Below are 56,905 nucleotides of genomic sequence, written 5' to 3' on the forward strand. Positions count from 1 at the left end.
AAACCGGGGCCGACCTGGATGCCGATGGTGTAGACGAACAGGATCAGGCCAAACTCCTGGATAAAGTGCAGCATGTCCCCATTCAGGCTGATTTGCCCGCTCTGGGCAAAGTGGCCGACCAGGATACCGCCGAACAGCACGCCGCCAATGCCCAACCCGACGCCATACAGCTTCCAGTTCCCCATCCACAGCCCAATGACGGCCGCCAACGCCAACATGCTGACGGTCAGGGCGATATCGCTCATAGGTCACATCCTTGCCAAAGTTGAACATGGGATTTGCGGCCAAAGACACACAATTAACAAGGATTATGGCATCGGGCAGACGGGGGGACTGTGGCGTGCGCCACATAACGCAACGGGGGAGATCCGTTTGGATCTCCCCCGCATGATGATGACCGTTTTTCAGCCGGTTATTTCGCTTCCAGCTCCGGCGTCGCGCCGATGGCGATGCGCTGAGGCTGCAAGGCTTCCGGCACCTGACGCACCAGATCGATGTGCAACAGGCCATTTTCAAATTTGGCCTCGGACACCTGCAGGTGTTCCGCCAGGGTGAAGGTCAACTGGAACTCTTTGCACACCAGCCCCTGATGCAGGTACTCGACCTGTTTTTCCGGCGGCGTGGGTTTACCGCTGACGGTCAGCCGCGGCCCTTCCACTTCAATATTCAGTTCGCTCTGCCGGAAACCGGCCAGCGCCAGAGAAATGCGGTAGTGATTGTCGTCACTTTTCTCGATGTTATACGGCGGGAACCCCTGGGGTTCCTGGCCGCCCATTGAACTGGCCAATTTATCAAAACCAATCCACTGACGCAGAAGCGGGGATAAATCGTAATTACGCATAGGAACAACTCCTTTCATTAAGCGAGATGTGTTTATTCAGCCCCCTGACGGCAGGCTAATCATGACTTCATATTTACCGGCAGCGTACCTGCCGGCGAAACGGAAATTTATTTAATTTCGATGCGGCGCGGTTTTAATGTTTCCGGCACGATGCGTTGCATGTCGATATACAACAGGCCATTCTCCAGTTTGGCGCCTTTAATTTGAATATGTTCGGCCAGCTGGAATTTACGCTCGAAATTACGCTCGGCGATGCCCTGATATAAATAGGTTTTTTCTGCCGGTTCATTGTTGTGCGCCCCGCGCACGATCAGCAGATTGTCCTGCGTGGTGATCTCCAGCTCCTGCTCGGCAAACCCGGCTACCGCGATGGCGATCCGATAATGATTTTCATCCACCAGCTCGACATTATAAGGGGGATAACCGCCGTTGCCCTGACTCTGGCCAGCCTCCAGCGCGTTGAACAGGCGATCGAAACCAATGGCGGAACGGTATAGCGGGGAAAGATCAAAATTACGCATAAAACAGCCTCCTAAGGCACTTCAGCGAGGTTGAAATAAATACGCCTTCCACTCTGGACAGGCTAATTAAGCCAGAATTCCCTTACGGCGAATTCTCAATTCGGCTCTGATGATAAAATGGGGGTTGCTTTCATCAATTCAACAGGCGAGGATCAAAAAAATTTGCACCAATAAGGTAAAAGTTTTTTTTACCACTTACACTAAAGTGAGAGAGCCGCCACAGAGCGGGATTTTGCTTCTTTTAAAGCAGCAACAGGATGTTATAAATCAGCTTAATTTAGGGGCACAGCAACCCTGCAGGATGGATTAATGACGACGATGAAAGCGATAGCGACGGGCTGCATGTTGTTGGCGACCAGCGGTTGCTCCAGCGTGATGAGCCATACCGGCCCGAATCAGGGTTACTATCCCGGCACCCGCGCCAGCGTGGACATGCTGAAGGACGACAACACCAGCTGGGCGATGATGCCGCTGGTGGCGCTGGATCTGCCGTTCTCCGCGGTGATGGATACCGTGCTGCTGCCTTACGACTATCTGCGCTCCGGCAACGACGCCACCGCAGACTCGCCAAAAGCGCGTATCCTGCGCAGCGAGCAGCAGAATTTGGCGGCGACCGGCAATCCCGGCCAGGGCGACGACAGCACCGCCACGCACTAATCGCGCAAGCAGCGGGTCATCAGGCCCGTCTTACGCCTCAACCACGAAGATCTGGTTGAACCCCGCTATCTCGCGCATAAACGCCACTTTCTTGCCATCCGGCGAGAACACCACGGCATCCCCCGACGGCGGCTGCACGCTGCGCTGCGTCAAACGCTGCAGGCGACCGCTGGCCACCTCGCACAGCATCACGCTGTTGTCGCACACCAGGGCTATCGTCCCGCCCTGCGGGTGCCAGCTGAACGCCGACTGGATGTCATGCTCGCTGCGGCTCACCTGGCGCGGCTCGCCACCGTTAGGCGACACCGTCCACAGCTGCACCACGCCGCCGTCGTCCTTCATCAGAAAAGCTATCTGGCTGCCGTCCGGCGAACTGCGCAACCAGTGGCGCGGCGCACCAGCCACGCCAGGAAAACGGCGATCCCCGGTAAAGGTTACCCGCCGCTGCCTGACGCCAAGCGGCGGCGCCGGCAGCTCGCTTTCCGTCCCCTGCAGCGGCAGAGCGCCCGCCCGGGCGTAGTCGACGTCGTTCTCCGGCAGATCGACGATAAACACCTCAGACAGCTTCTCTCCGGCAGCGGACAACGTATCGCCGATAAATGCCAGCGCCCAGCGCTGCCGGCTGCCGTCGGCCTTACGGTAGCCTTCGCGCCCGATCCAGCCTTCTTCGTAAGCGCGATTGATCTGATCGCTACCCGGCTGCGGCTGCGGCACCGTCTCGCTGACCAACACGCAATAGTGGCTGCCGTCGTACTCACGCGGGTGCTGTTTTGGCGGATTAACCCCGTGCAGCGGCACGGCCACGCCGACGTTGCGCAGATCGCGCGCCGGATCGCGTTCATGCATCACGTGATCGTTGTAGGTAAAGCTGAGGCGGCTGCCGTCCGGACTGAAAACGTGCACGTGGCTGCCGCCGCGCAGCGCGCCGGGGGTATAGGGCGCGGTGATATCCAGCGCGTCGAGGGTGATGGCCAACTCGCGATCCGGTTCGCTGACGATCACCCCGCGGCGGTGGTGAAAATCATACTGCCAGGCGCTGTCCGGGTGCTCAGGTCCGTGAATAAAGGCATAGCGCGCCGGCGCATCGGGGCTGACCGTGACCACGCCAACGTGGGCGCCGTGCTGGGCGCGATAAATCACCTCCACCGCGCCGCTGGCGACGTTGACACGCTCGATGCTGAGGCCGGTGAAAGAGGCGCCACGCGGGCGCACGTCATAAGCCAGCCATTGACTGTCCGGCGTCCAGACGTTGATATTGGTTAACTGATGCCCACGAGGGTCGAAAGTCAGTTGTTTTTCCCGATGGCTCATGGCGGCTCTCCTGCACATGCTGGCACTGAGCCGTCATCTTACCGGATCGGCGGCAGCGTTTCATATCGCCGCCGCCGTTTGCAGGCAAGGTTACTTTTTCAGGGCGTTGAACTCCGTTTTGGCCCGTTGCAACTGCGCAGCGAAAGTGGGCTCCGCATGCAGCCGAGCAACGATGGCCGAAGCGACCAAGCGCGCGGCGGTCACGTCGCTCTGCCAGTGATAGCCGCAGATCACTCGGCTTTGGCCCATCTCATAACCACGCTGCAGTATCGCCCCCTGATTGGCGGGATTGATCTCCGCCAGCACCAAAGCGGTCGCCCAGCCGATGGTGGTATGCCCTGAAGGATAGGAGCCGTTCTTCGATAACGTGCCTTCATCATCCGGGCGACAGGTAGGTTCCTGGTAGAAAGCGAATGGCCGAATGCGCATATAGTGATTCTTGGCGCTGCGGGTAGCCAGATCGCCTGCATCTTCACGCATTTTCATCACCAGCTTGAACAGCTCCGGCGTTTTATCCTGCGCAATTTCCGTACCGAATGCGCCGGAAAAAGCGGCGGCGACGCCATCTCCGGTAACCTGAGCGTCGTTATAAGCCTGTTTGCCTCGTTCAGTATTACGCAATAATTTTCCTGCATCATATTGTGCCTTGTCATTCATAAAATCGATGCTGTCCATCGCGGGCGGCGGCGGTAATAACGCCAGGCTATCTATCGACTGCGATTCTTGCAGAAAATAAACCTCTGGCTGGGTGGTCACATCCTTGGCGGCGAAACAAAACGGCGTCAGCGCGGCATAGGTTAATGAAGCGAGCAATATTTTTTTCATTATCGTTCCCTAATTAAAAATAAATGAGAGACTGCGACTTCCTTAACGCAAATAAATAAAAAATCGTGCCGTTAAACTATAATTTAACGATTATTTTTAGCCGTAAGCGCGATCACACAATGCCATGACCGGTTTTGACCGACGGTTGTGGGTAGGGTTTACAATCAATACAAAAAAGTACAAGCTGGATTTTTAAGTCCAAATAAATCTTCTGGAGCCGGTATGAACACCCTCTTCGATGCCATTGTTTCCGCTCATCAGCAACTGCGCCCTCAGGTGCGGGTCACGCCGCTGGAGCGCAGCGTGCTGCTTTCTCAGCAGTTGGGCTGCGAGCTGTATTTGAAATGCGATCACCTGCAGCACACCGGTTCCTTTAAATTTCGCGGCGCCAGCAACAAGCTGCGGCTGTTGGATAACGAGCAACGCCGGCGCGGCGTGATCGCCGCCTCAACCGGCAACCACGGCCAGGCTGTCGCCCTGGCGGGGCAACGGATGGGCGTTGGCGTCACGGTTTATGCGCCGGAGACGGCGGCGAGCATCAAGCTCGACACCATCCGGGCGCTGGGCGGCACCGTGGAATTGGTGCCGGGCGACGCGCTGAACGCCGAACTGGCGGGGGAACAAGCCGCACGCGAACAGGGGAAAACCTACATCTCGCCGTATAACGACGAGCAGGTCATTGCCGGCCAGGGCACCTGCGGCATGGAGCTGGTTGAACAACTCGCCGATCTTGACGCGGTGTTCGTGGCGGTCGGCGGCGGTGGCTATATCGCCGGCATCGGCACCGTTTTGCGGCAACTGTCGCCGAACACGCAGCTTATCGCCTGCTGGCCGGAAAACGCCACCAGCCTGTACAGCGCGCTGGAAGCCGGCCATATCTTCCCGGTGGAAGAACAAGAAACCCTGTCCGACGGCACCGCCGGCGGCGTCGAGCCGGGCGCAGTGACCTTCCCGCTGTGCCAGCAGCTGATTGACCGTAAAGTGCTGGTCAGCGAGGCGGAGATCAAACACGCGATGCGCCGGATCGCCGCCAGCGATCGCTGGATTATCGAAGGCGCGGCCGGCGTAGCGCTGGCGGCGGCGATCAAACTGGCGCCGGAATACCGAGGTAAAAAGGTGGCGGTGGTTCTGTGCGGTAAAAACATCGTGCTGGAGAAATACCTCAAGGCCATCGCCGATGCGCATCCTTAATCAGCAGCAAATCCTCGCCGCGTTCGACGCCGAGGCCATTACGCCGCTGCTGAAGCAGGGTTTTATCGCCTACTCGCAACAGCGGGTGCAACAGCCGCCGGTACAGCATTTCCTGTTCGAGCAGGCCGCCGGCGACTGCTGCATCAAGTCCGCCTGGTTGGAAAGCGACGAACTGTTCGTGGTCAAGATCTCTACCGGTTTCTATCGCAATGCCGAACACGGCCTGTCGAGCAATCAGGGGCTGATGATGGCGTTCTCCGCCCAGACCGGCGAGCCGCAGGCGCTGCTGCAAGATGAAGGTTGGCTGACCGCGCTGCGCACCGCCCTGGCCGGCCGCATCGTCGCCGAGCTGTGCGCGCCGCCGCATATTCAGGCGATCGGCATGGTCGGCACCGGCCTGCAGGCGCGGTTGCAGCTGCAATGTCTGAAACCGGTGACCGATTGCCGCGAGGTATGGGTGTGGGGCCGCAACGAACAGGCGCTGGCGGCGTATCGGCGCGATGCCGAGGCTGAGGGTTTTCGGGTGCGGGTCACGCAGGATGCGGCGGAGCTGGCGGCGCACTGTCAGCTGATCGTCACCACCACGCCCAGCCGCGAACCGATTTTGCAGGCGGCGGATGTTCGGCCCGGCACGCACATTACCGCAGTGGGTGCCGACGCGCCCGGTAAGCAGGAGCTGGCGACCGAGCTGGTGGCCCGCGCTGACGCGCTGTTGGTCGATGCGCTGGCTCAGTGCACAGACTATGGCGAGATCGCGACGGCTTATCGGCAGAACAAGCTGACTTCAACGCCGATCGTCGAAATGGGCGCCGCATTGGCGCAGGGCGGGCGGGTACGACGCGAGCCGCAGCACATCACCATCGCCGATCTCACCGGCTTGGCGATTCAGGATCTGCAGATCGCCAAAGGGGTGTTGGCGAAAGTATAAAGGGGCGCCGCAGCGCCCCGTTTTCTCAGGCGTTGAGCACGAACTTCTCGATAGCGCGCGCCACGCCGTCTTCGGTATTGGCGCTGGTGACAAACTGCGCCACCGCTTTCAGCTCGGGAATGGCGTTGCCCATCGCCACACCGACGCCGGCATATTCGATCATCGCCGTATCGTTAGCCTGATCCCCCAGCGTCATGATGTTTTCCCGCGCCACGCCGAGGTGCTCGGCCAGCATTTTCACCCCGGCGCCCTTATCGACGTTTTTATGTAAGATCTCGAGGTAGTAAGGCGCACTTTTCAAGATAGTGTAACGCGCGCGCGTTTCCTCCGGGATGCGCGCGATGGCGCTGTCCAGCAGCGCCGGTTCGTCGATCATCATCACTTTTGGAAAACGCATCTGGCGATCCATCTCTTCCACGCTGCGGTATTTCAGCGGAATGCCGGTCATTTCCGCCTCGTGTATGGTGTACTTGCCGATGTCCTTGTTCGGGGTATACAAGGTATCGAAATCAAACGCCTGGAAGTGAACACCTAACTCGCGCGCCATCTGCTCGAAATGCAGATAATCCTCGAAGCCCAGGGTTTCCTGCAGGATGCAGGCGCCGTCGACCGCGCGCAACACCAGCGCGCCGTTATAGGTGATACAGAAATCGCCGGGGCCCTGAATGTCCAACTGGCGCAGATAGTCCTGCACGCCGACATAAGGCCGCCCGGTGGCCAGCACCACGTGCACCCCTTTGCGCCGCGCCGCCGCGATAGCCTGCTTTACCGCCGGCGTGATTTGATGCTGCGGATCCAGCAACGTGCCGTCCATGTCGATCGCAATCAGTTCAATAGCCATTCAACGCTTCTCCCAGTGGTTTTTATTCATGCTAACGCGTTTCAGCCTCGGCTGTCAGCGCCAAAAAAGGCCAAAAAAAATCCGCGCGGGTCGCCCGGCGCGGATTTTCACAGCCATTAACGCATCAGATATCGATGTTCGCCGCTTTCAGGGCGTTTTCTTCGATAAAGGCGCGACGCGGTTCAACCGCATCGCCCATCAGCGTGGTGAACAGCTGATCGGCAGCGATGGCGTCCTTGACGGTCACGCGCAGCATGCGGCGGCTTTCCGGATCCATGGTGGTTTCCCACAGCTGCTCCGGGTTCATCTCGCCCAGACCTTTATAACGCTGCACCGACAGGCCGCGGCGCGACTCTTTCACCAGCCACTCCAGCGCCTGTTCGAAGCTGTCTACCGGCTGACGGCGTTCGCCGCGCTCGATGAACGCGCCCTCTTCGATCAGCCCGCGCAGCTGCTCGCCCAGCTGGCAGATCTTGCGGTATTCACCGCCGTGGATGAAGTCGAAGTCCAGCTTGTAGTCGGTATCCACGCCGTGGGTGCGGATGCGCAGCGCCGGCTCGAACATCTGGCGTTCGCGGTTCTCGAAGATCACGAAGTCATAGCTGCTGCCGTGCTGCTCTTTGTCGTTCAGCGCCTGCACCAGCGAAGCGATCCAGGTTTTCACCTTGGCTTCATCGCTGAGATCGCCTTCGTTCAGCGTCGGCTGATAGATCAGGCTGTTCAGCAGCGCGCGCGGGTAGCGGCGCTCCATGCGGCCGATCAGCTTCTGCACGCCGTAGTGCTCGGCCACCAGTTTTTCCAACTGCTCGCCGCCGAGCGCCGGTGCGCTGGCGTTGGTGTGCAGCGTAGCGCCGTCCATCGCGATGGCGATCTGGTACTGATCCATCGCCTCGTCATCTTTGATGTACTGCTCCTGCTTGCCTTTCTTCACCTTGTACAGCGGCGGCTGTGCGATGAATACGTGGCCACGCTCGATGATTTCCGGCATCTGGCGGTAGAAGAAGGTCAACAGCAGCGTACGGATGTGCGAACCGTCGACGTCGGCATCGGTCATGATGATGATGCTGTGATAACGCAGCTTGTCCGGGCTGTACTCGTCGCGGCCGATGCCGCAACCCAGCGCGGTGATCAGCGTCGCCACTTCCTGCGAAGAGAGCATTTTGTCGAAACGCGCTTTCTCGACGTTGAGGATTTTACCCTTCAGCGGCAAGATAGCCTGATTCTTGCGGTTGCGCCCCTGCTTGGCAGAGCCGCCCGCGGAGTCCCCTTCCACCAGGTACAGTTCGGACAGCGCCGGATCGCGTTCCTGGCAGTCCGCCAGCTTGCCCGGCAGGCCGGCCAGATCCAGCGCGCCTTTGCGGCGGGTCATCTCACGCGCTTTACGCGCCGCTTCGCGCGCGCGCGCCGCGTCGATGATTTTGCCGACCACGATTTTCGCGTCGCCCGGATTCTCCATCAGGTAATCCACCAGCTTCTCGTTCATCAGCGTTTCAACCGCGGTTTTCACCTCGGAAGAGACCAGCTTGTCCTTGGTCTGAGAAGAGAACTTCGGATCCGGCACCTTCACCGACACCACGGCGATCAGGCCTTCACGCGCGTCATCGCCGGTGGCGCTGACCTTGGCCTTCTTGCTGTAACCTTCCTTCTCCATGTAGCTGTTCAGCGTACGGGTCATCGCGGTACGGAAACCGACCAGGTGCGTGCCGCCGTCGCGCTGCGGAATGTTGTTGGTGAAGCAGTAGATGTTTTCCTGGAAACCGTCGTTCCACTGCAGCGCCACTTCCACGCCGATGTCGTCTTTCACGGTGGAGAAGTAGAACACGTTCGGGTGGATCGGGGTTTTGTTCTTGTTCAGGTACTCGACAAACGCCTTGATGCCGCCTTCGTAATGGAAGTGGTCTTCACGGTCGGTGCGCTTGTCCTTCAGGCGAATAGACACGCCGGAGTTGAGGAAGGACAGCTCGCGCAGACGCTTGGCCAGAATGTCGTACTCGAATTCGGTCACATTGGTGAAAGTCTGGTGACTCGGCCAGAAGCGCACCATGGTGCCGGTCTGCTCGGTTTCGCCCACCACGTTCAGCGGCGCCTGCGGCTCGCCGTGGCTGTAAGTTTGTTCGTGCACTTTGCCTTCGCGGCGGATCACCAGCTCCAGTTTCTCCGACAGGGCGTTAACCACCGAGACGCCCACGCCGTGCAGGCCGCCGGAAACTTTATAGGAGTTGTCGTCGAATTTACCGCCGGCGTGCAGCACGGTCATGATGACCTCTGCGGCTGAAACCCCTTCTTCCGGGTGAATGCCGGTCGGAATGCCGCGGCCGTCATCCTGTACCGATACCGAGTTGTCGGCATGGATGGTGACCTGAATGTCACTACAGTGGCCCGCGAGCGCTTCGTCGATAGCGTTGTCCACAACCTCGAATACCATGTGGTGCAGACCGGTGCCGTCATCGGTATCGCCGATATACATGCCCGGGCGCTTGCGCACCGCATCCAGCCCTTTTAATACCTTGATACTTGAGGAGTCATAAGAATTCGACATCAACGTTTCTCGCTCATTTTAGTCCTGTGGTTGAACCTCTATTTTACCCTGTTCCACGCGGAACATCTTGCCCTTTTCACCGGCCATGTCGGTCACTTGTTCAGCGCTGACCGCGCTGACAAAAACCTGGGCCTGGGTGGCTTTCAGGCGATCGGCCAGCAACCGGCGACGGCCGGTGTCCAGCTCGGAGGCAAAATCATCAATCAGATACAGGCAACGCCGCCCGCTCTGCCGGGTGAGAAACTCACCCTGCGCCAAGCGCAACGCGCACATCAGCAGCTTAAGCTGACCGCGCGATAACAAATCCTCTACCGGCGTGCCGTCGGCACGAATGCGAAAGTCCGCTTTATGCGGCCCCACCGCGGTATAGGTCAACGCCCTGTCGCGCTCAAACTGGCGCTCCAGCAGCTCGCCGTAGTCGCTCTCTTTGTCCCAGCCGCGCTGGAAGGAGAAGCTCAGGGCGAATTCAGGCAGAAACTGCGCGCAGGTCGCGGTGATATCCGCGGCGATCGCGTCGCTGTATTCCGCCCGCCATTCGCTGATGCGCTCCGCGAGCGGGATCAGTTCCTGATCCCAGGCGCGGATCTGCGCATAGCGACTCACCTGGCGCAGCGCGGCATTGCGCTGCTTCAGTAACCGTTTCAGGTTGCTCCAGGCGGTGAAAAAACCGGGTTCGTTATGAAAACAGCCCCAGTCCAGGAAAGCGCGCCGGAATTTCGGCCCGCCGTTCAGCAGGGTAAAACCTTCGGGGGTGATCAGCTGCATGGGCAGCAGCTGCGCCAGCTCGGCCACCTTGTGGCCGTCGCTGCCATCGATGCGTACTTTGCTGTCACCCTGACGGCTCTTGCTCAATCCTACCGACAGCTCGCGCTCCGCGCCTTCGATGCGGCCATGCAGCACGAACTCCGGTTGGTCGTGGCGGATCACCCGACCGGCCTGCAGGCTGCGGAAGGCGCGGCCATGGCCGAGCGTATACACCGCCTCCAGCACGCTAGTCTTGCCGCTGCCGTTGGCGCCGACCAGGAAGTTGAATCCCGGCGCCAGCGCCAAATCCGCCGCCTCGATATTGCGGAAATCTTTAATCAATAAACGCGTCAGAGCCATGCAATCTCTTTACCGATGACGGTGCTGTAATTCAAGGTAACGAGACTACAACCGCATTGGCATGACAACGTAGGCCGCCGCCTGGCTGGCGCCGTCTTCGATCTGCACGCTGGAGACCGAGTCGGTCAACAGCAGGCGCACGTCTTCACACTTGAGCGCGTTCAACACGTCCAGCACGTAGCTGACGTTGAAGCCGATCTCCATCTCCGCGCCGTCGTAGCTGACGTCGAGGATCTCTTCCGCCTCTTCCTGCTCCGGGTTGTTGGCGGTGATCTTCAGCTGGTTCTGGCTGACGTACAGCCGCACGCCGCGGAATTTCTCGTTCGAGAGAATGGCAGCGCGGGCAAACGCCTGCTTGAGCAGATCGCAGCCGGCTTCCAGCGTTTTGTCCGGATTCTTCGGCAAGACGCGGCGATAGTCCGGGAAACGGCCGTCAACCAGCTTGGACGTGAAGATGAAATCGCCAACGTGGGCGCGGATGTTGTTGCTGCCGATCTGCAGCTGCAGCAGCGAGTCGCCGCCGTCCAGCAGACGCACCAGTTCCATCACCCCTTTACGCGGCACGATCACCGAATGCGATGGCAGCTGCTGGCCTATCGGCATCGAGCACACCGCCAGGCGGTGGCCGTCGGTCGCGACGGTGCGCAGCTCTTCGCCTTCGGTTTCAAACAACATGCCGTTCAGGTAGTAACGCACGTCCTGATGGGCCATCGAGAACTGGGTGGCTTCGATCAGGCGCTTCAGCGTCGCCTGAGGCAAGGTGAACTCCACCTCGCTCTGCCAGTCGTCCAGGTTCGGGAAGTCCGCCGCGGGCAGCGTGGACAGCGAGAAGCGACTGCGGCCGGACCGCACCAGCATGCGCTCGCTCTCCAGCGTGACGGCGATCTCCGCCCCTTCCGGCAGGCCACGGCAGATATCAAAGAATTTGCGCGCGGGCACAGTCGTCGCGCCCGGCTCGTGCGGCTGGGACAGGGCGACGCGCGCCACCATCTCCATCTCCAGATCGGTGCCGGTCAGCAGCAGGGAGCCTTCCGTCACCTGCAGCAGCAGGTTGCCCAGGATCGGCAAGGTCGGGCGGCCGCCCAGCGGGCTGCTCACCTGTTGCAGCGGTTTTAGCAGATGCTCACGTTCAACGATAAATTTCATAGCGCTATGAAGATAATGTTCTGATTAAATTGGAGAAATCTTCTTTGATGTCGTGACTTTCCTCACGCAACTGCTCGATCTTCCGGCAGGCGTGCAACACCGTGGTATGGTCGCGGCCACCAAACGCATCGCCGATTTCCGGCAGGCTGTGGTTGGTGAGTTCCTTCGCCAGCGCCATCGCCATCTGGCGCGGGCGGGCAACGGATCGCGAACGCCGCTTGGACAGCAAATCCGCGACTTTAATCTTGTAATACTCCGCCACCGTCTTTTGGATATTGTCGATGGTGACCAGCTTTTCCTGCAGCGCCAGCAGATCGCGCAGCGCTTCGCGCACGAAATCGATGGTGATGGCCCGGCCGGTAAAGTTGGCGTTGGCGATCACGCGGTTCAGCGCCCCTTCGAGCTCACGCACGTTGGAACGCAGGCGCTTGGCGATGAAGAACGCCACTTCGCCCGGCAGGCGAATGTCGTTTTCGTCGGCCTTTTTCATCAGGATCGCCACGCGGGTTTCCAGCTCCGGCGGCTCGATCGCCACCGTCAGCCCCCAGCCGAAGCGGGACTTCAGACGATCTTCCACCCCGTTGATCTCTTTAGGGTAGCGATCCGAAGTCAGGATGATCTGCTGATTGCCTTCCAACAGGGCGTTAAAGGTATGGAAGAACTCTTCCTGCGAACGCTCCTTGTTGGCAAAGAATTGGATGTCATCGATCAGCAACGCGTCGACCGAACGGTAGTAGCGCTTAAACTCTTCGATGGCATTGTTCTGCAACGCTTTGACCATGTCCTGCACAAAGCGTTCCGAGTGCATGTAGACCACTTTGGCGTTGGCCTTGCGCGCCATGATGCCGTTGCCCACCGCGTGCAGCAGGTGAGTTTTACCCAGGCCGGTGCCGCCATACAGGAACAAAGGGTTGTAGGCGCCGCCCGGATTGTCCGCCACCTGGCGAGCCGCCGCGCGCGCCAGCTGGTTGGACTTACCCTCGACGAAGTTGTCGAAGGTGTGTTTAGGGTTGACGTTGGAGCGGTAAGAGAGCTCGGGCTGCGCCGCAGCGTTGTCCCAGCTCGGGCGCGAAGGCGCGGCCGTGCGCGCCGCCGGAGCCGCAGGGGCGCTGCTGACGCTGGCGGTCACGGTCTGGCTGATCACCTGCGTGATCGGCTTGCTGCCGACTTCAAAACGCAGCAAAGGCGCATCCGTGCCGCAGAAATCATTCAGCAGACCATTGATGTTGTTTAAGTACTTATCGCGAACCCAATCCAGCACAAAACGGTTTGGCGCGTACAGCGCCAGGGTGTTGTCACTCAGTTCCGCCTGCAATGGGCGAATCCACATACTAAATTCTGTGGCAGGTAACTCATCCTGCAATCGGGCAAGACACTGCTGCCAAAGCGAAAGTGACACGGCGGACTCCACTCGAACAAGATCAATAAAGAAAAGAAACGGGCAACTTTTTTATAACTCATGATTTTTGACACATACCCGGCATCGGCTGTTTGCCTGTGGGGGATGCGAACCGCCTTTCACGGTTTGTGTCCCTCACGATCCCGGCATGAGGGATCGCGATCGGAATGACGGATCATAGCGCAATCCGCGCAAGAGATCCTCCCCTTCCTCACAGATTAGATCCATTTTATCCACAGGCCGCGGCCGGCGGCGATCTTTTCGCCGCCGGCGCCGAATGACCGCGCAGATCCCGGCCGCTGCGCCGCATTTTTTACATTGTCAACCGGTTATACCCTGTTATCCACGTCGGATCCTGCGATCGCGCGCAAAGGATCTCACGGGGATCCTTGCGATTTCACCCCGAGTCCGTATAATCTTCGCCCTACGTGTGATACCTGGTTCCTTATGGTGCGTCATTAGCCAGACAGGATTCTGCGGTGACCACGGGCCAAGAGCGGATTTTGTTCCGTTACTGGCAGACAACCAGGTAGGCTGGCGCGATGCGAATTGACTCAGGACTGTACAATTATTACAATCCCGCTTCTTTATGTATTGCGATTGAGGCGTCGGTCATCTTCACGCCGAGTAGCCAAACGCGTTTACTGATCAGTAATTATTTTAAGTTTAGGTAGAAATCGCTATGAAACGCACTTTCCAACCGTCCGTATTGAAGCGCAACCGTAGCCACGGTTTCCGTGCTCGTATGGCCACCAAAAATGGTCGTCAAGTTCTGGCCCGCCGTCGTGCGAAAGGCCGTGCTCGTCTGACTGTTTCTAAGTAATAAAGCTAACCCGCTGAGTGGTTAAGCTCGCTTTTCCCAGGGAGTTACGTTTGTTAACTCCCACTCATTTCACTTTCGTCTTCCAGCAGCCACAACGGGCTGGCACGCCGCAAATCACCATCCTCGGCCGCCTGAACCAGCTGGGGCATCCCCGCATCGGTCTTACCGTCGCCAAAAAACACGTCAAACGCGCGCACGAGCGTAATCGGATCAAACGCCTAACCCGCGAAAGCTTCCGCCTGCGTCAGCACGAATTACCGGCGATGGATTTTGTCGTGGTGGCCAAAAAGGGGATAGCGGATTTGGATAACCGCGCGCTGACGGAAGCTTTGGATAAATTATGGCGTCGCCACTGTCGCCAGGCTCCCGCATCCTGATCGGGCTGGTGCGGGCCTATCAGCTCGTCATCAGCCCGCTGCTAGGGCCTCGTTGTCGCTTCCAGCCGACATGCTCTCATTACGCAATTGAGGCATTAAGCAGGTTTGGCATGATAAAAGGCAGTTGGTTAGCATTGAAACGCGTATTAAAATGCCACCCTTTGAACCCAGGTGGCGATGATCCGGTGCCGCCAAAAACCGACGATAACAGAGAACACTAACGATGGATTCGCAACGCAATCTTCTTCTCATCGCTCTGCTGTTCGTGTCTTTCATGATCTGGCAGGCATGGCAAACGGACAACGCTCCGCAGCCGGCCGCACAGACCACGCAACAGACTTCGAACGCAGTAGCCGGTGATGCCGCCAGCCAGGCCGTGCCAGCCAGTGGTCAGGGTAAGCTGATTACCGTGAACACCGACGTGCTGTCACTGACCATCAACACCCGTGGTGGCGATATCGAGCAGGCTAAACTGTTGGCCTACCCGGATACTCTGGGTTCATCGACTCCGTTCCAACTGCTGGAAACCACCCCGTCGTTCGTCTATCAGGCGCAAAGCGGCCTGACCGGTAAAAACGGCCCGGACAACCCGGCCAACGGCGAACGCCCGCTGTATCAGGCGGCGCAAGACAGCTACACCCTGCCGGAAGGCCAGGACGAGCTGCGCATCCCGCTGACCTACACCGGTAAAGACGGCGCGATCTACACCAAGACCTTCGTGCTCAAACGCAACCACTATGCGGTCGGCGTGGATTACAGCATCGACAACAAAGGCGCGACGCCGCTGGAGCTGACCCTGTTCGGCCAGCTGAAGCAGACCACCGAATTGCCTAAGCACCGTGACACCGGCAGCAGCAACTTCGCGCTGCACACCTTCCGCGGCGCGGCGTACTCGTCCAGCGAGGACAAGTACCAGAAATACGCGTTCGACAAAGACGAAAACCTGAGCGTCACCACCAAAGACGGTTGGGTTGCGATGCTGCAGCAGTACTTCGCCACCGCGTGGGTGCCGGCGACCAAGGGTGACAACACCTTCTACACCGCCAAACCGGGTGACAACCTGTCCACCATCGGCTTCAAATCTACACCGGTCGTGGTGCAGCCGGGCGCTCAGCAACAGCTGAACGCGACCCTGTGGGTCGGCCCGGAGCTGCAGGACCAGATGGCTCAGCTGGCGCCACACCTGGATCTGACCGTGGATTACGGTTGGCTCTGGTTCATCTCCCAGCCGCTGTTCAAACTGCTGAAGTTCATCCACGGCTTTATCGGTAACTGGGGCTTCTCCATCATCATCATCACCTTCATCGTGCGCGGCATCATGTACCCGCTGACCAAGGCGCAGTACACCTCGATGGCGAAAATGCGCATGCTGCAGCCGAAGCTGCAGGCGATGCGCGAGCGCATCGGCGATGACAAACAGCGCATGAGCCAAGAGATGATGGCGCTGTACAAGGCGGAGAAAGTGAACCCGCTCGGCGGCTGTCTGCCGCTGATCATTCAGATGCCGATCTTCCTGGCGCTGTACTACATGCTGATGGGTTCGGTCGAGCTGCGCCACGCGCCGTTCGCCCTGTGGATCCATGACCTGTCGGCGCAAGACCCGTACTACATCCTGCCAATCCTGATGGGCGTGACGATGTTCTTCATTCAGAAGATGTCGCCGACCACCGTGACTGACCCGATGCAGCAGAAAATCATGACCTTCATGCCGGTGATCTTCACAGTGTTCTTCCTGTGGTTCCCGTCCGGTCTGGTGCTGTACTACATCGTCAGCAACCTGGTGACCATCCTGCAGCAGCAGCTGATTTACCGTGGTCTGGAAAAACGCGGTCTGCACAGCCGCGACAAGAAAAAAAGCTAAGCGTAGTGTAGGGGTTCGGCGCGCCGACCCTTGCAGTCACACCAAAGGCGGTCATTAGACCGCCTTTTTGCATCTTAATCGTCAGAGAGAACCGTTATGAGCACCACCGATACCATCGTAGCCCAAGCCACCCCGCCGGGACGCGGCGGCGTCGGCATTCTGCGCATTTCCGGAAGCAAGGCCAAAGACGTCGCTCAGGCGTTGCTCGGCAAGCTGCCGAAGCCGCGCTACGCTGACTATCTGCCGTTCCGCGACGCCGCCGGCGCCACCCTCGATCAGGGCATCGCGCTGTGGTTTCCGGGGCCAAACTCCTTTACCGGCGAAGACGTGCTGGAGCTGCAGGGCCACGGCGGGCCGGTGATCCTCGATCTGCTGCTCAAGCGCGTGCTGGCGCTGCCCGACGTGCGCATCGCCCGGCCCGGCGAGTTCTCCGAGCGCGCGTTTCTCAACGACAAACTCGATCTGGCGCAGGCCGAAGCGATCGCCGATCTGATCGACGCCAGCTCCGAGCAGGCGGCACGTTCGGCGATGAACTCGCTGCAGGGCGCATTTTCCATCCGCATCCACCAGCTCGTGGAAGCGCTCACTCACCTGCGAATCTACGTGGAAGCGGCGATCGACTTCCCGGACGAGGAAATCGACTTCCTGTCCGACGGTAAAATCGAGGCGCAGCTCAACGACGTGATGGCGGATCTGGACAGCGTGCGCGGCGAAGCGCGCCAGGGCAGCCTGCTGCGCGAAGGGATGAAGGTGGTGATCGCCGGGCGCCCCAACGCCGGTAAATCCAGCCTGCTCAATGCGTTGGCCGGGCGCGAGGCGGCGATCGTCACCGATATCGCCGGCACCACCCGCGACGTCTTGCGCGAACATATCCATATCGACGGCATGCCGCTGCACATTATCGACACCGCCGGCCTGCGCGACGCCAGCGACGAAGTGGAGCGTATCGGCATCGAACGTGCCTGGAACGAGATCGAACAAGCCGACAGGGTGCTGTTTATGGTGGACGGCACCACCACCGCCGCCACCGAGCCGGCGGAGATCTGGCCGGAGTTTATGGCGCGCCTGCCGGCAACGCTGCCGATCACCGTGGTGCGCAACAAAGCCGACATCACCGGTGAAACGCTGGGCCTGACGGAAGTGAATAACCACTCACTTATTCGCCTGTCGGCCCGCACTGGCGAAGGCGTCGATGTGCTGCGCGATCATCTGAAACAGAGCATGGGCTTCACCAGCAACATGGAAGGCGGCTTCCTGGCGCGCCGTCGCCACCTGCAGGCGCTGGAACTGGCGGCGCAGCATCTGGTGCAGGGCAAAGAACAGTTAGTGAGCGCTTACGCGGGCGAACTGCTGGCCGAGGAACTGCGCCAGGCGCAGCTGGCCTTGAGCGAAATCACCGGCGAATTCACCTCCGACGACCTGCTGGGCCGCATCTTCTCCAGCTTCTGTATCGGGAAATAACGCGCTGCCAGAGGCCTTCACGGCCGGGATAAGCCCTTGTTCCGGCCGTTTTTCTTTCCCGCTCTCGCTCTGCGCGCTGGCTCACAGCGCCGCTGCAACTGCCCGCGATATACTGGACGGTCAGGTGTCTTTCTCAGGAACGAGTCAACATGGCGTTAACCCTCAAGGTATTGCTGGAAAACCGCCGCGCCGCCGGCGCCAACCCGCTATTGCAGGCCAAGGCCGGGTTAAGCCTGCTGATTGAGGACGAGACGACCTCCATACTGTTCGACACCGGCCCCGACGACAGCTTCCTGCGCAATGCGGCGCTGATGGGCGTCGATCTCTCCCGTATCACCGCGACGGTGCTCTCCCACGGCCACTATGACCACTGCGGCGGCGTCGCCTGGCTGCCGGACAACAGCCGCATCATCTGCCACCCGCAGGTCGGCGATGAGCGCTATGCGGCGCTGAAGGTGCTGGGCCACACCCGCAAAATCAAAAAGCTCTCTTTGGACATCGACTACTCACGCCACCGCATGCACTACAGCCGCGAGCCGCTGGCGATCGGCGATCGCTTTATGTGGTCAGGTGAAATCGCCGTGCCCGCACCGCGCGCCTACGGGGTGATTACCGGGGAAAACGCGGCGGTGGATTACGTTATCGACGAAGGGGTGCTGATTTACAAATCGGATCGCGGTCTGGTGATCGTGACCGGCTGCGGGCATCGCGGGATCGTGAATATCGTGCGCCACTGCCAGAAAATCACCGGTATCGATCGGATCCACGCCTTGATTGGCGGTTTTCATCTGCGTTGCGCTTCCCCGCGCACGCTCTGGCGCGTCCGCCGTTTTTTACGGCAGCACCAGCCGGAAAAGATCATGGGTTGCCACTGTACCGGCGCGTGGGGCCGGCTATGGCTGCCGGAAGGGATCGCGCCGGCCACCGGCGATACGCTGATTCTGGCTTAGACGTACCGCTTTACACGAATAGCGTCGCTATCACCGCGATGCCGCAGCACAGCACCGCTATTCCCACCATCTTTTGCTGGCCGTCGCCCCGCTGTAAAAAATACAGTGATGGGATGAAAAAGACGGTCATCACGATAACGGGTATCGACCAGCTTGAGATGATCTTGATGATGCTCGGATTAATCGTGCCGATAAGCGTACAGACAACAATGTTCCCCGCGATGATGCCCTTTTTTCCCGCCATGCCGAAGGACGTAATACCGTCGATGACCCCGGTCAAGGTGCCGATATAAGCGCCGCCGGTGAGCAAGCACAGCAGTAGGGCTGCGCCTAACCACGCCATCGAGTTACCGGTCAAACCTGCGGTATAAAACAGCGAATCCACATTGCGGCCGTTAATGATCGAGATATCATCCAACGTCAGCAAGCGACTGATAGCGATAACGATCATGGCGATAAACGCCAGGATCAGTATCTTGCCGAACAGAATACTGCGCGCCTGCGGCCGCACGGCACTTTGCGCAAACCGCTGGATACACGGGGTAAAGTTAAACGTAAAAAGAAAAATAGGCAGCAGCACCAACGTTTGCAATGAAATGCTCGGCGGCGCAGGCGTCCACTGAGCCCCTGCAGGTTGTAACAGGAAAAACAGCGTAAGGATCGCCACCAGAACGATAGAAACCAGTGCCATTCTGGAGATCAAGTGCTCGATTCGCTGGCTAAATGCCAGCCATGCGGCCGACAGCGCCGCACTCAGCAACAGCGAAACACCGCCCCGAACCCAAAATCCATCGTGGAGAAAAGACGCGACCACGTTAACCAGGGTGATGAAATTTATCAGCACGATAATGATCATCGACAGAATAAACAGCACACAGACGATTGCCGCCGCCCGCTCACCGATAAACGTCGACGATGCCGCCAGGAAATCTTTCTGCGGGTGCGAGATGATGAATTTGAAAAAAAGATAGTGCGCCATCATCGATACCGACATGGCGATGACGATAAACAGCATGAACGCCTTCATCCCCAGCACGCCCGGCCCCACCGCCTGAGGCAAAAAGAAAATCCCGGCGCCGAATGCCGTGGAGAAGAAAGTGACTGGCCAATACAGGTGTGAAATTTTCATGATAATGCTCGACCATCATGGCTATGCAGCGACACATAGCCAGCTGGCACAAAAAATGTCATTCAAAACAGGATCTGCCGAAGAAAACCAGTAAGGAAGGCAAGGAAAAGTTATCGTAAAAAGTCGCGGCCGCGCGATAGCCGTTAAGTACGTTAACGCGTGAACACAGCGGAAAAACGCCAATATGCGACGTGTAATTATCGAAGACTTTATTAGAGGAAATGCGATACCGAATAGCCCTGAACGTCGCGGCATTGCCCGCCGCACAGGTCGGTTTATTTTCCTTGATGATATCGAACTCGTGCTCTCCCACCGCCATCTTCACATTACCGTCTTGGCGCTGAAAATACGCCTCTTTATCCATACGGTTTTTAATGTGGCGTTTAAAGCGATCCGCCATGTTTTTCTCACTGACATAAAATGCATTGATATCAATGTCATGACGTTGATTCGACGCCAGAATGTAGTCGTTTATTTTTTCTGGAATAATATACGGAGATGTCGCCATCCTCCTGAATTCGTTAGCGCCGTCTATCTCGCTGCCATCGTTTTTTTCCATATAGAAATCATTTATTTCCATCAAGAAGTCAGGCTGAACGTTGAGCTGTCGGATGGATTCGGCTATGTAGTCAATGCAGAATCGCGCGGACTTTTCCACTTCACTGCTGACAGAAAAACGATCGTCCAAATTAACCACGGTATGCCCGCCGGAAATCACCACCTTATCCGTCAAAAAAGACGATGCCAGCGCGATGAGCTCTTCGAGGTTATTATTTGAAACCTCATTGTTGACGACCTCAATGATTCCATTCTGATCGGCCTTGTAGACGATAAAGCGATCTTCGCCCTTCCAACCTTTTTTGCAGTTGCATTTATATTCTTTAAAAACAACACGTTCAGCTGTCTTATAAAATTCGGCGCTTTGCAGCGGCATTAACTCGAGATCTGGCATGCCCTTCTTCCCTATTCGTAGCCAATGACGCCAACTTTTTATAACAATAGCTAATGTAAATTTAGTGATCTGACTCCGATAATTAACAAACACACATATAAAATAGGGCTTTTGTGGCTTTAGTCACATTTCCAAGTTTAGGTTATTTTAACCATTTTTATTTTGTGGTTTTATGTTTCCAACAAACGAATGCGGAGAGGTGGGCGAGTGGTTTAAGCCAGATTTAAGAAACTAACCGTTTCTTAAATCCACACGAGTTATCGTGTCGTAGGTTCGAATCCTGCTCTCTCCGCCAACTCTTTCTTGTCTGATAGCTACTTTTATAGGCTCATTGGACGCCGTCGATTCGGATGTGGTTGGTTTCGGAACTGATTAATTTTGTGCACGCACCTATTCAGGTCCGTACGATCTTCTCCCCCCGCCTATACAGCGCAAAGCCAACAAATCGGATAAAACGCATAGTGTTTTTTGATGATAAATCCTCAACTTAGTCTTAATCTAACACCCCTGCGTTCTTAGCGACTCTCTGTCATGGAGTGAACAATGGCGTGTCATTTTGCCCGATGGACCCCGGCCTCCGCTGTCCTGGATACCCAGAGACTCGCCGACGAAGTGATAGCCGCCACCCGCACCTTTTCCGTTAAGCGCCGCACGCGCTACCTGCAAGGGCGCATTCTGCTCGCCGAAATGATGTTCTACCTGTACGGCCTGCCGACGCTTCCCCCTATAGCCACCACGCCCACCGGCCGCCCCTGCTTCGCCGATCATCAGCTGCCCGATTTTAGCCTCGCCTATGCCAGCAACACCGTGGGCGTGCTGCTCAGCGACGAAGGCAAAGTCGGACTGGATATCGAAGTGATGCGGGCGCGCGGCAGCCGGCAAAGCGCGCTGCAGAACGCGCACCAGACGCCGGCGGAAAGCGCCTGGATCGGCGCGCAGGACGATCGGCTGGAGGCGGAAACTCAGCTGTGGAGCATTCGGCAAAGCGTGCTGAAAATTTCCGGCCTCGGCAACAGCGGCCAGTCTACGCTGCGTCTGCATCCCTTCTCCGGCCACCTGCGCTCCAGCGCCACGCCGGACGTTCAGGTGATGAGCGACGCCGACGAATATCTGAGCTGGGCCTGCGCCGGCAGCCCCGGGCTGGATCGCCTGCTGTGCTGGCGCTACGAAGAGCGCGGCGGCCTGCACAAAGACGGGGAAATCTCGCCGCGCAGCCCGGCGGCATCCTCACGCTTCGTTAAACTGACGGGCCTGAAGACGCCAGGTTGACGCGGCGCAAAGCGGATAACGCGGTCTTTACCGCACGAGTTACTGGATTAAATTGTAAAGACAGCTAAATGTTGAGCAATCGCCTATTCTCGACCCGCACTTTAGCCTACTATTCGCCCATGTTGTACGCTGAATCTGCTCATTCGAAAGGGAGAATCACCATGTCAGACCAAGCCCTAAAAATCGTCACTCTACTCGGCAGCCTGCGCAAAGGCTCCTACAACGCCATGGTGGCCCGCGCCCTGCCTGGCCTGGCCCCGCAGGGCGTCACCATTGAAGCGCTGCCCTCCATCCGCGATATCCCGCTGTACGACGCCGACATGCAACAGGGTGAAGGCTTCCCTGCCGCGGTCGAGGCGATCGCCGAGCAGATCCGCCAGGCCGACGGCGTGATCATCGTCACCCCTGAATATAACTATTCCGTGCCCGGCGGGTTGAAGAACGCCATCGACTGGCTGTCTCGCGTACCGAATCAGCCGCTGGCCGGCAAGCCGGTCGCCATTCAAACCAGCTCAATGGGGCCGATCGGCGGCGCGCGCTGCCAATACCATCTGCGCCAGATCCTGGTGTTCCTCGATGCGATGGTAATGAACAAGCCTGAGTTTATGGGCGGCGTGATCCAGAGCAAGGTCGATGAACAGGCCGGTGAACTGAGCGATCAGGGAACGCTGGATTTCCTGACCGGCCAGCTGTCCGCGTTCAGCGATTTTATTCGCCGCGTGGAGTGAAGGTCTCGCGGCGCCCGCTGGGCGCCGCAACAGGACATGACGTCCGTCAATTTATTGAAATTAAAGCCATAGCATCATGTATTTTTTCATTTTAGCGTTATTTTTCGTTTCCATCACCAGTCCCGCCTTCGCCGCAGACATGCGTTATCCCGCCGGTGAAGAGCCGCTGGAGCTGCCGGCGCACAGCGCGCTCAATGCCCAACTGTCGCGTTCCGCGCAAACCCAGGAAGACAAAAAGCTCGGCGCCATGTCGCTGTACCTGACGCTGATGCGCGAAGACGGCCGCAACGTCTGGGCACCCTACCAGCTGGCGGTGTCGTCGGCGGAGAAAGGGCAAACCGAACTGGCGGAGCGCTACCTGCAGCTGAGCGCCGACCGCGGCCTGTGGTACTACTACAACCTGCTGGAGGACGACGCCTTCAACAGCATCCAACACTCCGCCACTTACCAATCCATTTTGGCCGTCACCAAAGCGCGCTATCTGCAGCACGCCCGTCAGTATGAAGGCAAAGCCAGCTACGCGGTGCCGGACGGCGAAGCGCCGCCCGCAGGCTGGCCAACGGTGATCTTCCTGCATACCTACGGCAAAGCCGCCGCCATCAGCCCCGAGGAGCGGCTGCTGTTCGGCGAAATGGGCGTGGCCTACATCGAGATCAACGGCACGCAGATGCTGTCGGAAAACAGCTTCCGCTGGTCAAATTACAGCGACGAGAGCACCCAAACCGCCCTGCAGCGCACGGTGCAACAGCTGGCTCCGCAGCTAAAGCTGGATCCCCAACGGATTTATCTCAGCGCCCGCGGCCAGGGCGCGCTGCATGCCGCTAACCTGCTCGCGAAGTACCCACAGTTTTACGCCGGCGCGCTCCTGATCGCCCCCTACGGCGAGATCAAGCCGGCCCAGCAGTCGCTGGCGGCGAAAAAGAAAATCGTGATGGCGTATTACGATCGGCAGACCTTCAGCGAGCAGGCGCTGGCGTTGCACTTCGCCAATCTGTTCGGGGAGGATAATCAGGTGCAGACGCTGCACTTCGCCCAGGGAGAGGATGCCGCCGGCAGCTGGCAGGCGCGCTTCAGACGGCCGTTGCAGTGGGTGTTGGATCAGGCGCCGGATGCGACGCCGGGCGTCTAGGGATTCAGGGCCGACCGCCGTCGGCCCTTTGGCTGTCAATGGCCGTCGACGAAGACAATCTTAAGCACGAACAGCAGCGCCACCACCACCACGCACGGGCTGATTTCACGCCAGCGGCCGGTGCCCAGCTTCATCACGCAGTAGGAGATAAAGCCGAGCGCGATGCCTTCGGTGATCGAGAAGCTGAACGGCATCATCACCGCGGTGACAAACGCCGGCACCGCTTCGGTCAGATCGTCCCATTTCACCCGCGCCAGGCTGGAGGTCATCAGCACGCCGACGTAGATCAGCGCGCCGGCGGCGGCATACGCCGGCACCATGCCCGCCAGCGGCGACAGGAAGATCACCAGCAGGAACAGCAGGCCGGTGACCACCGCCGTCAAACCGGTGCGGCCGCCGACGGCGACGCCGGATGAGCTTTCGATATAAGCGGTCACGGAAGAGGTGCCCGCCAGCGAACCGGCCACCGAGCTGATGCTGTCAACGTACAGCGCCTGCTTCATGCGTGGGAACTTACCCTGGTTGTCGGTCAGGCCGGCTTTATCGGTGACGCCGATCAGGGTGCCGGAGGAGTCGAACAGGTTCACCAGCATAAACGAGAAGATGACCCCGGCCAGCCCGATGTTCAGCGCGCCGGCCACGTCGACCTGGCCCACCACCGAGGTAATGCTCGGCGGCAGCGAGAACAGACCGCCGTATTTCACGTCGCCCAGCATCCAGCCGATCAGGGTAGTGACCACGATCGACACCAGCACCGCCGCGTGGAAGTTACGCGAAGAGAGCACGGCGATAATGAAGAAGCCGAGCGCCCCCAGCAGCACGTTGTGCGAGGTCAGGCTGCCGATGGTCACCAGGGTGTCCGGGTTGGCCACCACGATGCCGGCGTTTTTCAGCCCCATCATGCCGATGAACAGGCCGATGCCGCTGGTGATGCCGACCCGCAGGCTGACCGGAATGTTGGCGATCATCCAGTAGCGAATGCGGAAAATGGTCAGCAGCAGCAGGCCGACCGCGCCCCAGAAGATGGCGCCCATGCCCACCTGCCAGGAGATGCCCATCGCCCCGACCACCACGAAGGCGAAGAAAGCGTTCAGCCCCATCGCCGGCGCCAACGCCACCGGCAGGTTCGCCAGCAGGCCCATAAAGATGCTGCCGAAGGCGGCGATCAAACAGGTGGTGACAAATACCGCCTGGGTATCCATGCCCGCCGCGCCTAAAATTTGCGGGTTAACGAACACGATATACACCATGGTGAGGAAGGTGGTGATACCGGCAATCGTTTCCGTACGCGCCGTCGTGCCATGTTGCTTGAGTTTAAACACGCGCCCAAGCAAGCCTTGCTCAGCGTCAAGGCCAGATACTGGTTTGGTCATTATCAGAATTCCGAAAATGGGAATGGACAGTCGCCGGCTATCCTATAACAAAAAGTGGGGCTTTTGACGCCGGTCACAGGTTTTTTTCGCCGTCTTTACGGCTAAATGCGTCAACGGCTTGTATTTACAGACATTCATCCCCCGACCGCCCGCTGCGTTGCCGTTTGTCGGCACGGCCGATAAAATGGCCTATCGCCCCCTCTTTCCCTATCCGTTAACAAACAGGAATCCGCATGTCTTCGACCTTTATCGATAAGCTGGCGTTGATCGCGCTGAAAGATGACAAAGTGGCGCTGGTGCGCTCACACAACAAGACGCTGTTTTATATGCCAGGCGGAAAGCGCGAAGCGGGTGAAACCGACGAACAGGCGCTGTGCCGCGAAATCGACGAAGAGCTGACCGTCGCGCTGCAGCCGAACTCCATCGCGTTTTACGGCGAGTTCTCCGGCCCGGCAGACGGCAAGCAGGACGGCACCCAGGTGCGCATTCGCTGCTACCAGGCCGGCTTTACCGGGCAGTTGCAACCGGCCGCCGAAATCGCCGAGCTGAAGTGGTGCGACAGCCGCGATCTGCCGCAGTGCTCACACGTCGCCGCGCTGATTTTGCACGATCTCAAGGCGCGTAACCTGATCAAGTGATCGCTGAGTCGCCTCAGCGGCGTTAACCCGAAGGAACCTGTCCCGCATGAATCAGATTGACTGCATTTTGTTCGACTGCGACGGCACGCTGGTGGACAGCGAAGTGCTGTGCAGCAAAGCCTATGTGCACATGTTCGCCCGCTACGGCATTCATCTGTCGCTGGAAGAGGTGTTCAAGAAATACAAAGGGGTGAAGCTGTACGAGATCATCGATCGGGTCAACGCCGAGCAGGGCACTGACCTGGCAAAAGAGACGCTGGAGCCGCTGTATCGGCAGGAAGTGGCGCGGTTGTTCGACAGCGAGCTGCAGCAGATTGCCGGCGCCCGCGAGCTGCTGGCGCAGGTGACGGTGCCCGTCTGCACCGTCTCCAACGGGCCGGTCAGCAAGATGCAGCACTCACTCGGCCTGACCGGCATGCTGCCTTATTTTGATGACCGGTTGTTCAGCGGCTATGACATTCAGCGCTGGAAGCCGGATCCGGCGATCGTGTTTCACGCCGCCGAACAGATGCGGGTGCCGGTGACGCGCTGCATCCTGGTGGACGACTCGCCCGCCGGCGCGCAGGCCGGCATCAATGCCGGCATCCCGGTCTTTTACTTCTGCGCCGATCCGCATAACCCGCCGATCGATCACCCGCTGGTGACAACGTTTGACGACCTGGCTCAATTGCCCACGCTGTGGCGCGAACGCGGCTGGCGGCTGACGGCCGATTAACTGGCCGGCAACGGCGGCTTGTTGCGCCACCAGCGCCAGGACCGTTTCAGCGCGCGGGTTTGCGCGCCGAAGCGGCGGTTGACCGCATTGGCCAGCAGATCGAGCGCCAGGCAAAACACAAAATAGACCAGCGCCACGAACAGGAACACTTCCATCGGGTAGACCATGCTGCGGTTGTTGACCTGGGTCGCCAGGAAGGTCAGTTCGCCAACGCCGACGATATAAGCCAGCGAAGTGTCTTTGATCAGGGAGATCCACTGGTTGATGAACGACGGCACCATCATGCGCAGCGCCTGCGGCAGCACGATCATGCGCAGCGTCTGCCAGCGGGTCAGCCCCAGAGAGAGCCCGGCCTGCCACTGGCCGGGGCCGATCGCGGCGATGCCGGCTTTCACCGCATGGGCCAGATAGGCCGAGGCGATCAGCGCCAGCGCGCACACGACGGTGGTGATTTCCGGGATCTCTACGCCAAACACCATCGGCAGCAGGAAATAGGTCCAGAAGATCAGCATGATGACCGGAATGGCGCGGAAAAAGCCCAACACCGCCGCCAGCAGCCCGGCGGCGATGCCGCGCGACATCGCCAGCGCCACGCCGAGCAGGGTGCCGAGCACCGCCGAGGCGACCCCGGCCATCAGACTGATCGCCAACGTCAGCGCCGCGCCGCCCAGCGGCCCATCCGGCCAGGTGCCCCACAGCAGGTAGCCCAGGTTGTCGTGAATCACGCTGAAATCCATCTCAATGCCCTCCCAGCGGTTTACGCTGTTGTCGCCACATGCCCCAGCCTTCCAGCAGCGCGATGATGGCGATGTACAGTACCGTCGCCACGCCGAACGCCTGGAAGGTGCGCAGGGTTTCGGTTTCGACCTGACGCGAGGCGTAAGAGAGTTCGGCCACGCCGATCGCCATGGTCAGCGACGAGTTCTTGATCACGTTCATGTATTGCCCCAGCAGCGGCGGCAGCGCGATTTTCAGCGCCTGCGGCAACACCACGTAGCGCATCGCCTGCCAGCCGGTCAGCCCCAGCGCCTGAGCGGCATATTTCTGCCCGCCGGCGACGCCGCGAATGCCGGAACGGATCTCTTCGGCGATAAAGGCGGTGGAGTAGAGCGTCAGGCCGAAGAAACCGGCGAGAAACTCAAACGACGGCCACTCAAGCGGGCCGATCTGATGGGCGCTGTTCAGCCACTGCATGGCGGCGGACGGCAAGATCTGCCCGGCGGCGAAGTACCAGAAGAACAGCTGCACCAGCAGCGGCGTATTGCGAAACAGCGAGCTGTAGCCCATCGCCAGCCAGCGCAATGGCCGCAGGCTGCTGTCGCGCATCGCCGCCAGCACGAAGCCCAGCAGCGTGGCCGCCAGGCCCGCGCAGGCGGAAAGCCACAGCGTCAGCAGAAAGCCGTGCCACAGCCAGCTCAGGTATTGCGGCGCCAGCAGCCAGTCCAGATTCATGTTCAATCCTTGTCTTGCAGAATGCATCAGGGGCGCAGCAAGCTGCGCCCCTCCGTACCGATCTCACCGCGCGCGGTTAAATCAGGCTTTCGGTTGCTGATCCAAAGGCGCGATTTTGAAATCGCCGCGCGGCTGGGCGGATTGGGTTTCCGGCCCGAACCAGCGATCGTAAATCTTAACCGCTTCACCGTCTTTTTCCAGCTTGATCAGCGTCTCGTTCACCGCGGCGGTCAGGCGATCTTCGCCCTTGGGAATGCCGACGCCCTGATACTCTTTGGTCAGGCTGAACGGCGAAATTTCAAACTCCGCCTTTTGCGCCGCCGGCAGGTTGCCGAGCAGGCCGACCAGCTTGGCGTCGTCCTGAGTGATCGCCTGCACGTTGCCGTTACGCAGCGCCACGAACGCCAGCGGGGTATCATCGTAGGAGATCACTTTCGCCGTCGGGAAACGCTCGCGCAGGGTGATTTCCTGCACCGTGCCCTTATCCGCGCCGATGCGCAGCTTCTTGATGTCCTCCGGCGTTTTCAATACGCCTTTGCGGGCGATGAATTTCTGGCCGGTGGCGAAATACGGCACGCTGAAGTTCACTTCCTTGGCGCGCTCGTCGGTAATGGTGAAGTTGGCGGCAATCAGGTCAACCTTCTTCGACACCAGCAGCGGAATGCGGTTGGCCGGGTTGGTGGCGCGCAGCTCCACTTTCACCCCCAGCGCTTTGCCGATCGCGTCGGCGACATCCACATCGTAGCCCACCAGCTTCTTGCTCTGCGGATCGATGTAACCGAACGGCGGATTGCTGTCGAACACCGCGATGCGCACCACGCCGGCTTGCTTGATATCGTCAAGTTTGTCCGCGTGCGCGGCGCCGGCGGCGAAACCGGTCAGACTGGCTAACAACGTTAAGGCCAAAGCGCGATGTTTCATAGAAAGCTCCTAAGTGGTTGATGTCCTGCTGGCGGATAAGCTAGCAAGCGCCACATAGGTCAGGAAATAATATAAAAAGCTATATTTATAACCTTTTTATCTTTACGCGCTTAAGATGGAATAAAGGCGCGGGAAACCGCGCCTTGGAAGGATATTACCCGGAAAGGGTTAGTCGTCTTTTTCGTCTTTACCGCCCGGAGACAGCAGCTTTTCCAGGGCGTCGCCGCCCAAATGACGGAAATCCTGTCCTTTGACGAAATAGAAGATAAATTCGCAGATGTTCTGGCAGCGATCGCCGATACGCTCGATAGAACGGGCGCAGAACAGCGCGGTCAGCACGCTCGGAATGGTGCGCGAATCTTCCATCATGTAGGTCATCAGCTGACGCACGATGCCTTCGTATTCCTGGTCGACCTTTTTATCTTCCCGGTAAATACGGATCGCTTCGTCCAGATCCATGCGCGCGAACGCGTCCAGCACGTCGTGCAGCATCTGCACGGTGTGGCGCCCCAGCGACTCCAGGCTGACCAGCAGCGGCTGGTGCTGGTGCGAGAACTTCTCCAGCGCGGTGCGGCAGATCTTGTCCGCCACGTCGCCGATGCGTTCCAGTTCGGAAATGGTTTTGATGATCGCCATCACCAGACGCAGATCGCTGGCGGTCGGCTGGCGCTTGGCGATAATGCGCACGCAGGCTTCGTCGATCGCCACTTCCATCATGTTGACCTTGGCGTCGCCTTCGATCACGCGCTTGGCCAGCTCGCCATCCTGATTGTGCATCGCGGTGATGGCATCGGTCAGCTGCTGCTCCACCAGCCCGCCCATGGTCAGCACCTGGGTGCGGATATGCTCGAGCTCTGCGTTGAACTGGCCGGAAATGTGTTTGTTTAAATTCAGGTTATCCATGATGCTTCCTATCAACCATAACGGCCAGTGATGTAGTCTTCAGTCTGCTTTTTCTGCGGCGCAGTGAACAGGTTATCAGTATCACTGAACTCGATCAGCTCGCCCAGATACATAAATGCGGTAGAGTCGGAGCAGCGCGCCGCCTGCTGCATGTTGTGCGTCACAATCACCACGGTGTAATCGGCCTTCAGTTCGCTGATCAGCTCTTCAATCTTGCCGGTGGAGATCGGATCCAGCGCCGAGCAAGGCTCATCCAGCAACAGCACTTCCGGACGAATGGCGATGCCGCGGGCGATGCACAGACGCTGCTGCTGGCCGCCGGAGAGGCTGTAGCCGCTCTGGTGCAGCTTGTCCTTGGTTTCGTTCCACAGCGCCGCCTTGGTCAGCGCCCACTGCACGCGCTCATCCATATCGGCGCGCGACAGCTTTTCAAACAGGCGAACGCCGAAGGCAATGTTGTCGTAAATCGACATCGGGAACGGCGTTGGCTTTTGGAACACCATGCCGACCTTGGCGCGCAGCAGCGCGATATCCGAGTTGTCGGTCAGGATGTTCTGGCCGTCCAGCAGGATGCCGCCTTCCGCACGCTGTTCAGGGTACAGCTGGTACATCTTGTTGAAGGTGCGCAGCAGGGTGGATTTGCCGCAGCCGGACGGGCCGATAAACGCGGTGACCTTGTTCTTGGCGATATCCAGCGTGATGTTCTTCAGCGCATGGAATTTGCCGTAGTAGAAGTTCAGATCGCGTACCTGAATTTTGCTGCTGGAAGCGTCAGTAACCATACTCATCAAGACTTCTCTCTTTTCATCAGCGCCGCCAAAGCGGCGCTCAAAATTTTATGAATGCTTTTTCTTGGCGAAAATTACGCGCGCCAGGATATTCAGTAACAGTACGCACAGGGTGATCAACAGCACCCCGGCCCAGGCCAGCTGCTGCCATTCGGCGAACGGGCTCATGGCGAATTTGAAGATGGTCACCGGCAGGTTGGCGATCGGCTGCATCAGGTCGGTGCTCCAGAACTGGTTCGACAGCGAGGTGAACAGCAGCGGCGCCGTTTCCCCCGCGATACGCGCAATCGCCAGCAGCACGCCGGTGATGATGCCGGACACCGACGCCTTCAGCGTGATAGCGGAAATCATGCGCCATTTCGGCGTGCCCAGCGCATAAGCGGCCTCGCGCAGCGTATCCGGCACCAGCTTCAGCATGTTCTCGGTGGTGCGAATGACGATCGGCACCTGCAGCAGCGCCAGCGCCACGATGCCGGCCCAACCGGAGAAGTGTTCCATCTTCGCCACCACGATGGTGTAAACGAACAGGCCCACCACGATCGACGGTGCGGAGAGCAGAATGTCGTTGATAAAGCGGATCACTTCCGCCAGCCAGGATTTACGGCCGTATTCCGCCAGGTAGATGCCGGCCATGATGCCCAGCGGCGTACCGAAGAGGGTCGCCCACAGGATCAACAGGCCGCTGCCGGCGATGGCGTTGGCCAGGCCGCCGCCCGCGGTATTCGGCGGCGGGGTCATCTCGGTGAACAGCGCCAGCGACATGCCGTCGAAGCCTTTGGTGACGGTGGCGATCAGGATCCAGATCAGCCAGAACAGCCCGAACGCCATGGTCGCCATCGACAGGAACAGCGCGAGGCGGTTTTTCTGCCGGCGCCAGGCCTGCATTTTGCGGCGGCTTTCCGCCAGAACGACTGCGTTTTGCATATCCATCGTCGCCATGTTAACGCCCCTCATTCTTGGCCAGACGCATGATCATCAGTTTCGACAGCGCCAGCACGATAAAGGTGATAACAAACAGAATCAGGCCCAGCTCCATCAACGCGGCGGTGTGCACGCCGGACTCGGCTTCAGCGAATTCGTTGGCCAGCGCCGAGGTGATGCTGTTGCCCGGCATGTACAGCGAAGCGCTGTCGAGCTGGTAGGTGTTGCCGATGATAAAGGTCACCGCCATGGTTTCCCCCAGCGCGCGGCCCAGGCCCAACATCACGCCGCCGATGACGCCGTTTTTGGTGAACGGCAGCACGATGCGCCAGATGACCTCCCAGGTGGTGCAGCCGATACCGTAGGCCGACTCTTTCATCATTACCGGGGTCTGTTCGAACACGTCGCGCATCACCGCAGCAATGTAAGGAATGATCATGATCGCCAGGATCACCCCGGCGGCCAGGATGCCGATGCCGAAGGCCGGGCCGGAGAACAGCTCGCCGACGATTGGAATGCCCGACAGTACTTCGCCCACCGGCGTCTGGAAGTATTCGGCGAACAGCGGGGCGAACACGAACAGGCCCCACATGCCGTAGACGATGCTCGGAATGGCCGCCAGCAGCTCAATGGCGATGCCCAGCGGCCGCTTCAGCCAGTTCGGCGCCAGTTCGGTCAGGAACAGCGCGATGCCGAAGCTCACCGGCACGGCGATGATCAGCGCGATAAGCGAGGTGACCACGGTGCCGTAGATCGGCACCAGCGCGCCGAACTGCTCCGCCGGCGCGTCCCACTCTTTGGTCCACAGGAACGCAAAGCCGAATTTCTGCATGCTTGGCCAGGAGGCGAAGATCAGCGAAACGATGATGCCACCCAGCAACAATAGGGTAATCAGCGCAGCCAGTCTCACCAGCGCGCTGAAAATGATGTCACCGTTTTTGCCCGGTGCTTTGATGGTCGGCTTGTACTCAGCCATAGATTACTCTCTGTTTGAACCCTGGCAGCCCCAATCGGGATCGGAGCCTGAAGAACTGTGTGGGGCGCGGCGAACCCGCGCCCCTGCGTTGTTAGTACAGCGCTTTACCTGAACTGTCTTTTACGTTGGTTTTCCAGGCCGCACGCACCTGCTCAACCACTTCTGCCGGCAGGGTGGCGTAATCCAGCTCGTTAGCTTGTTTTGCACCGGTTTTATACGCCCAGTCGAAGAACTTCAGCACTTCGGCGCCCTGAGCAGGGTTTTTCTGCTCTTTGTGCACCAGGATGAAGGTGGTGGAGGTGATTGGCCACACGTTGTCGCCTTTCTGGTCAGTCAGATCCTGAGCGAAAGTTTTGCTCCAATCCGCGCCTTTGGCGGCGTTGCTGAAGCTCTCTTCGGTCGGGCTGACCGGTTTGCCGTCGGCGGACACCAGCTTGGTGTAAGCCAGGTTGTTCTGCTTGGCGTAAGCGTATTCTACGTAGCCGATAGAGCCTGGCAGGCGCTGAACGAAGGCGGCGATGCCGTCGTTGCCTTTACCGCCCAGACCGGTCGGCCAGTTAACGGTAGAACCGGCGCCAATCTTTTCTTTCCACTGCGCATTGGCCTTGGACAGGTAGCTGGTGAACACGAACGAGGTGCCGGAACCGTCGGCGCGGCGCACTACGGCGATGTTCTGGTCAGGCAGTTTCACGCCTGGGTTCAGCTTGGTGATAGCCGGATCGTTCCACTTTTTGACGTTGCCCAGGTAGATATCGCCCAGGGTTTTGCCGTCCAGCGTCAGTTCGCCGGATTTGATGCCCGGGATATTCACCGCCAGCACCACGCCGCCAATCACTGTCGGGAACTGGAACAGGCCGTCGGCCGCCAGCTTGTCGTCAGACAGCGGGGCGTCGGAGGCACCAAAGTCAACGGTGTTGGCCACGATTTGCTTCACGCCGCCAGAGGAGCCGATGCCCTGATAGTTAACTTTGTTGCCGGTTTCTTTCTGATAAGAATCTGCCCACTTGGCGTAAACCGGAGCGGGGAATGTCGCACCTGCACCGGTCAGGCTGGCAGCAGCGAACGCGGACACGGCGGTCAGGGAGAAGGTCGCTGCCACAATACTGGCGACGGTGGTACGCATCAGTTTCATAATCCCTCCTAATGGGATACTTAAAATCGACTTCGAGTCGTTTTAATCAGAGTAAGTATTGCTGCAGGAGGGAAAATAGGACAGTTTGGTGACAGAAAAATGTACGCAATATGACAGTTATATTACAGCGTATTTGATAGGTGTTTGTTTTTATGTAAATCAGAAGGTTAGCCGTGAAACAGCACATTTCCCAAGCAATAAAAAACCGGCTTGGCGCTGCCTATCCGCTTGAATATGACAACGTTTATCACCGAAACGGCAGCGCTGTCATCTTTAAGGTCACTCATGAAAAAAGCCGGCGCTAAGGCCGGCTTTTGCAGTTTACCTGTGACAAATTACTCTACGGTGACAGACTTCGCCAGGTTGCGCGGCTGGTCAACGTCGGTGCCCTTGATCAGCGCCACGTGGTAAGACAGCAGCTGCAACGGCACGGTGTAGAAGATCGGCGCGACGATTTCCTCGACGTGCGGCAGAGGAATGAGGGTCATGCCTTCGCTGCTGACGAAGCCGGCGTCCTGATCGGCGAACACGTACAGCTGGCCGCCGCGCGCGCGCACTTCTTCAATGTTGGACTTCAGCTTTTCCAGCAGTTCGTTGTTTGGCGCCACCACGATCACCGGCATATCGGCGTCGATCAGCGCCAGCGGGCCGTGTTTCAACTCACCCGCCGCATAAGCTTCAGCGTGAATATAGGAGATCTCTTTCAGCTTCAGCGCCCCTTCCATGGCGATCGGATACTGATCGCCGCGGCCGAGGAACAGCGCATGGTGCTTGTCGGAGAAGCCTTCCGCCAGCGCTTCGATCTCTTTATCCATCGACAGCATCTGCTCGATACGCGCCGGCAGCGCCTGCAGACCATGCACGATCTCGTGCTCCACGCTTTCCGCCATGCCTTTCAGACGGCCCAGGCGCGCCACCAGCATCAACAGCACGGTGAGCTGCGTGGTGAAGGCTTTGGTCGAGGCTACGCCGATTTCCGTACCCGCTTTGGTCATCAGCGCCAGATCGGATTCGCGCACCAGCGAAGAGCCGGCAACGTTACAAACGGCCAGCGAACCGAGATAACCCAGCTCTTTGGACAGGCGCAGCGCCGCCAGGGTGTCGGCGGTTTCGCCGGACTGTGACAGAGTGATGATCAGGCTGCCCGGACGCACCGCCGATTTGCGGTAACGGAATTCGGACGCGATCTCGACATCGCACGGCACGCCAGCCAGCGCTTCGAACCAGTAACGCGCCACCATACCGGAGTGGTAAGAAGTCCCACAGGCGATAATCTGCACGTGCTGCACCTTGGCGAGCAACTCGTCGGCGTGCGGCCCCAGCTCACTCAGGTTGATTTGGCCATGACTGAAACGCCCTTCCAGGGTGTTTTTCAGCGCCAGCGGCTGTTCGTAAATCTCTTTTTGCATGTAGTGGCGATAAGCGCCCTTGTCGCCGGCGTCATACTGCACCTGGGATTCGATCTCAGGACGCTCGATGGCGTTGCCCTGTTTGTCGAAGATGTTGACGGTGCGGCGAGTCACTTCCACCACGTCGCCCTCTTCCAGGAAGATGAAGCGGCGGGTGACCGGCAGCAGCGCCAGCTGATCGGAAGCGATGAAGTTTTCCCCGACGCCGCGGCCGATAACCAGCGGGCTGCCGGAACGCGCCGCGACCAGCACGCTCGGATCGCGGCTGTCCATCACCACGGTGCCATAAGCGCCGCGCAGCTGCGGGATCACGCGCTGAACCACTTCCAGCAGCGTACCGCCTTGCAGTTGTTCCCAGTGCACCAGGTGCGCAATCACTTCGGTGTCGGTTTCAGAGCTGAAACGGTAACCGCGTTCAATCAGCAGTTCGCGCAGCGGCTCGTGGTTTTCGATGATGCCGTTATGCACCACGGTAATGTAGTCGGAAACATGCGGGTGCGCGTTCGCTTCGGTCGGTTCACCGTGCGTAGCCCAACGGGTGTGAGCGATGCCGGTACCGCCGTGCAGATCGGTTTGTTCCGCCGCTTCGGCCAGCTTTTGTACCTTGCCAACGCGACGCAGGCGACTGACGTTGCCTTTTTCATCGACCACCGCCAGACCAGCGGAGTCATAACCGCGATACTCGAGACGACGTAAACCTTCCAACAGGATTTCTGCGATATCACGTTGCGCTACTGCGCCTACAATTCCACACATCAGTTATATTCCTAATGAACGCCCTTCATGGGCGCTTTCGATGCCTTGACCTGATTTTTGCCGGTTTTTACCGTGCGTCCCCCGAGCCTGTAGATGGTGGGGGTTATTATGTTTTGTATTGGGCTCTGAACGGAGCCCAACGCAAAACACACTATGGCTTCTTCTTCACCGGACGTTGCCAACCCTGAATGTGCACCTGCTTGACGCGGCTCAGCACCAGTTCGTTCTCGGCGATATCGCGCGTCACCGTGGTGCCGGCGGCGATGGTGGATCCTTTGCCGACCGACACCGGCGCCACCAGCTGAGTATCGGAACCGACGAACACGCCATCGCCGATCAGCGTTTTGTGCTTGTTGGCGCCATCGTAGTTACAGGTGATGGTGCCGGCGCCGATATTCACGTCATCACCGATTTCGGCATCGCCTAGGTAGCTGAGGTGGCCGGCCTTGGAGCCTTTGCCCAGACGCGCCTTTTTCATTTCCACGAAGTTGCCGACGTGAGCCCCTGCCGCCAGCTCCGCGCCTGGGCGCAGGCGGGCGAACGGCCCCACCGTGCAGTCTGCTTCCAGCACGCTGTCTTCCAGCACGCTGTAAGGGCTGATCTCGCAGTTATCGCCAATCACGCAGTTTTTCAGCACGCAGCCGGCGCCGACTTTCACCCGGTCGCCCAGCTTGACGTGACCTTCGATAATCACATTCGCATCAATAGTGATGTCACGGCCGTGAACAAGTTCCCCGCGCAGATCGAAACGCGCCGGATCCAACAACATCACGCCGGCCAACAGCAGCTTTTCAGACTGTTCCGACTGGAATACGCGCTCCAGAGTCGCCAGCTGCAGACGGTTGTTCACGCCTTCCACTTCACTTAAACGCGACGGGTGCACGGCTTCGATTTTCTTGCCGTCGGCATGGGCCAACGCAATGATATCGGTGATGTAAAACTCGCCCTGTGCGTTGTCGTTATTCAACATTCCCAACCAGCGCTTCAGATCGCGCCCGTTCGCCACCAGGATGCCGGTATTGATCTCGTTGATCTGGCGCTGTGCCTCACTGGCGTCCTTGTGTTCGACGATGCCCACCACGTTGCCCTGCTCACGCACGATGCGGCCGTAACCGCTCGGATCGTCCAGCTTGACCGTCAGCAGGCCGATGCCGCCCTGCGGCTTGGCCGCCAGCAGGCGTTGCAGCGTATCCACGGAGATTAACGGCACATCGCCGTACAGCATCAGCACGTCTTCATCGTCGGCAAAGTGCGGCGCGGCCTGCTGCATCGCATGGCCGGTACCCAGTTGCTCGGCCTGCAGCACCCAGTTCAGCGCGCCTTCGGTCAACGTGCTTTTCAACAGATCGCCGCCGTGGCCGTATACCAGATGAACCTGTTGCGCGCCCAGTTTCATCGCGGCATCAATGACGTGTTGCACCATCGGCTTGCCGGCCAACGGATGTAAAACCTTGGGAAGATCGGAATACATGCGTGTTCCCTTGCCCGCGGCGAGGATGACCACGCTCATTGCGCTGTTCGACATAAGCAACCTGATAACTCCATTTTGATAGACGAAAGTAAAACCGTTTAGCGACGATATTACTACATATTTCTCTGCACGAACCCGGCGCAGGCCGCGTGGGCCTTGGTCTGCCGCTATCACGGCCAATTCGCCGTCGGAGCGAAAAAACTGTCGGCGATCGGCGACGTTTATTTCCCGATATCAGCGGTTATACACCACACCGCCCGCCGGGCTGAAATGCTTATTTTAAAGTAAAAAAAAGCGACCCTATAGGCCGCTTTCTTAAAGTTGGGTGCCGGGCACCCAAACATTACATCGCTTTTCTGGTGAGCTCGATAACGCGCAGTTTTGCGATCGCTTTCGCCAGTTCAGCGGATGCCTGAGCATAGTCGACATCGCCATGAGAGCTGCGAATGTGTTCTTCAGCTTTACGCTTAGCTTCCAACGCTCTCGCTTCGTCGAGGTCAGTACCACGGATAGCAGTGTCCGCCAGCACGGTAACCACGCTCGGCTGCACCTCGAGGATGCCGCCGGACAGGTAGATGAACTCTTCTTCACCGTGCTGCTTAACAATACGCACCATGCCAGGCTTGATGGCAGTCAGCAGCGGCGCATGGCCAGGGAAGATCCCCAGTTCACCTTCGCTGCCTGTCACCTGGATCTTCTGCACCAGGCCGGAAAACATCTGTTTTTCCGCGCTGACTACATCCAGATGGTAAGTCATAGCCATATCACCCTCCTCTCAAGGCGTTACAGTTTCTTGGCTTTTTCCACTGCTTCTTCAATGGTGCCAACCATGTAGAACGCCTGCTCCGGCAGGTGGTCATAGTCGCCGTCCATAATGCCTTTGAAACCACGGATGGTGTCTTTCAGCGATACGAACTTGCCCGGAGAACCGGTGAAGACTTCTGCCACGAAGAACGGCTGAGACAGGAAACGTTGGATCTTACGCGCACGGGATACGACCAGTTTGTCTTCTTCAGACAGCTCGTCCATACCCAGGATCGCGATGATATCTTTCAGTTCCTGGTAGCGTTGCAGAATGGACTGCACGCCACGCGCTACGTCGTAGTGCTCCTGGCCAACAACCAGCGGATCCAGCTGACGGCTGGTGGAATCCAGCGGGTCAACGGCCGGGTAGATACCCAGAGAAGCGATGTTACGGCTCAGTACCACGGTTGCGTCCAAGTGCGCAAAGGTGGTGGCTGGAGACGGGTCAGTCAAGTCATCCGCAGGAACGTAAACGGCCTGTACGGAAGTGATGGAACCGGTCTTGGTCGAGGTGATACGTTCTTGCAGAACGCCCATCTCTTCCGCCAGCGTTGGCTGATAACCTACCGCGGATGGCATACGGCCCAGAAGTGCGGACACTTCGGTACCGGCCAGGGTGTAACGGTAGATGTTGTCAACGAACAGCAGAACGTCACGGCCTTCGTCACGGAATTTCTCCGCCATGGTCAGACCGGTCAGCGCAACGCGCAGACGGTTACCTGGTGGCTCGTTCATCTGGCCGTAAACCAGAGATACTTTGTCCAGAACGTTGGAGTCGGTCATTTCGTGGTAGAAGTCGTTACCCTCACGAGTACGCTCGCCCACGCCCGCGAACACGGAATAACCGGAGTGCTCGATCGCGATGTTACGGATCAGCTCCATCATGTTTACGGTTTTACCTACGCCCGCACCGCCGAACAGACCGACTTTACCGCCCTTGGCGAATGGACAAATCAGGTCCATTACCTTGATACCGGTTTCCAGCAGTTCCTGGGAGCTGGACAGCTCTTCGTAGCTTGGCGCCGCGCGGTGAATCGCCCAACGCTCTTCTTCGCCGATGTCGCCTTTCATGTCGATGGGTTGACCCAATACGTTCATGATACGGCCCAGGGTAGCTTTACCCACCGGCACTTCAATCGGGTGGTCCAGGTTGTTCACTTTCAGACCGCGACGCAGACCGTCGGAGGTCCCCATTGCGATACAGCGAACCACGCCACCGCCCAGCTGTTGCTGAACTTCCAACACCAGTTTTTCGGTGCCGTTTTCTACCTCAAGGGCGTCGTACACTTTTGGTACGGCATCCTGAGGGAACTCGACGTCCACCACGGCGCCGATTACCTGGATAATCTTTCCAGTAGCCATCTTGAATCCTCTACGTAATTCGTAAACCTAGCTTAAACCGCGGAGGCTCCCGAAACGATCTCGGTGAGTTCCTGAGTGATGCTGGCCTGACGCGCCTTGTTGTATACCAACTGCAGCTCTTTGATCAGGCTACCGCCGTTATCGGTTGCGGCTTTCATCGCGACCATTCGTGCGGCCTGCTCGCTGGCCAGGTTTTCCACGACGCCCTGATAAACCTGCGACTCCACATAGCGGCGCAGCAAGGTATCAAGCAGCACTTTTGGATCCGGTTCATACAGGTAATCCCAAGGCGTTTTCTTCAGCTCTTCGTCATCGGCTGGCGGTAACGGCAGCAGCTGAAGCACCTGCGGCTCTTGGGACATCGTATTAACAAATTTGTTGCTGACAATGTACAGCTTGTCCAAACGACCTTCGTCGTAGGCCTGCAGCATCACTTTCACCGGCCCGATCAGATCCGACAGGGAAGGTTTATCCCCCATGCCGGTCACCTGGGCAACCACGTTGCCGCCCACGGAACCAAAGAAAGAGGCCGCTTTAGAGCCAATCAGCGCCAAATCGGTTTCGACGCCTTTTTCGGACCAGGCTTTCATCTCCGCCAGCAGCTTTTTGAACAGGTTGATGTTCAAGCCGCCGCAGAGACCACGGTCAGTAGACACCACCAGATACCCAACGCGCTTAACGTCACGCTCATCCAGGTACGGGTGCTTGTACTCCAGATTCCCTAACGCAAGGTGACCAATCACTTTGCGCATGGTCTCTGCATAAGGACGGCTGGCCGCCATGCGATCCTGCGATTTACGCATTTTGGAGGCGGCGACCATTTCCATCGCTTTAGTGATCTTTTGCGTGTTTTGCACGCTAGCGATCTTACTACGTATCTCTTTTGCGCCGGCCATCTCTGCTTCTCCTCAGTGCCAGACGGCCTGCTGTCTTTCAACAGCAGGACCGTTCGGCGTTACCAGGACTGGGTTTTCTTGAAGGTCTCGAGGATGTCTTTCAACTTGCCCTCGATCTCATCATTGAAGTTGCCAGTTTGGTTGATGTGGTTCAGCAGTTCGGCGTGCTCGCGGTCCGCATAGGCGACCAGCGCGGCTTCGAAGCTCACCACTTTGGCGACTTCGACGTCGTTCAGGTAACCGCGTTCTGCGGCAAACAGCACCAGAGACTGTTGTGCAACCGACATTGGCGCATACTGTTTCTGTTTCAGCAGCTCGGTCACTTTCTGACCGTGGCTCAGCTGTTTGCGGGTCGCGTCGTCCAGATCGGAGGCGAACTGGGAGAACGCAGCCAGTTCACGATACTGCGCCAGCGCGGTACGGATACCACCGGACAGTTTCTTCATGATCTTGGTCTGCGCGGCGCCACCAACACGGGATACGGAGATACCCGGGTTAACTGCCGGACGAATACCGGAGTTGAACAGGTTGGATTCCAGGAAGATCTGACCATCGGTAATCGAGATTACGTTGGTCGGAACGAACGCGGAAACGTCACCCGCCTGGGTTTCAATGATCGGCAGAGCGGTCAGTGAACCGGTTTGGCCTTTAACTTCACCTTTGGTGAAGGCTTCAACGTATTCGGCGTTGACGCGCGCTGCGCGCTCCAGCAAGCGGGAGTGCAGGTAGAATACGTCGCCTGGGTAAGCTTCACGACCTGGCGGACGACGAAGCAGCAGGGAAATCTGGCGGTAAGCAACGGCCTGTTTGGACAGGTCATCGTACACGATCAGCGCATCTTCACCGCGGTCACGGAAGTATTCGCCCATTGCGCAACCGGCATATGGCGCCAGGTATTGCAGTGCAGCGGATTCGGAAGCGGTCGCCACCACCACGATGGTGTTGGCCAGTGCGCCGTGCTCTTCCAGTTTGCGCACCACGTTAGCGATGGTGGACGCTTTCTGGCCGATAGCCACGTAAACGCATTTGATGCCGGAGTCGCGTTGGTTGATGATCGCATCGATCGCCAGCGCGGTTTTACCGGTCTGACGGTCACCGATCACCAGCTCACGCTGGCCACGGCCGATTGGAATCATGGCGTCAACGGATTTGTAGCCAGTCTGAACCGGCTGATCAACGGACTGACGCTCGATAACGCCTGGCGCGATAGCTTCTACCGGAGAGAAACCGTCGTTCTCAATCGGGCCTTTGCCGTCGATTGGCGCGCCCAGGGTGTTAACTACGCGGCCCAGCAGACCACGACCGACTGGAACTTCCAGGATACGGCCGGTGCATTTCACCTTCATGCCTTCGGCCAGATCCGCGTACGGACCCATGACCACGGCACCGACGGAGTCGCGCTCCAGGTTCAATGCGATTGCGTAACGGTTGCCAGGCAGCGCGATCATTTCGCCCTGCATAACTTCGGCCAGGCCGTGTACGCGGATGATCCCGTCGCTGACGGAAACGATAGTACCTTCATTGTGAGCTTCGCTCACTACATTGAACTGAGCAATGCGCTGCTTGATCAGTTCGCTGATTTCGGTGGAATTCAGTTGCATGCTCCAGTCCCCTTAAGACTGCAAGACGTCTGTCAGGCGTTCAAGACGACCGCGAACGCTGCCATCAATCACCATATCGCCGGCGCGAACAACGATGCCGGCCAGTACAGACTTGTCAATTTTGCAATTCAGCTTAACTTTGCGTGACAGACGTTTTTCCATCGCAGCGGCGATTTTCGCCTGCTGTTCGTCGTTCAGCGCGCTCGCAGAGAGCACTTCAACTTCGACGGTGGATTCCAGCGAGGCGCGCAGTTCGATGAACTGCTGCAGCACGGCAGGAAGAACCAGTAAACGTCCATTTTCGGCCATTACACGGATAAAGTTCTGGCCATGTTCGTCGAGCCGATCGCCACAAACCGCGATGAACGTCTTGGACAGCGTTTCTGGCGCAACCGCGCCAGACAGCAGTTCAGAAATCTGTTCATTGCGAGTGACTTCAGCCGCAAACGCCAGCATGTCCTGCCAGCGCTCTACGCTTTGGTGCTCAACGGCAAAGTCAAAAGCTGCTTTGGCGTAGGGGCGAGCTACAGTTACAAATTCAGACATCAGCCCCTCCCTCCTTACAGTTCAGCGACCAGTTTATCAACGATGTCGCTGTTAGCAGCTTCATCCACGGAACGTTCGATGATCTTCTCGGCGCCGGCAATTGCCAGCATCGCGACTTGCTTACGCAACTCTTCACGAGCGCGCTTACGTTCGGCTTCGATCTCAGCCTGAGCCTGCGCCACGATTTTGTTACGTTCCTGCTCGGCTTCGGCTTTCGCTTCATCCATGATCTGAGCTTTGCGTTTGTTCGCTTGCTCGATGATCACCTGAGCTTCTGCTTTGGCAGTTTTCAGCTGGTCGGTCGCATTGGCTTGCGCTAAGTCCAGATCTTTTTTGGCACGCTCTGCAGAAGCGAGGCCGTCAGCGATTTCTTTCTGACGCTTCTCGATGGCAGCCATGATCGGCGGCCATACGTACTTCATGCAGAACCAGACAAACAGAACGAACGCGATGGCCTGGCCGAGGATTGTTGCGTTAAGATTCACAGCACAATGCCTCTTTAAAAGTTAATAGTTTGGTTACGTCGTAGAGGGTTGCTCTACTTACGCGACGGCGAACATCACGTACAGACCCAGACCTACAGCGATCATCGGGATGGCGTCGACCAGACCCATAACGATAAAGAACTGTGTACGCAGCAGAGGAATCAGGTCAGGCTGACGAGCAGCGCCTTCCAAGAATTTACCACCCAGGATGCCGATACCGATCGCAGCACCGATTGCCGCTAAACCCATCATCACAGCGGCAGCCATGTACAGCAGATCCATACTCAGGTTTTCCATGACAGTCTCCAGTTTGTTTCAGTTTAAAAGTGCAAGTGTTTTAAGAAAATCAGTGCTCTTCAGACGCCATCGACAGATAGACGATCGTCAGAACCATGAAAATAAAGGCTTGAAGCGTAATGATCAGGATGTGGAAGATAGCCCAAGGCAAGCTCAGGACCCACTGTGACCACCACGGCAACAGGCCGGCAATCAGGATGAAGATCAACTCACCCGCATACATGTTGCCGAACAGTCGCAGACCCAGTGAAACAGGTTTGGACAGCAGGCTGACACCTTCAAGAATCAGGTTGATAGGAATGAATACAGGGTGGTTGAACGGCTGCATGGTCAACTCTTTAACGAACCCGCCAACGCCTTTCATTTTGATGCTATAGAACAGAATCAGGATAAACACGCCCAGCGCCATCGACAGCGTGACGTTTACATCGGCGGTAGGCACTACGCGCAGCGCAGGCAGGCCGAGGATGTGTTCGCCAACATAAGGCAGGAAGTCGATGGGCAGCAGGTCCATCAAGTTCATCAGGAACACCCAGACGAACACGGTCAGCGCCAGCGGCGCAATCACCTTGCTCTTGCCGTGGTACATGTCGCGCACGCTGCTGTCGACGAAACCGACCACCAGCTCCACGGCGGTTTGCAGTTTACCCGGCACGCCGCTGGTGGCGTTTTTGGCCACTTTGCGGAAGATCACCAGGAAAAGCGCCCCGAGGACGACGGAGAAAAACATCGAGTCGATGTTGATCGACCAGAACCCAGTCCCGACCTGAAGCTGCGTCAGGTGGTGACCGATATACTCCTGTGGAGTCAAGACTTCTCCTGCAGACATGATGCCTCTTACCCTTATTTAGTTAAGTTCGGTAACTGTTAATCACGGCCGGTGCCACTATCTGCACCACTAACACCGCTAAATAGGTCAGGCCAAGCGGTATAAACTCCGCCTTGAACACCCCCAGCGCCACGATCAGCAAAACGATGGTGATCACGACCTTTAGCCCCTCGCCGATGGCGAACGACCAGGCAACCCTACCGGGCGCCGGCGTTTGCGCCTGATGGCGCAAGGCAAACAGCATAAACATTGCACTCGGCAACCAGGCGGCGAGACCGCCTGCCAACGCCGAAGCGCTCCATTCCGGGCTTTTCAGCCAGAAAGCAACGCTGATCAGAACAAAAGTCATTAACTGCAAAAACAGCAGTTTGCGTGCGACTTTCCCGCTGTAAAGGGACACAGACATGACGTTTGTTCTCTCCGTACCCCAGAGGGGGTATGCTGAGTGACGTATACAACTGTTTTTGCTGTCCTGAGTCAAGCAGCAAAAAACGAGCAAATTATACGGGGCATACCAACGAATTCAATCGATAAGTAGCGAAAAGGTGAACAATTATTTAAATTTCCCTATTCCAGCCTATTTTCACAAGAAAACGGTCGGAATAATAGGGCGCATTTAATTGTCTGATTATTCCAGCGTTGCGTTTAGAAACGCGAAGCTGATCACAGTAATGTCCCTTCCTGATTTATAGCCGATGGTCAACCAAACCGTCTTTAGCAATTTGAGCGATCAAAAAATTATATAAATCAAAACATTACTAGTTAACTGTTCAAAAACAATCCGTATACCCGATGAAAACCTTTTATTGACAAGCAGCGGGGCAATATTCCAACAGCCAATTAACATTAGCAGCAAACGCCAATCTTTCGCACATGATTGCTAACGTGACTATTTCTAAATGCAATTACTCTATTGTCGCTAATTAGCCGCGTTTTTTGTGTTAATAGAAAGTAAATTAACTAAAAAAAGCGACCAACTAATTAGCCTGCTTATCTTTCTGCTGGGTACGACCTTTAATTCACGCTTGTTTGATCAAAAGCAAACTCAGTTTGCCTTAAGAATCACCAGATGACGTTCGCCTTCCAGTTCAGGCACCTGCAGCCGCACGATAGACTCCAGGCTAACGCCAGCCGGCAACTGCGTCAGTTCTTCATCCGGGCGCACGCCTTTCAACGCGTAAAAACGCCCCTGCCCTTTCGCCGGCAGGTGATGGCACCAGGACAGCATATCCTGCAGCGAAGCGAATGCCCGGCTGATCACGCCATCGAACGGTGGCTCGGCCGGAAACGCTTCGACGCGGCTCTGCACCGGCTCGATATTGTTCAGGCCCAGCTCATGCTGCACCTGGCGCAGGAAACGCACGCGCTTGCCCAGGCTGTCGAGCAGCGTGAAATGCGCGTCCGGGCGCACAATCGCCAGCGGAATGCCCGGCAAGCCGGGGCCGGTGCCGACATCGATAAAACGCGAGCCCTGCAGATGCGGATTGACCACAATACTGTCGAGGATGTGGCGCACCAGCATTTGCTGCGGATCGCGCACCGACGTGAGGTTATAAGCCTTGTTCCACTTATCCAGCATGCCGACATAGCCCAGCAGCTGCTGTTTCTGCTGATCGGGCAGCTCAATGCCTGCTGCCGCGAGCAGCGAGTCTAATTTTTTTTGCACAACGGATCCTCTGGCAGGCGCTGAACGACCAGCGGATGGTTAGCTGGCGCAATGAGGCGACTATGATAATTCAGGGCGCAAGTGATGTCAGCGGCCGTTTGGCTACGGGTTGAGCAAACGGCCGCCTGGATGCGGGATTTATGCGCTGCGGCGCAGCAGTCCCTGCTTTTTCAGCCAGATCAGCAAAATCGAGATCGCCGCCGGTGTAATGCCGGAGATGCGCGAAGCCTGGCCGATGGAGTTCGGTTTGTGATCGTTCAGCTTGGCGATCACCTCGTTCGACAGCCCCGAAACCTGACGGTAGTCAAGATCCAGCGGCAGCACGGTGTTCTCGTTGCGCTGCTGTTTTTCGATCTCTTCCTGCTGGCGAGCGATATAGCCTTCGTATTTGACCTGGATCTCGACCTGCTCGGCGGCTTGTACGTCGTCCAACGGCGGCGCGAAGGCGTCGATGCTGGTCAATTGCGCGTAATCCATCTCAGGACGGCGCAGCAACTCTTCGCCGTTCGCTTCACGCGACAGCGGCGCTTTCAGCAATGCATTGACCTGTTCGACGTTCTCGGCGTGCGGATGCATCCAGATGTCGCGCAGGCGTTGACGTTCACGTTCGATTCGCTCCAGCTTCTCGCTGTAACGCGCCCAGCGCACGTCGTCCACCAGACCGAGTTCACGGCCTTTTTCCGTCAGACGGAGATCGGCGTTGTCTTCGCGCAGCATCAGACGATACTCGGCGCGTGAGGTAAACATGCGGTACGGTTCTTTGGTGCCGAGGGTGCTGAGATCGTCCACCAGCACGCCGAGGTAGGCCTGATCGCGACGTGGCGCCCAGCCCTCTTGTTCATCGGCGAAGCGCCCGGCGTTCAGGCCGGCCAGCAGGCCCTGTGCGGCGGCTTCTTCATAGCCGGTGGTGCCGTTGATCTGGCCGGCGAAGAACAGGCCCTGAATAAATTTGCTTTCCAGCGTCGGTTTCAGATCGCGTGGATCGAAGAAATCGTACTCGATGGCATAACCAGGGCGAATAATACGCGCGTTCTGCATCCCTTCCATTGAACGGACGATCTGCATCTGCACGTCGAACGGCAGGCTGGTGGAGATCCCGTTAGGGTAAATCTCGTTGCTGGTCAGGCCTTCCGGCTCAAGGAAGATCTGGTGCGCGTTGCGATCGGCAAAACGCATGACCTTGTCTTCGATCGACGGACAGTAACGTGGGCCGATCCCTTCAATGATCCCGGCATACATCGGGCTGCGATCGAGGTTATTGCGGATCACGTCATGGGTTTTTTCATTGGTGTGGGTGATGTAGCACGCCATTTGTTCCGGGTGCTGGCTGGCATCGCCCAGGAACGAGAATACCGGCACCGGCGTATCGCCGTGTTGCGGCGCCAATACGCTGAAATCGATAGTGCGGGCGTCGATGCGCGGCGGCGTACCGGTTTTCAAGCGGTTAACGCGCAGCGGCAGTTCACGCAAACGCTGCGACAGCGAGATCGAAGGAGGATCCCCTGCGCGGCCGCCGCTGTAATTCTCCAGGCCGATATGGATCTTGCCGTCCAGGAAGGTGCCTACGGTCAATACCACCGCCTTGGCGCGGAATTTCAGACCCATTTGGGTGACGGCACCCACGACGCGATCGTTTTCGACGATCAGATCCTCAACCGGCTGTTGGAAGATCATCAGGTTGGGCTGGTTCTCCAACGCGGTACGGATCGCCTGCCGATACAGGACGCGATCCGCCTGAGCGCGAGTGGCGCGAACGGCTGGGCCTTTGCTGGCGTTTAGTATCCTAAACTGGATGCCGGCATGGTCGATCGCCGTTGCCATCAGGCCGCCGAGCGCATCAATTTCCTTAACCAGATGCCCTTTACCAATACCGCCAATCGCCGGGTTACAGGACATCTGTCCCAGCGTATCGATATTGTGTGTCAATAATAAAGTCTGACGTCCCATGCGCGCCGCGGCCATGGCGGCCTCGGTACCTGCATGGCCACCACCGATGATGATGACGTCAAATTGATCTGGATAAAACATGGAACTGCACCTCGCCGTATTGCGAACGATCGTATTTGCCCTGGGGTCGGGGATTCTACTCAAGTTTAGACGATCGACCAAGTGGTCAGGATCGTCGGTAATTAAAAGAAGATCTTTTTTATTTAAAGATCTCTTTATTAGATCTCTTATTAGGATCGCGATCCTCTGTGGATAAGTGACTATTCACGATGAAGATCAGCAGATTAAGGAGGATCGTTTGCTGTGAATGATCGGTGATCCCGACGCAGATAAGCTGGGATCTAAAAGGCTTGTTATACACAGGACAAAAAGCGCACTACGGTTGTTATTGGGATAACTACGGCTTTTACCCTGCTTTTAAGTATAGTTATCCACAATCGTTCGCACGATCTTTAGACGAATTAGAGTAAATTAATCCAGTTTTTTACCCATTCCTCGGCCGGATCCTCGGGAATTTCATGATCGGTCACGTCGATCTCGAGACGATCGCCGATCCTTTTAGCGCCTCTGGCGATCAACAGATCGTCGATCTGTTTGATCGCACCGCAGAAGGTGTCGTATTCCGAACTGCCCAAACCGACGGCGCCGAACTGTACCTCGGAAAGATCCGGCTGCTGCTCAGCGATCTGTTCCAACAGCGGTTGAAGGTTATCTGGCAGTTCGCCGGCGCCGTGCGTGGAAGAGACCACCAGCCAGCGGCCGGTCAACGGCAGTTCATCCAGTTCAGGGCCGTGCAGCATCTCGGTAGAGAAACCCGCGTCTTCCAGCTTTTCAGCCAAATGTTCAGCCACGTATTCGGCGCTGCCAAGCGTACTGCCACTGATCAGAGTAATGTCTGCCATGAACCAACGATCCCAACCTTCTCACTCAAAGTGGCTGCATTGTACGCTGTGAATCGGCTGGGATCTACCTGTGGATAATGTGGGTATGCAATTTGGCGGGTTACGGCACGATGGTGCGCATAATGGGGTTCTGCAGTGAGATCAGCGTTTCGGTGGACTGGATCTCGTCGATGGTCTGGATCTTGTTGATAAGTACCTGTTGCAACGCGTCGATCGATCGGCACATTACCTTAATAAAGACGCTGTAGTGGCCGGTGGTGTAATAGGCTTCCACCACTTCTTCCAGGCTTTCCAGCTTCTTCAGCGCCGAAGGGTAATCCTTGGCGCTCTTTAATATGATGCCGATAAAGCAGCACACGTCGTAGCCCAGCTGTTTGGGGCTGACGTCGATGCGCGCGCCGGTGATGATCCCGGCCTGCTTCATCTTCTCCACCCGCACATGAATGGTGCCGGGGCTGACGGCGAAGTTTTTCGCCAGTTCGGCGTACGGTGTGCGCGCATTGTCCATCAGGGCGTTGAGAATGCCGCGATCGAGATTATCGATCTGATAAATTTCCGCCATTTAATCCCCCATTAATTAACGATTGTTGAATTCTGTCCGGGTAAAAATGAACGATTAAAAGTGAAAAGGCAATATTGATTAATGGATATTGAATTGTCGTGTCATTTTGTTGCTTAATCGATGGCAACAGAGACAGGTTTACAAGAGATACGGCAATGAAAAAACAGTTTATCCAAAAACAACAACAAATCAGCCAGGTCAAAGCCTTCTTCTCCCGCCAGCTGGAGCAACAGCTCGGTCTGATCGAAGTGCAAGCCCCGATCCTTAGCCGCCTGGGCGACGGCACGCAGGATAACCTTTCCGGCAGCGAGAAAGCGGTGCAGGTCAAAGTCAAAACCTTGCCGGACGCCACCTTCGAAGTGGTGCATTCGCTGGCGAAATGGAAACGCAAAACCCTGGGCAGCTACGATTTCGGTGCCGGCGAAGGCCTGTATACCCATATGAAGGCGCTGCGCCCGGATGAAGACCGCCTGACGCCTATCCACTCGGTGTACGTCGATCAGTGGGACTGGGAACGGGTGATGGGCGACGGTGAGCGTAGCCTGGACTACCTGAAAAACACCGTGCGCAGTATTTACGCTGCGATCAAGGCGACGGAGGCGGAAGTCAGCCGCGAGCATGGCCTGACCCCGTTCCTGCCGGAACAAATCCACTTCGTGCACAGCGAAACCCTGCTGCAGCGCTACCCTGATCTGGACGCCAAGGGGCGCGAGCGGGCGATTGCCAAAGAATTGGGCGCAGTGTTCCTGATTGGCATCGGCGGCAAGCTGTCACACGGTAAATCGCACGATGTGCGGGCGCCGGATTATGATGACTGGACCACGCCGACGGCGGATGGCCTGGCGGGCCTGAACGGCGATATCGTGGTGTGGAACCCGGTGCTGCAGGACGCTTTCGAGCTGTCCTCCATGGGGATCCGCGTTGACGCCGCCGCGCTGAAACACCAGTTGGCGCTGACCGGCGATGAAGAGCGCATGAAGCTGGAATGGCACCAGTCCTTACTGCGCGGCGATATGCCGCAGACCATCGGCGGCGGCATCGGTCAGTCGCGTCTGGTGATGTTGTTGCTGCAACTGTCGCATATCGGCCAGGTGCAATGCGGCGTGTGGTCGCCGGAAGTGCGCGGCGCGGTTGAAGGTCTGCTCTAATCCCGCCTAGCGCCGCCAGCGGCGCATCAAACGGCTTTTCAGCCCGGTATCAAAGCGCCAGATATGATCGAAGATGCGCATGATGCCGGGTTTGCCGTAGGCGGACATCGCCACCGCGTGGAAACGTTGCTGGTGGCTTTGCTGCTGCTGTTTCACCTTCTTTATTACCTCCTCCGGCAACCGCTGGGCAATAAAATCGGAAATGATCACCGCATCGGCGTCGAACCAGCCGCTCTCCGCCATTTTGGTGACGGTGGCGTTCAGGCAGGCCGCCAGATCGGTGCCGCCACGAAACTGCTGGCCGAGAAAGCGCACTGCCTGCTCGATGCCGCTGGCGGCGGTGAGTTCGTAATGCACGATCTGGTTGGCGAACAGCATGATATAGCAGCGGCGGTTGTCCGCCAGCGCAATGCGCAGCAGCGCCAGACAGAACGCCTTGGCGCACTGTTCGTTGAAACCGCCCATCGATCCGGAGGTGTCCACGCAGACGATAAACGGCCCGCGCGGCTGTTGATCCTGCTGCTGGTGAGTGACCTGGCGGATCAGGATCTGTTCCTGCCAGACGTCGCCCTGCAGACGGTAGCTCAGCAGCCGCTTTTCCAACAGGCGGCGATAAAACTCGAATTCCAGCTCTTCAATCCCCAGCGTCGCCAGCTCCGGCGGCAGCAGGCGCAGGATGTCGTCGCTCTGATGAATGCCGCTCACTTCTTCCGGCAGCGTGGCCGGCACCTGCACCATGACCCTGAACGGCTCCGGCTGCGCGTCCTGTTGCTGCACCGCCTTGGCCTGATAGCTGCGGCCCAGCTGTTGCGCCAGCTTTTTCAGCTCCGGCTGCTGCTGCAAAAAGTTGCCGTACTCCACCAGCCGCTGATAATCGCCACGCTGCAGCTGGCCTTTGCTCATGTCCCACAGCCTGCCGGCGGCGGTGTCGTTTTCCGACAGCAGCGGTTCCAGCGCGCCGCTCAGCGCCAACCGCTCCTGCAGTTCCGCCATCAGCTGCTCGCGCTCTTGTTCCAGCAGTTGGTGGTGCAGCATGGTGGCCTGCAGCGTCAGGCTGATGCGCCAGCGCTGCAGAAACAGCGTTTGAAAGCTGTCGTCCAGCGGATGATTGGGCAGATCGGCGGCGTCCACCAGCGCGCGCGCCTGTTCATAAAACGGTGAGACCAGCTGGCGCAGCAGCTCCATGGTGTCGTTGAGGTTGTGATAGAACTGGGTGTTGTTCTCCAGCTGGCACTGCTGGTAGCGATAGAATTCCTGCGCCAGCGCCGGCGGCACCATCGCCTCCTGCAGACGCTCCTTGAGCTGCAGCTTCCAACGCGGCAGATCGCGATCCAGCGCTCGGCGAAGGGCCGGAAACTTTTTAAAGAATACCGACAGCTGCGGCGCCGCCAGCATGCCGACGATCATCTCCTCGATCATCTCGCCTTCGGTGATCGCCAGCAGCAGATCGAGCGTCTCCAGACTGAGCATGGTTACTGGCCGCGCATTTGCTGCAGTTGCTGTTTAACCTGTTCCGCGACCTGCAGCAGACTGGCTTCGATCTTGGCCAGGCCGGCGGCGGGGGTGAACAGACAGGGCTGATGTTGGCTGAAGGCGCGGCGTTGCTCCGCCAGGCGCTGGGCCAATCCGTCCATTTCATCCAGCAGCGCCTGCGGCGTGGCGGTGGCCTGTTTGCCCGGCAGCGCCAGCAACGACGGCTGGCGGCTGACGTCCAACACCGTGAGGTGCAGTTGGTCATCCACTTCCAGGTCGATCGGCTGCGCAAAGCCGATGCCGTTCAGCTTGGCGCGCACGTCGCCGCCTTTTTGCAGCCAGTTGTCCAGCGCGCTGCTTTCGATGCTCAGATGGTTGACCTGAATGTCATGCAGCTGCAGCGGCTTTTGCAACAGCAGAGTGAGGGTGCCGCCGGCGAACGGCGTGGCCGGCGCGTATTGCGGTTTGCGGCTGAACATCCCGCCTTTTTTCACCAGGCTGATGGCCTGCCGGTCGCTTTGTTGCTGTTGGTCCTGCAGCCAGCGGGTGTGGATCTGTTGCAACTGGATCAGCATCGACTGCTGCTGATAGGCCGACTCGGTCAGCAGCTGATCGATCTGCTGTTGCAGCAGTTTCAGCGAGGTGAGATCGTGCCACAGGCAGTCTTTCAACAGCATCAGATCGAGCGGGGCGATGGCGTCGCGCCCGCTGAAGAAGGCGCAGGCTTGCAGCAGGCGCAGGGCTTTTTTCCAGCGCCGATCGGAGACGTATGGCGCCTGCTCCAGCGCGTCCAGCCGCTGGCGCAGCTGGAAAATCAGCTCAAAACAGGTTTCCGGCAGCGTGACTTTGTCGATCTGCGGTTGCCACTGCAGAAACTCTTCGTCGCTGATGCTCAGCGCCGCCGGCACCGGGTTTTGGCTTTCGCTCTGGCGGTTGACCAGCAGCGAGCGGAAATTCTGTTTATCCTGCACCTTGTCCAGCCACAGGCGGATCAGCATGCGGTCATATAAGGCTTCGAGGCTGTTGTCCGCTTCGGGCAGTTCGTTGGAGGCGGTGACCAGCAGGCGCAGCGGGATCGGTTCTTCGCTGTTGCCGTTGCGAAAGCGGCGTTCGTTGATCGCCGTCAGCAGGGTGTTGAGGATCGCCGGGCCAGCCTTCCAGATCTCGTCAAGAAACACGATCTCCGCTTCCGGCAGATAGCCGGCGGTCAGACGCTGATAGCGCCCCTCATCTTTCAGCGCCTGGATAGAGAGCGGGCCGAAGACCTCTTCCGGCGTGGAAAAACGCGTCATCAGGTATTCAAAGGAGCGGGCGTTGCGGAAGGCAAACTTCAGCCGGCGCGCGATCAGGCTCTTGGCGATGCCGGGCGGGCCGAGCAGGAATACGCTTTCGCCGCTCAGCGCCGCCAGCAGGCACAGACGGATTGCCTCTTGCCGCTCATAAAGACCGCTCTCCAGCGCGCTGCTGAGGCGGGAAATTCGTTCTGCCAGAAGGGATGATGGCGTCATATAATTGTCGCATTGTCCGAGAGTTAGCCAATCTTGGTCGATAATCCGATGATAAACCACCATTATTTTTAGTGGTATAGCCCGTTGATTAGTAATATTTTTCTACGTTAAGTCGGATATTCGGTTCACATTTTGTTTATTTTTCGGCTCTGATATAAGGGTAGGCAAGCGGTATAAATGGTGCATACTGTGCGGCTTTCTGGTGGGCGTGACGGATCTTTGAGCCCGTATTTTGCCTGATGCGGATGCATCGCTAACGGATGTTCTGATAAAGAAACGAATTATGAGCGCAGAGCATAAGCAGTCCTTATCGGCGGTAACCCTGGCTGCCATCGGCGTGGTCTACGGTGATATCGGCACCAGCCCTCTCTATACACTGAGAGAGTGTTTCTCCGGCCATTACGGCTTCGATGTTCGTCCAGACGTGGTTTTCGGCTTCCTGTCGCTGATTTTCTGGATGCTGATCGTGATCGTTTCCCTCAAATATCTCACCTACGTGATGCGCGCGGACAACGCCGGCGAGGGCGGTATTCTGACGCTGATGTCGCTGGCCGGGCGCAATACCTCGGCGCGTACTACTGCGGTGCTGGTGATACTGGGCCTGATCGGTGGCAGCTTCTTCTATGGCGAGGTGGTGATCACCCCGGCTATCTCGGTGATGTCGGCGATAGAGGGGTTGGAAATCGCCGCGCCTGCGCTTGACGCCTATATCGTGCCGCTCTCCATTCTGGTGTTGACGCTGCTGTTCGTTATCCAAAAGCACGGCACCGGCAGCGTCGGCAAGCTGTTCGCCCCGGTAATGCTGCTGTGGTTCATCGTGTTGGCGGTGCTGGGCGCGCGCAGCATCATTTCAAACCCGGAAGTGCTGCAGGCGCTGAATCCCAAATGGGCGCTCAACTTCTTCATTGAATATAAGAAGGTGTCGTTCTTCGCACTGGGGGCAGTGGTGTTGTCGATCACCGGCGTCGAGGCGCTGTATGCCGATATGGGGCACTTCGGCAAGTTCCCGATCCGCCTGGCCTGGTTCACCGTGGTGCTGCCTTCGCTGGTGCTCAACTACTTCGGCCAAGGGGCGCTGCTGCTGAAAAATCCGGAGGCGATCAAAAACCCGTTCTTCCTGCTGGCGCCCGATTGGGCGCTGATCCCGCTGCTGATTCTGGCGACCCTGGCGACGGTGATCGCTTCGCAGGCGGTGATTTCCGGCGTCTTCTCGCTGACTCGCCAGGCGGTGCGCCTGGGCTATCTGTCGCCGATGCGCATCATTCACACCTCGGAAATGGAATCCGGCCAGATCTACATTCCGGTGATCAACTGGACGCTGTACATCTCGGTGGTGCTGGTGATCATCGGCTTCGAGCACTCCAGCAACCTGGCGGCGGCGTACGGCATCGCCGTCACCGGCACCATGGTGCTGACCAGCATTCTGGTCACTTCGGTGGCGATTAATAACTGGCACTGGAACCGCTTCCTGGCGATCGGCATCGTAACCATCTTGCTGATCATCGACGTGCCGATGTTCTCTGCCAACGCCCTGAAGCTGTTCTCCGGCGGCTGGTTACCGCTGACCCTGGCGCTGGTGATGTTCATCATTATGACTACCTGGAAGAGCGAGCGTTTCCGCCTGTTGCGTCGTCTGCATGAGCACGGCAACTCGCTGGAGGCGATGATTGCCTCGCTGGAGAAATCGCCGCCGGTACGGGTGCCGGGCACCGCGGTCTTCTTGTCGCGCGCCACCAACGTCATTCCTTTTGCGCTGTTGCACAACCTGAAGCACAACAAGGTGCTGCACGAGCGCGTGGTGCTGCTGACGCTGCGCACCGAGGATGCGCCTTACGTGCACAACGTGCGCCGGGTGACCATCGAGCAGCTGTCGCCGACCTTCTGGCGGGTGGTGGCCAGCTACGGCTGGCGCGAAACGCCGAACGTCGAGGAGGTGTTCCACCGCTGCGGGCTGGAAGGGTTGCCGTGCCGCATGTCGGAGACGTCGTTCTTCATGTCCCATGAATCGCTGATCCTCACCAAGCGGCCGTGGTACCTCTACCTGCGCGGCAAACTGTTCGTCGCCCTGAGCCGCAATGCCCTGCGCGCGCCGGATCAGTTCGAAATCCCGCCGAACCGGGTCATCGAACTCGGTACGCAGGTCGAGATCTAATCCGCCTGACAGGGGCTCAGCATGGCTGAGCCCCTTTTGTTTGCGCTTTCTCCGTGCGCGAACGAAACGTTTCGATAACGATCACACTTCTGCATTGTCCCGGTTGCCTTCCCCTGCCGTTTTTTTAAACTCCCCCAAAGAGCGAAACGTTTCGCTAGCGGAGTGAGAAGATGAAAAAAGGCGTATTACTGAATTCTGACGTGTCTGCCGTGATTGCCCGGCTGGGGCATACCGACCAGCTCACCCTGTGCGATGCGGGCCTGCCGATACCGGCGGCGACGCAGCGCATCGATCTGGCGTTGACGCAGGGCGTGCCGACCTTCATGCAGGTGTTCGCGGCGGTCACGCAAGAGATGCAGGTAGAAAGCGCCATTCTGGCGGAAGAGATCGTGAAACAGAATCCGTCGCTCCACGAGGCTCTGTTGGCTGAACTGACCGCACTGGGCCAACGCCAGGGCAATACCATCAGCGTGCGCTATATCAGCCATCAGGCGTTTAAAGCGCAAACCGAGCACAGCCGGGCGGTGATCCGCAGCGGGGAGTGTTCGCCTTACGCGAACGTGATCCTGTGCGCCGGCGTAACTTTCTGAGGCGTTTATGCAACCTTTACTGCAACTGAAAGGGATTGATAAAGCCTTTCCCGGCGTGAAGGCGCTTTCCGGCGCTGCCCTCAGCGTTTATCCCGGCAAGGTGATGGCGCTGGTGGGGGAAAACGGCGCCGGGAAGTCCACCATGATGAAAGTGCTGACCGGCATCTACCAGAAAGACGCCGGCAGCCAGTATTTTCTCGGTAAAGAGGTGGCGTTCAACGGGCCAAAGGATTCGCAGGAAGCGGGCATCGGCATTATTCATCAGGAGCTGAACCTGATCCCGCAGCTGACGATTGCGGAAAACATCTTCCTCGGCCGCGAGTTCGTCAACCGTTTCGGCCGCATTGACTGGAAGCGCATGTACGCCGAGGCCGATCGCTTGCTGGCGCGCCTCAATCTGCGCTACAGCAGCCACCGGCTGGTGGGCGAGCTGTCGATCGGCGATCAGCAGATGGTGGAGATTGCCAAGGTGCTGAGCTTCGAATCGAAAGTGATCATCATGGACGAACCGACCGATGCGCTGACCGACACCGAAACCGCCTCGCTGTTCAAGGTGATCAATGAGCTGAAGGCCGAAGGGCGCGGCATCGTCTATATCTCGCACCGTCTGAAAGAGATCTTTGAAATCTGCGACGACGTGACCGTGTTCCGCGACGGGCAGTTTATCGCCGAGCGGCCGGTGAGCGAGCTGCAGGAAGAT

General features: G+C 58.1%; 56 protein-coding genes and 1 pseudogene (2 of these 57 cut by a window edge). 19 read left to right on the plus strand and 38 right to left on the minus strand.

Annotated features, from left to right (window positions below; genetic code table 11):
* From ACMGF9_RS23460 to ibpA, 3 genes are all read right to left on the minus strand, one after another.
* Positions 1–245, minus strand: partial view of a putative transporter gene (locus ACMGF9_RS23460; RefSeq protein WP_380692284.1) — the 5' portion only. It extends 1,414 nt beyond the left edge of the window; only the first 245 of its 1,659 coding nucleotides appear in the window; its start codon is at positions 243–245; the stop codon falls past the left edge of the window.
* A 167-nt stretch (positions 246–412) separates the two neighbouring features.
* Entirely contained in the window at positions 413–841 is a 429-nt protein-coding gene (gene ibpB / locus ACMGF9_RS23465; RefSeq protein ID WP_004933922.1) for a small heat shock chaperone IbpB, read from the minus strand.
* Between the two features lie 107 nt (positions 842–948).
* Positions 949–1,362, minus strand: coding sequence for a small heat shock chaperone IbpA (gene ibpA / locus ACMGF9_RS23470; RefSeq protein WP_004933919.1), 414 nt, complete (start codon positions 1,360–1,362; stop codon positions 949–951).
* Between the two features lie 309 nt (positions 1,363–1,671).
* Here ibpA and ACMGF9_RS23475 point away from each other — a divergent pair, with 309 nt between their 5' ends.
* A complete protein-coding gene (locus ACMGF9_RS23475) occupies positions 1,672–2,019 on the plus strand; it encodes a YceK/YidQ family lipoprotein (protein ID WP_033631396.1) in 348 nt (115 codons plus the stop codon).
* Between the two features lie 30 nt (positions 2,020–2,049).
* Here ACMGF9_RS23475 and ACMGF9_RS23480 read toward each other — a convergent pair whose 3' ends face one another.
* Positions 2,050–3,330, minus strand: coding sequence for a DUF3748 domain-containing protein (locus ACMGF9_RS23480; RefSeq protein ID WP_004933910.1), 1,281 nt, complete (start codon positions 3,328–3,330; stop codon positions 2,050–2,052).
* Between the two features lie 90 nt (positions 3,331–3,420).
* A complete protein-coding gene (locus tag ACMGF9_RS23485) occupies positions 3,421–4,155 on the minus strand; it encodes an acid phosphatase (protein WP_015376151.1) in 735 nt (244 codons plus the stop codon).
* 222 nt (positions 4,156–4,377) lie between these two features.
* Here ACMGF9_RS23485 and ACMGF9_RS23490 point away from each other — a divergent pair, with 222 nt between their 5' ends.
* A complete protein-coding gene (locus tag ACMGF9_RS23490) occupies positions 4,378–5,346 on the plus strand; it encodes a threonine/serine dehydratase (RefSeq protein WP_021504163.1) in 969 nt (322 codons plus the stop codon).
* Positions 5,333–6,274, plus strand: a complete 942-nt coding sequence (locus tag ACMGF9_RS23495; RefSeq protein ID WP_172575043.1) for an ornithine cyclodeaminase family protein — start codon at positions 5,333–5,335, stop codon at positions 6,272–6,274. Before ACMGF9_RS23490 ends, ACMGF9_RS23495 begins: the two co-directional genes overlap by 14 nt.
* Positions 6,275–6,299: 25 nt before the next feature.
* Here ACMGF9_RS23495 and yidA read toward each other — a convergent pair whose 3' ends face one another.
* From yidA to dnaA, 5 genes are all read right to left on the minus strand, one after another.
* The gene (gene yidA, locus ACMGF9_RS23500; protein WP_021504165.1) at positions 6,300–7,115 is read right to left on the minus strand and encodes a sugar-phosphatase; all 816 of its coding nucleotides are present in this window, start codon (positions 7,113–7,115) and stop codon (positions 6,300–6,302) included.
* Between the two features lie 124 nt (positions 7,116–7,239).
* Positions 7,240–9,654 carry a DNA topoisomerase (ATP-hydrolyzing) subunit B gene (gene gyrB, locus ACMGF9_RS23505; protein ID WP_004933898.1) on the minus strand — a complete coding sequence of 805 codons (2,415 nt, stop codon included), beginning with the start codon at positions 9,652–9,654 and terminating at the stop codon, positions 7,240–7,242.
* Positions 9,655–9,672: 18 nt separating this feature from the next.
* Entirely contained in the window at positions 9,673–10,758 is a 1,086-nt protein-coding gene (gene recF, locus ACMGF9_RS23510) for a DNA replication/repair protein RecF (RefSeq protein ID WP_004933895.1), read from the minus strand.
* A 45-nt stretch (positions 10,759–10,803) separates the two neighbouring features.
* On the minus strand, positions 10,804–11,904 hold the full coding sequence (dnaN, locus tag ACMGF9_RS23515; protein WP_004933892.1) for a DNA polymerase III subunit beta: 1,101 nt from the start codon (positions 11,902–11,904) through the stop codon (positions 10,804–10,806).
* Between the two features lie 4 nt (positions 11,905–11,908).
* A complete protein-coding gene (gene dnaA, locus ACMGF9_RS23520) occupies positions 11,909–13,303 on the minus strand; it encodes a chromosomal replication initiator protein DnaA (protein WP_004933889.1) in 1,395 nt (464 codons plus the stop codon).
* 682 nt (positions 13,304–13,985) lie between these two features.
* Between dnaA and rpmH the strand changes: the two genes are divergently transcribed.
* The 6 genes from rpmH to ACMGF9_RS23550 all read left to right on the plus strand — a co-directional run bounded on the left by rpmH (position 13,986) and on the right by ACMGF9_RS23550 (position 18,775).
* Positions 13,986–14,126 carry a 50S ribosomal protein L34 gene (rpmH, locus tag ACMGF9_RS23525; protein ID WP_000831330.1) on the plus strand — a complete coding sequence of 47 codons (141 nt, stop codon included), beginning with the start codon at positions 13,986–13,988 and terminating at the stop codon, positions 14,124–14,126.
* 17 nt (positions 14,127–14,143) lie between these two features.
* Positions 14,144–14,503, plus strand: coding sequence for a ribonuclease P protein component (gene rnpA / locus ACMGF9_RS23530; protein ID WP_004933883.1), 360 nt, complete (start codon positions 14,144–14,146; stop codon positions 14,501–14,503).
* Positions 14,467–14,724: a membrane protein insertion efficiency factor YidD gene (yidD, locus tag ACMGF9_RS23535; RefSeq protein ID WP_004933881.1), complete on the plus strand. Its 258-nt coding sequence runs from the start codon at positions 14,467–14,469 to the stop codon at positions 14,722–14,724. The genes rnpA and yidD overlap by 37 nt, the downstream gene beginning before the upstream one ends.
* Before the next feature lie 2 nt (positions 14,725–14,726).
* Positions 14,727–16,364 carry a membrane protein insertase YidC gene (gene yidC / locus ACMGF9_RS23540; RefSeq protein WP_004933876.1) on the plus strand — a complete coding sequence of 546 codons (1,638 nt, stop codon included), beginning with the start codon at positions 14,727–14,729 and terminating at the stop codon, positions 16,362–16,364.
* 96 nt (positions 16,365–16,460) lie between these two features.
* Entirely contained in the window at positions 16,461–17,825 is a 1,365-nt protein-coding gene (mnmE, locus tag ACMGF9_RS23545; protein ID WP_118892614.1) for a tRNA uridine-5-carboxymethylaminomethyl(34) synthesis GTPase MnmE, read from the plus strand.
* A 149-nt stretch (positions 17,826–17,974) separates the two neighbouring features.
* Positions 17,975–18,775: an MBL fold metallo-hydrolase gene (locus ACMGF9_RS23550; protein WP_118892615.1), complete on the plus strand. Its 801-nt coding sequence runs from the start codon at positions 17,975–17,977 to the stop codon at positions 18,773–18,775.
* A gap of 10 nt (positions 18,776–18,785) precedes the next feature.
* Here ACMGF9_RS23550 and ACMGF9_RS23555 read toward each other — a convergent pair whose 3' ends face one another.
* Both ACMGF9_RS23555 and ACMGF9_RS23560 read right to left on the minus strand, forming a co-directional pair.
* The gene (locus ACMGF9_RS23555) at positions 18,786–19,904 is read right to left on the minus strand and encodes a threonine/serine transporter (RefSeq protein WP_118892616.1); all 1,119 of its coding nucleotides are present in this window, start codon (positions 19,902–19,904) and stop codon (positions 18,786–18,788) included.
* A gap of 58 nt (positions 19,905–19,962) precedes the next feature.
* Positions 19,963–20,856: a hypothetical protein gene (locus tag ACMGF9_RS23560; RefSeq protein WP_044030165.1), complete on the minus strand. Its 894-nt coding sequence runs from the start codon at positions 20,854–20,856 to the stop codon at positions 19,963–19,965.
* A gap of 193 nt (positions 20,857–21,049) precedes the next feature.
* Here ACMGF9_RS23560 and ACMGF9_RS23565 point away from each other — a divergent pair.
* The 4 genes and pseudogenes from ACMGF9_RS23565 to ACMGF9_RS23580 all read left to right on the plus strand — a co-directional run bounded on the left by ACMGF9_RS23565 (position 21,050) and on the right by ACMGF9_RS23580 (position 23,982).
* A pseudogene (locus ACMGF9_RS23565) lies at positions 21,050–21,151 on the plus strand.
* A gap of 248 nt (positions 21,152–21,399) precedes the next feature.
* Positions 21,400–22,125: a 4'-phosphopantetheinyl transferase family protein gene (locus tag ACMGF9_RS23570; RefSeq protein ID WP_004933861.1), complete on the plus strand. Its 726-nt coding sequence runs from the start codon at positions 21,400–21,402 to the stop codon at positions 22,123–22,125.
* 161 nt (positions 22,126–22,286) lie between these two features.
* Positions 22,287–22,853 (plus strand): NADPH-dependent FMN reductase, encoded by a 567-nt coding sequence (locus ACMGF9_RS23575; protein ID WP_004933859.1) that lies wholly within the window; start codon positions 22,287–22,289, stop codon positions 22,851–22,853.
* A 76-nt stretch (positions 22,854–22,929) separates the two neighbouring features.
* A complete protein-coding gene (locus tag ACMGF9_RS23580; protein WP_414160459.1) occupies positions 22,930–23,982 on the plus strand; it encodes a hypothetical protein in 1,053 nt (350 codons plus the stop codon).
* 35 nt (positions 23,983–24,017) lie between these two features.
* On the opposite strand, the gene ACMGF9_RS23585 is transcribed toward ACMGF9_RS23580, so the two are convergent.
* Positions 24,018–25,355: an NCS2 family permease gene (locus ACMGF9_RS23585; protein ID WP_004933851.1), complete on the minus strand. Its 1,338-nt coding sequence runs from the start codon at positions 25,353–25,355 to the stop codon at positions 24,018–24,020.
* 233 nt (positions 25,356–25,588) lie between these two features.
* On the opposite strand from ACMGF9_RS23585, the gene ACMGF9_RS23590 reads away from it, so the two are divergent.
* Entirely contained in the window at positions 25,589–25,993 is a 405-nt protein-coding gene (locus tag ACMGF9_RS23590) for an NUDIX hydrolase (RefSeq protein ID WP_015376140.1), read from the plus strand.
* Between the two features lie 46 nt (positions 25,994–26,039).
* The gene (gene yieH / locus ACMGF9_RS23595) at positions 26,040–26,708 is read left to right on the plus strand and encodes a 6-phosphogluconate phosphatase (protein WP_015376139.1); all 669 of its coding nucleotides are present in this window, start codon (positions 26,040–26,042) and stop codon (positions 26,706–26,708) included.
* Here the strand turns inward: yieH and ACMGF9_RS23600 are convergent.
* The 23 genes from ACMGF9_RS23600 to asnC form a co-directional block, all read right to left on the minus strand.
* Positions 26,705–27,445, minus strand: coding sequence for an amino acid ABC transporter permease (locus tag ACMGF9_RS23600; RefSeq protein WP_015376138.1), 741 nt, complete (start codon positions 27,443–27,445; stop codon positions 26,705–26,707). The genes yieH and ACMGF9_RS23600 overlap by 4 nt on opposite strands.
* 1 nt (position 27,446) lies before the next feature.
* A complete protein-coding gene (locus ACMGF9_RS23605; RefSeq protein ID WP_015376137.1) occupies positions 27,447–28,160 on the minus strand; it encodes an amino acid ABC transporter permease in 714 nt (237 codons plus the stop codon).
* A gap of 81 nt (positions 28,161–28,241) precedes the next feature.
* Complete coding sequence (locus ACMGF9_RS23610; protein ID WP_015376136.1) at positions 28,242–29,081, minus strand: ABC transporter substrate-binding protein; 840 nt, start codon at positions 29,079–29,081, stop codon at positions 28,242–28,244.
* Positions 29,082–29,249: 168 nt separating this feature from the next.
* Positions 29,250–29,984: a phosphate signaling complex protein PhoU gene (gene phoU / locus ACMGF9_RS23615; protein WP_004933833.1), complete on the minus strand. Its 735-nt coding sequence runs from the start codon at positions 29,982–29,984 to the stop codon at positions 29,250–29,252.
* A gap of 11 nt (positions 29,985–29,995) precedes the next feature.
* Complete coding sequence (gene pstB / locus ACMGF9_RS23620; RefSeq protein ID WP_016929614.1) at positions 29,996–30,766, minus strand: phosphate ABC transporter ATP-binding protein PstB; 771 nt, start codon at positions 30,764–30,766, stop codon at positions 29,996–29,998.
* Positions 30,767–30,820: 54 nt separating this feature from the next.
* The gene (gene pstA / locus ACMGF9_RS23625; RefSeq protein WP_004933824.1) at positions 30,821–31,711 is read right to left on the minus strand and encodes a phosphate ABC transporter permease PstA; all 891 of its coding nucleotides are present in this window, start codon (positions 31,709–31,711) and stop codon (positions 30,821–30,823) included.
* Between the two features lies 1 nt (position 31,712).
* Positions 31,713–32,669, minus strand: coding sequence for a phosphate ABC transporter permease PstC (gene pstC / locus ACMGF9_RS23630; RefSeq protein ID WP_004933822.1), 957 nt, complete (start codon positions 32,667–32,669; stop codon positions 31,713–31,715).
* 91 nt (positions 32,670–32,760) lie between these two features.
* A complete protein-coding gene (pstS, locus tag ACMGF9_RS23635; protein ID WP_004933819.1) occupies positions 32,761–33,801 on the minus strand; it encodes a phosphate ABC transporter substrate-binding protein PstS in 1,041 nt (346 codons plus the stop codon).
* 335 nt (positions 33,802–34,136) lie between these two features.
* Positions 34,137–35,966, minus strand: a complete 1,830-nt coding sequence (gene glmS / locus ACMGF9_RS23640) for a glutamine--fructose-6-phosphate transaminase (isomerizing) (RefSeq protein ID WP_004933817.1) — start codon at positions 35,964–35,966, stop codon at positions 34,137–34,139.
* 151 nt (positions 35,967–36,117) lie between these two features.
* On the minus strand, positions 36,118–37,491 hold the full coding sequence (gene glmU, locus ACMGF9_RS23645) for a bifunctional UDP-N-acetylglucosamine diphosphorylase/glucosamine-1-phosphate N-acetyltransferase GlmU (RefSeq protein WP_015376135.1): 1,374 nt from the start codon (positions 37,489–37,491) through the stop codon (positions 36,118–36,120).
* A 289-nt stretch (positions 37,492–37,780) separates the two neighbouring features.
* Entirely contained in the window at positions 37,781–38,200 is a 420-nt protein-coding gene (locus tag ACMGF9_RS23650; RefSeq protein WP_004933814.1) for a F0F1 ATP synthase subunit epsilon, read from the minus strand.
* A gap of 20 nt (positions 38,201–38,220) precedes the next feature.
* On the minus strand, positions 38,221–39,603 hold the full coding sequence (gene atpD, locus ACMGF9_RS23655) for a F0F1 ATP synthase subunit beta (protein WP_004933813.1): 1,383 nt from the start codon (positions 39,601–39,603) through the stop codon (positions 38,221–38,223).
* 32 nt (positions 39,604–39,635) lie between these two features.
* A complete protein-coding gene (gene atpG / locus ACMGF9_RS23660) occupies positions 39,636–40,499 on the minus strand; it encodes a F0F1 ATP synthase subunit gamma (RefSeq protein WP_004933811.1) in 864 nt (287 codons plus the stop codon).
* A 59-nt stretch (positions 40,500–40,558) separates the two neighbouring features.
* On the minus strand, positions 40,559–42,100 hold the full coding sequence (gene atpA / locus ACMGF9_RS23665; protein ID WP_004933808.1) for a F0F1 ATP synthase subunit alpha: 1,542 nt from the start codon (positions 42,098–42,100) through the stop codon (positions 40,559–40,561).
* Positions 42,101–42,112: 12 nt separating this feature from the next.
* Positions 42,113–42,646, minus strand: coding sequence for a F0F1 ATP synthase subunit delta (gene atpH, locus ACMGF9_RS23670; RefSeq protein ID WP_015376133.1), 534 nt, complete (start codon positions 42,644–42,646; stop codon positions 42,113–42,115).
* A 14-nt stretch (positions 42,647–42,660) separates the two neighbouring features.
* The gene (gene atpF / locus ACMGF9_RS23675; RefSeq protein ID WP_004933804.1) at positions 42,661–43,131 is read right to left on the minus strand and encodes a F0F1 ATP synthase subunit B; all 471 of its coding nucleotides are present in this window, start codon (positions 43,129–43,131) and stop codon (positions 42,661–42,663) included.
* 57 nt (positions 43,132–43,188) lie between these two features.
* Entirely contained in the window at positions 43,189–43,428 is a 240-nt protein-coding gene (gene atpE / locus ACMGF9_RS23680) for a F0F1 ATP synthase subunit C (RefSeq protein ID WP_004093904.1), read from the minus strand.
* Between the two features lie 49 nt (positions 43,429–43,477).
* A complete protein-coding gene (atpB, locus tag ACMGF9_RS23685) occupies positions 43,478–44,257 on the minus strand; it encodes a F0F1 ATP synthase subunit A (RefSeq protein WP_015376132.1) in 780 nt (259 codons plus the stop codon).
* 22 nt (positions 44,258–44,279) lie between these two features.
* Positions 44,280–44,663: a F0F1 ATP synthase subunit I gene (gene atpI / locus ACMGF9_RS23690; protein WP_004933796.1), complete on the minus strand. Its 384-nt coding sequence runs from the start codon at positions 44,661–44,663 to the stop codon at positions 44,280–44,282.
* 639 nt (positions 44,664–45,302) lie between these two features.
* On the minus strand, positions 45,303–45,923 hold the full coding sequence (gene rsmG, locus ACMGF9_RS23695; RefSeq protein ID WP_015379471.1) for a 16S rRNA (guanine(527)-N(7))-methyltransferase RsmG: 621 nt from the start codon (positions 45,921–45,923) through the stop codon (positions 45,303–45,305).
* A gap of 138 nt (positions 45,924–46,061) precedes the next feature.
* Positions 46,062–47,951, minus strand: a complete 1,890-nt coding sequence (gene mnmG / locus ACMGF9_RS23700) for a tRNA uridine-5-carboxymethylaminomethyl(34) synthesis enzyme MnmG (RefSeq protein WP_088382022.1) — start codon at positions 47,949–47,951, stop codon at positions 46,062–46,064.
* A 380-nt stretch (positions 47,952–48,331) separates the two neighbouring features.
* Positions 48,332–48,772 (minus strand): FMN-binding protein MioC, encoded by a 441-nt coding sequence (gene mioC / locus ACMGF9_RS23705; protein WP_118892617.1) that lies wholly within the window; start codon positions 48,770–48,772, stop codon positions 48,332–48,334.
* A 100-nt stretch (positions 48,773–48,872) separates the two neighbouring features.
* The gene (asnC, locus tag ACMGF9_RS23710) at positions 48,873–49,334 is read right to left on the minus strand and encodes a transcriptional regulator AsnC (RefSeq protein ID WP_004933786.1); all 462 of its coding nucleotides are present in this window, start codon (positions 49,332–49,334) and stop codon (positions 48,873–48,875) included.
* A gap of 155 nt (positions 49,335–49,489) precedes the next feature.
* Between asnC and asnA the strand changes: the two genes are divergently transcribed.
* A complete protein-coding gene (gene asnA / locus ACMGF9_RS23715; RefSeq protein WP_044030153.1) occupies positions 49,490–50,482 on the plus strand; it encodes an aspartate--ammonia ligase in 993 nt (330 codons plus the stop codon).
* Positions 50,483–50,488: 6 nt separating this feature from the next.
* On the opposite strand, the gene viaA is transcribed toward asnA, so the two are convergent.
* Both viaA and ravA read right to left on the minus strand, forming a co-directional pair.
* On the minus strand, positions 50,489–51,952 hold the full coding sequence (gene viaA, locus ACMGF9_RS23720; protein WP_004933781.1) for an ATPase RavA stimulator ViaA: 1,464 nt from the start codon (positions 51,950–51,952) through the stop codon (positions 50,489–50,491).
* A 2-nt stretch (positions 51,953–51,954) separates the two neighbouring features.
* Positions 51,955–53,463: an ATPase RavA gene (gene ravA / locus ACMGF9_RS23725; protein ID WP_088382021.1), complete on the minus strand. Its 1,509-nt coding sequence runs from the start codon at positions 53,461–53,463 to the stop codon at positions 51,955–51,957.
* 283 nt (positions 53,464–53,746) lie between these two features.
* Between ravA and kup the strand changes: the two genes are divergently transcribed.
* The 3 genes from kup to rbsA form a co-directional block, all read left to right on the plus strand.
* Positions 53,747–55,615 (plus strand): low affinity potassium transporter Kup, encoded by a 1,869-nt coding sequence (gene kup, locus ACMGF9_RS23730; protein ID WP_049240407.1) that lies wholly within the window; start codon positions 53,747–53,749, stop codon positions 55,613–55,615.
* 170 nt (positions 55,616–55,785) lie between these two features.
* A complete protein-coding gene (gene rbsD / locus ACMGF9_RS23735) occupies positions 55,786–56,205 on the plus strand; it encodes a D-ribose pyranase (protein ID WP_015379466.1) in 420 nt (139 codons plus the stop codon).
* Positions 56,206–56,212: 7 nt separating this feature from the next.
* A protein-coding gene (rbsA, locus tag ACMGF9_RS23740; protein WP_004933767.1) for a ribose ABC transporter ATP-binding protein RbsA crosses the window boundary here: on the plus strand, positions 56,213–56,905 show its beginning. The gene runs 813 nt beyond the window's last position; the window shows 693 of its 1,506 coding nt (coding positions 1–693); its start codon is at positions 56,213–56,215; its stop codon lies off the right edge, out of view.

It is taken from the genome of Serratia sp. BNK-23 (assembly GCF_047456145.1).
Taxonomy (GTDB): Bacteria; Pseudomonadota; Gammaproteobacteria; order Enterobacterales; family Enterobacteriaceae; genus Serratia; species Serratia nematodiphila.

Excerpts from the sequence above, each read along its gene's own strand:
- ibpB (WP_004933922.1), bottom strand. The coding sequence starts at position 841 with ATGCGTAATTACGATTTATCCCCGCTTCTGCGTCAGTGGATTGGTTTT.
- ibpA (WP_004933919.1), bottom strand. The coding sequence starts at position 1,362 with ATGCGTAATTTTGATCTTTCCCCGCTATACCGTTCCGCCATTGGTTTC.
- ACMGF9_RS23475 (WP_033631396.1), top strand. The coding sequence starts at position 1,672 with ATGACGACGATGAAAGCGATAGCGACGGGCTGCATGTTGTTGGCGACC.
- ACMGF9_RS23480 (WP_004933910.1), bottom strand. The coding sequence starts at position 3,330 with ATGAGCCATCGGGAAAAACAACTGACTTTCGACCCTCGTGGGCATCAG.
- ACMGF9_RS23485 (WP_015376151.1), bottom strand. The coding sequence starts at position 4,155 with ATGAAAAAAATATTGCTCGCTTCATTAACCTATGCCGCGCTGACGCCG.
- ACMGF9_RS23490 (WP_021504163.1), top strand. The coding sequence starts at position 4,378 with ATGAACACCCTCTTCGATGCCATTGTTTCCGCTCATCAGCAACTGCGC.
- ACMGF9_RS23495 (WP_172575043.1), top strand. The coding sequence starts at position 5,333 with ATGCGCATCCTTAATCAGCAGCAAATCCTCGCCGCGTTCGACGCCGAG.
- yidA (WP_021504165.1), bottom strand. The coding sequence starts at position 7,115 with ATGGCTATTGAACTGATTGCGATCGACATGGACGGCACGTTGCTGGAT.
- gyrB (WP_004933898.1), bottom strand. The coding sequence starts at position 9,654 with ATGTCGAATTCTTATGACTCCTCAAGTATCAAGGTATTAAAAGGGCTG.
- recF (WP_004933895.1), bottom strand. The coding sequence starts at position 10,758 with ATGGCTCTGACGCGTTTATTGATTAAAGATTTCCGCAATATCGAGGCG.
- dnaN (WP_004933892.1), bottom strand. The coding sequence starts at position 11,904 with ATGAAATTTATCGTTGAACGTGAGCATCTGCTAAAACCGCTGCAACAG.
- rpmH (WP_000831330.1), top strand. The coding sequence starts at position 13,986 with ATGAAACGCACTTTCCAACCGTCCGTATTGAAGCGCAACCGTAGCCAC.
- yidD (WP_004933881.1), top strand. The coding sequence starts at position 14,467 with ATGGCGTCGCCACTGTCGCCAGGCTCCCGCATCCTGATCGGGCTGGTG.
- yidC (WP_004933876.1), top strand. The coding sequence starts at position 14,727 with ATGGATTCGCAACGCAATCTTCTTCTCATCGCTCTGCTGTTCGTGTCT.
- mnmE (WP_118892614.1), top strand. The coding sequence starts at position 16,461 with ATGAGCACCACCGATACCATCGTAGCCCAAGCCACCCCGCCGGGACGC.
- ACMGF9_RS23550 (WP_118892615.1), top strand. The coding sequence starts at position 17,975 with ATGGCGTTAACCCTCAAGGTATTGCTGGAAAACCGCCGCGCCGCCGGC.
- ACMGF9_RS23555 (WP_118892616.1), bottom strand. The coding sequence starts at position 19,904 with ATGAAAATTTCACACCTGTATTGGCCAGTCACTTTCTTCTCCACGGCA.
- ACMGF9_RS23560 (WP_044030165.1), bottom strand. The coding sequence starts at position 20,856 with ATGCCAGATCTCGAGTTAATGCCGCTGCAAAGCGCCGAATTTTATAAG.
- ACMGF9_RS23570 (WP_004933861.1), top strand. The coding sequence starts at position 21,400 with ATGGCGTGTCATTTTGCCCGATGGACCCCGGCCTCCGCTGTCCTGGAT.
- ACMGF9_RS23575 (WP_004933859.1), top strand. The coding sequence starts at position 22,287 with ATGTCAGACCAAGCCCTAAAAATCGTCACTCTACTCGGCAGCCTGCGC.
- ACMGF9_RS23580 (WP_414160459.1), top strand. The coding sequence starts at position 22,930 with ATGTATTTTTTCATTTTAGCGTTATTTTTCGTTTCCATCACCAGTCCC.
- ACMGF9_RS23585 (WP_004933851.1), bottom strand. The coding sequence starts at position 25,355 with ATGACCAAACCAGTATCTGGCCTTGACGCTGAGCAAGGCTTGCTTGGG.
- ACMGF9_RS23590 (WP_015376140.1), top strand. The coding sequence starts at position 25,589 with ATGTCTTCGACCTTTATCGATAAGCTGGCGTTGATCGCGCTGAAAGAT.
- yieH (WP_015376139.1), top strand. The coding sequence starts at position 26,040 with ATGAATCAGATTGACTGCATTTTGTTCGACTGCGACGGCACGCTGGTG.
- ACMGF9_RS23600 (WP_015376138.1), bottom strand. The coding sequence starts at position 27,445 with ATGGATTTCAGCGTGATTCACGACAACCTGGGCTACCTGCTGTGGGGC.
- ACMGF9_RS23605 (WP_015376137.1), bottom strand. The coding sequence starts at position 28,160 with ATGAATCTGGACTGGCTGCTGGCGCCGCAATACCTGAGCTGGCTGTGG.
- ACMGF9_RS23610 (WP_015376136.1), bottom strand. The coding sequence starts at position 29,081 with ATGAAACATCGCGCTTTGGCCTTAACGTTGTTAGCCAGTCTGACCGGT.
- phoU (WP_004933833.1), bottom strand. The coding sequence starts at position 29,984 with ATGGATAACCTGAATTTAAACAAACACATTTCCGGCCAGTTCAACGCA.
- pstB (WP_016929614.1), bottom strand. The coding sequence starts at position 30,766 with ATGGTTACTGACGCTTCCAGCAGCAAAATTCAGGTACGCGATCTGAAC.
- pstA (WP_004933824.1), bottom strand. The coding sequence starts at position 31,711 with ATGGCGACGATGGATATGCAAAACGCAGTCGTTCTGGCGGAAAGCCGC.
- pstC (WP_004933822.1), bottom strand. The coding sequence starts at position 32,669 with ATGGCTGAGTACAAGCCGACCATCAAAGCACCGGGCAAAAACGGTGAC.
- pstS (WP_004933819.1), bottom strand. The coding sequence starts at position 33,801 with ATGAAACTGATGCGTACCACCGTCGCCAGTATTGTGGCAGCGACCTTC.
- glmS (WP_004933817.1), bottom strand. The coding sequence starts at position 35,966 with ATGTGTGGAATTGTAGGCGCAGTAGCGCAACGTGATATCGCAGAAATC.
- glmU (WP_015376135.1), bottom strand. The coding sequence starts at position 37,491 with ATGTCGAACAGCGCAATGAGCGTGGTCATCCTCGCCGCGGGCAAGGGA.
- ACMGF9_RS23650 (WP_004933814.1), bottom strand. The coding sequence starts at position 38,200 with ATGGCTATGACTTACCATCTGGATGTAGTCAGCGCGGAAAAACAGATG.
- atpD (WP_004933813.1), bottom strand. The coding sequence starts at position 39,603 with ATGGCTACTGGAAAGATTATCCAGGTAATCGGCGCCGTGGTGGACGTC.
- atpG (WP_004933811.1), bottom strand. The coding sequence starts at position 40,499 with ATGGCCGGCGCAAAAGAGATACGTAGTAAGATCGCTAGCGTGCAAAAC.
- atpA (WP_004933808.1), bottom strand. The coding sequence starts at position 42,100 with ATGCAACTGAATTCCACCGAAATCAGCGAACTGATCAAGCAGCGCATT.
- atpH (WP_015376133.1), bottom strand. The coding sequence starts at position 42,646 with ATGTCTGAATTTGTAACTGTAGCTCGCCCCTACGCCAAAGCAGCTTTT.
- atpE (WP_004093904.1), bottom strand. The coding sequence starts at position 43,428 with ATGGAAAACCTGAGTATGGATCTGCTGTACATGGCTGCCGCTGTGATG.
- atpB (WP_015376132.1), bottom strand. The coding sequence starts at position 44,257 with ATGTCTGCAGGAGAAGTCTTGACTCCACAGGAGTATATCGGTCACCAC.
- atpI (WP_004933796.1), bottom strand. The coding sequence starts at position 44,663 with ATGTCTGTGTCCCTTTACAGCGGGAAAGTCGCACGCAAACTGCTGTTT.
- mnmG (WP_088382022.1), bottom strand. The coding sequence starts at position 47,951 with ATGTTTTATCCAGATCAATTTGACGTCATCATCATCGGTGGTGGCCAT.
- mioC (WP_118892617.1), bottom strand. The coding sequence starts at position 48,772 with ATGGCAGACATTACTCTGATCAGTGGCAGTACGCTTGGCAGCGCCGAA.
- asnC (WP_004933786.1), bottom strand. The coding sequence starts at position 49,334 with ATGGCGGAAATTTATCAGATCGATAATCTCGATCGCGGCATTCTCAAC.
- asnA (WP_044030153.1), top strand. The coding sequence starts at position 49,490 with ATGAAAAAACAGTTTATCCAAAAACAACAACAAATCAGCCAGGTCAAA.
- viaA (WP_004933781.1), bottom strand. The coding sequence starts at position 51,952 with ATGCTCAGTCTGGAGACGCTCGATCTGCTGCTGGCGATCACCGAAGGC.
- ravA (WP_088382021.1), bottom strand. The coding sequence starts at position 53,463 with ATGACGCCATCATCCCTTCTGGCAGAACGAATTTCCCGCCTCAGCAGC.
- kup (WP_049240407.1), top strand. The coding sequence starts at position 53,747 with ATGAGCGCAGAGCATAAGCAGTCCTTATCGGCGGTAACCCTGGCTGCC.
- rbsD (WP_015379466.1), top strand. The coding sequence starts at position 55,786 with ATGAAAAAAGGCGTATTACTGAATTCTGACGTGTCTGCCGTGATTGCC.